Source organism: Acinetobacter sp. YT-02 (assembly GCF_002412355.1).
In the GTDB taxonomy this organism is placed as follows: domain Bacteria; phylum Pseudomonadota; class Gammaproteobacteria; order Pseudomonadales; family Moraxellaceae; genus Acinetobacter; species Acinetobacter towneri.
On record NZ_NOZT01000027.1, the window covers coordinates 1 to 43,918 of the forward strand.

The window sequence follows — 43,918 nt, forward strand, 5'->3', positions numbered from 1 at the left end:
CGCGCTGATGGTAGTGTGGGGTTACCCATGTGAGAGTAAGTCATCGCCAGCTCATTATTCGAACACCCTCAACTAGCGTTGAGGGTGTTTTTTATGTGGGAAAGAAAAGTAGAAAGAAATCTGAACAGAACTTCTGATTAAAATCTTTATGTCTTTTAATGAATCTATGTTATACCTAATAAAACGGCATAGAAATTGCTTATCAAAAACTTATATATTAAGTTGTTGAAAAACATAAATTTAAAAGAGTGGGTGAAAATGAAGTTATCGGTTGGATTAAAAGTTGCAAACTCCTTGTCACTGACACCGCAGTTACAACAAGCCATTCGTTTGCTTCAACTTTCGAGCTTGGAACTTGAGCAAGAAGTTCAAATTCAGTTGGATAGTAATCCCTTATTAGAAAAAGTCGAAGAACAAAGTAGTGTTGAAAGTTTATCCACCTTAGAAGAACAAGAACGTGATCAAAAGGATTTAACCAAAGAATTAAATGCAGATCATCTACCGAATGATTTGCCTGTCGATACAGACTGGGATGATGTGTACACCCATCTACCAACGAGTTTGGGCGCAGCGGAATATGAAGAGCGCGAGGATAATCGTCAGGGGCATTTAGGTTTAAAAGAGCACATGATGCAACAAATCAATCTGTTGCATTTTTCTCAAGTCGAGCAGCTCATTGCCTACTGTATTGTCGATGCTTTGGATGACAATGGTTTCTTGGATTGTGAAATATCTGAAATCACTACATCTGTGCAACATTTATTGATCTCCATGGAATACGAAGATGAAGTTGAAGACGATGAAGTTTTGGTCGTTTTGAAACATATTCAGCGTTTAGAGCCGATTGGTATTGGTTCGCGTAATTTGGCGGAATGTTTATCTATTCAGCTTGAAAGTTTGGCTACAGATGTGCCTTATCGGCAGGAAGCACTGCAACTCTTGCAGCATTATGAGTTATTAATTTCGAATGATTTAGCCAAGTTAATTAAGCAAACGGGTTTAAGCGCAGATCAGCTACAGCATGCAGTGGCTTTATTAAAAACCTTGAAAGCGCATCCTGGTACAGCATTTGAAGATCAGGAGTCAGATTATCAAATTCCAGATGTAGTGGTCAGTAAAAAGCAGGACCATTGGCAGGTGCAGCTGAATCCTGATGTTGTACCGAAGCTTAGAATCAATTCATTTTATGCCAATATGATTAAACGCGCAGATCAAAGCGAAGACAATCAATATTTGCGCAATCAAATGTTGGATGCAAAAAACTTTATTAAAAGTGTCGATGAGCGTCATAAAACTTTATTAAAAGTCGCAACCTGTATTGTGCAACATCAACGTGAATTTTTAGAAATTGGTGCTGAAGGAATGAAACCGTTGATTTTGCGTGATGTAGCTGATGAGGTGGAGTTGCATGAATCTACAGTTTCACGGGTGACCACCAATAAATATATGTTAACTCCACGTGGTTTATTTGAATTGAAATATTTCTTTTCAAGTCATGTTGGAACCTGTTCAGGTGGAGAAGCATCCTCAACTGCGATTCGCGCGAAGATTAAAAAGTTAATTGCAGATGAAAATCCACGTAAACCTTTGTCAGACAACACAATTGCAAACCTTCTTAAGGAAGAAGGAATTGATGTGGCACGTAGAACGGTTGCGAAATATCGTGAGTCATTAAATATTCCGTCATCTTCTGAACGAAAAGTCTTGATCTAGTTTTTAAAATCGGTCTATTCTAAGGATTCATTATGACCAAATAATGAATTTTTTTTGAAGGAATAGTTAGACATGATTTAAAGTGACCGCTGCAGTGATCTGTTATTTGGCAATCAATCATGTGAACTATGCCTTCCTAATCCTAATGAAGGTGAGGGATAGAATTATGCAAATAACAATTCGTGGACATCACTTAGCTATCACCCCTGCAATTGAAGAAAATATTCGACTTAAGTTTGCACAAATGACCAAACATCTGGATCAGGTCAATAGTATGCAGGTGAAATTAAGTAAAGATCATCAAATCGATAAACATTCTAAAAAAGGCAGTGCCAATCATATTGCTGAAGCGATTATTCGCTTGCCCGGCACCGAGCTGTTTGCGCAAGCTTGTGCGGATGATATGTATACTTCAATTAAGATGATGACAGAAAAATTAAAACGTCAGTTAGAGAAACATCGGAAGATGCAGTTGGATTATCAGCCTTTAGCCATCTAGTTAAAATGTGATTTAAAAAGAGGTTTTGGATAAACCTCTTTTTTATTGCGATAATGTATAGGATTAATGAATTATTTTTTCTATTTATAGTAAAATGACAGGTTTTTACACCGTTGGTCCTATAAGAGGTCTTTGTGATGAATAGTGAACAGCTCACTGAAATTTTAAAAGCTGCTTTTCCAGAGGCTGAAGTTGCTGTAAGTGGGCAAGGCGGCAAGTTTGATCTTCGTATTGTAGATAATCAGTTTGAAGGTAAGCGTCCTGTTGCTCGTCAACAAGCAGTGTATGCACCATTGAATAGCTATATTGCCAGCGGTGAAGTTCATGCGGTTACAATTCGTGCAATGACACAAGAAGAATGGCGTAAAGCAAGCTTATTTGGAGCTTAATAATTTAATGGATAAATTTTTAATTCAGGGCGGTAATAAGCTCGAAGGTGAAGTGCGTATTTCTGGTGCAAAAAATGCAGCCTTGCCACTTCTTGCTGCAATGATTCTTGCAGAAACGCCAATTACATTGAAAAATGTTCCAAATTTAAAAGATGTAAATACCTTGGTGAAGTTGATCGCAGGCTTGGGCATTAAAATGTCTTATGAAGGCGATACAGTCATTGCAGATACCTCAACGTTGGACAACCAATTTGCACCTTATGAATTGGTAAAAACCATGCGTGCCTCTATTTTGGTGCTTGGCCCATTGGTTGCGCGCTATGGTAGTGCAAAAGTATCTTTGCCAGGGGGGTGTGCAATAGGCTCACGTCCTGTCGATCAACATCTTAAAGCACTTGAAGCTTTAGGCGCAGAAATTGAAGTTGAAAATGGCTATGTAAATGCCAAAGTCAATGGTCGCCTTAAAGGTGGCGAAGTGGTCTTTGATATGGTCACTGTTGGCGGTACAGAAAACATTCTCATGGCTGCGGTATTGGCAGATGGTGTTACCACTATTCGTAATGCTGCACGTGAACCTGAAATTACCGACCTTGCGCAAATGCTCATCAAAATGGGCGCTAAAATTGAAGGTTTAGACACCGATACTTTAGTGGTTACAGGTGTTGAACACTTGCATGGTTGTGAGTATTCAGTAGTTGCTGACCGTATCGAAACAGGTTCTTATTTGGCTGCAGCTGCAATTACGGGCGGTAAAATCAGAACCACACATACCGATCCTGCCTTGCTAGAATCTGTGTTAGATAAGTTTGAAGAAATGGGTGCGGAAGTCACACGTGGCGATGACTGGATTGAACTGGACATGATGGGCAAGCGCCCTAAAGCCGTGAGTTTCAGAACTTTACCACATCCTGAATTTCCAACAGACATGCAAGCACAGTTAATGGCGGTGAATGCGATTGGACGCGGTTTTGCTACCATTTCGGAAACTATTTTTGAAAACCGTTTTATGCATGTCCCTGAGTTGTCACGTATGGGTGCCAATATTCAGGTAGAAGGCAATGATGCGGTGGTGACAGGCGTAGAAAAACTTTCTGCTGCACCTGTTATGGCAACTGATTTACGTGCCTCATTCTCGTTGGTGTTAGCAGCATTGGCGGCAGAAGGCGAAACATTGATTGACCGTATTTATCATATTGATCGCGGTTATGAAAATGTAGAACAAAAGTTACAAGGTTTAGGCGCCCAAATTAAGCGAGTAAATTGATGAATGACATGAGAAACGATGATCCAAATTTTGACGTCATGGGCAATTTTGATCATGGTTTAACTTTGGCATTAAGTAAGGGGCGAATTTTAAAAGAAACTTTGCCTTTATTGGAAACTGCGGGAATTAATTTACTGGAAGATCCAGATAAATCACGTAAGTTGATTTTTCCAACCACACATAAACAAGTGCGTATTTTAATTTTACGTGCCTCTGATGTACCAACTTATGTTGAAAATGGTGCGGCAGATATTGGGGTTGCGGGTAAAGACGTGCTGATGGAGCATGGCGCTCAAAATGTATATGAGCCGCTGGATCTGAAAATTGCCAATTGTAAATTAATGACTGCGGGCAAAGTTGGTATGCAGCGTCCAAAAGGTCGTTTAAAAATTGCCACTAAATATGTGAATTTGACCCGTCAATATTATGCCAGCTTAGGTGAGCAGGTTGATGTCATTAAACTCTATGGCTCAATGGAATTAGCACCATTGGTCGGTTTGGGTGATTACATTGTCGATGTGGTTGATACAGGTAATACTTTACGTGCCAACGGTTTAGAGCCGCTAGAAGAAATCTGTAAAGTATCTTCACGTTTAATTGTCAATAAAGCCAGTTTTAAGCGCAAGCAAGATTTGCTCAATCCAATTTTGGCACAACTTGAAAAAGCTGTGGCAGAACGAGAGTTGGCAAAACAATCTGCTTAACTTTGTATCCATCATCCTGCCTTCTCAAAAAACCGTCATTCAATGGCGGTTTTTTTATGTTCGTGCATGATTCTGTTCTTGAATGATTTCGAACGTGAATTTCCATCAAAACATACTGCTTTCGCCATGTATAGATTCCCACAAAGCCCTAGAAACAAGGTAAACTAAACTTTTCTATCAAACCTTGTGGGTAAATTGATGCGACGTTTATCGACTCAAGATCAAAGCTTTAAACAAGCCTTTGCAGACTTGTTGGCTTTTGAAACTGTCAGTGATCCTGAACTTTTAAAAACTGTAGATCAAATTATTGCTGATGTGCGTCAGCACGGTGATGCTCAGGTTCTTAAACTCACTCAACAGTTCGATCGACATCCAGCGCATCAATTTTCAGAACTTGAGTTAAGTCAGGAACAACTGAAAGCCGCATTTGATGCTTTAGATAACGAAGTTCGTGAAGCTTTGGAATTGGCTGCTGTACGTATTCGTGAATTTCACCAAGCGCAAAAGCAGGATGGCTGGACTTATGTTGATGCTTTGGGCAATACACTTGGGCAAAAAGTCACGCCATTAGATCGCGTTGGTATTTATGTACCGGGTGGTTTGGCATCTTATCCATCTTCTGTGCTCATGAATGCCGTGCCTGCGCATGTTGCTGGTGTACCTGAAATTATTATGGTGGTACCTGCACCGAATGGTGAACTCAATCCATTGGTTTTGGCGGCTGCATATTTAGCAGGGGTGACTCGTGTATTTACCATTGGCGGAGCGCAAGCTGTTGCTGCATTGGCTTATGGTACAGAAACCATCCCATCGGTAGATAAAATTACGGGGCCGGGTAACCGCTTTGTGGCGGCTGCAAAACGTGCTGTGTTTGGTCAGGTCGGCATTGATATGATTGCAGGGCCATCCGAAATTTTGGTTTATGCCGAAGGTGAAAATAATCCTGAATGGTTGGCGATGGATTTACTTTCCCAAGCCGAGCACGACACGGTTGCACAATCTATTTTTATTACACCAGATGCGCAATTGCTGAATCAGGTTGAACAAGCGATTGAACAGCACTTGGCGAATTTGCCTAAAGCTGAAATTGCCCGCACTTCTATTGCAAATCGTGGTGCATTGATCTTAGTCAAAGATCGTCAAGAGGCGATTGAATTGATCAACCAAGTTGCGCCCGAACACTTGGAGTTGTGTATGGATGATCCACAAGTGATGGCAGAAGAAATTCGTCATGCGGGTGCGATCTTTATGGGGCGCTATACACCAGAAGCTATTGGTGATTATTGTGCAGGGCCAAACCACGTATTACCAACGTCGGGTACAGCACGTTTTTCATCGCCATTGGGTGTTTACGATTTCCAAAAACGCTCAAGTCTGATTATGTGTTCAGCTGAGGGCGTGAAAAGTTTGGCGAAAACCGCTGATATTTTAGCGAAGCAGGAAAATCTGGATGCGCATGCACGATCAGCACGTTATCGTTATCAATCTAAATAGCATTACAACCTCTCCCTGACCCTCTCCTAATAAAGAGAGGGGAATTTAAACCACACAAATTTTGTGTCTTTAGTAATGAAAATTCCTCTCCCTTTGGGAGAGGTTAGGAGAGGGTTTAAAGAGAATACAAAATGAATATCACAGCAGAACAAATGCGTTTTTGGAGCCCTGAAGTACGTGAGCTAGAGCCTTATGTACCGGGTGAGCAGCCAAAAATTCAAAATTTATTAAAATTGAATACCAATGAAAACCCGTATCCACCTTCGCCTAAAGTGGTGGAAGCGGTGCAAAAGGTTTTAGAAAACTCGGCAGATGCACTGCGTTTATATCCAGATCCAGATGCGTCTGAGCTTAAGCAAGCCATTGCGAAACAGCAAAATGTAGCTGTTGGAAATGTCTTTGTTGGCAATGGTTCAGATGAAGTCCTTGCACATATTTTTAAGGCTTTTTTTGTTCAGGAACAGCCGTTACTGTATCCGGATATCAGCTATAGTTTTTACCCTGTATATAGTCAATTTTTTGGGGTAAAAACTAAAATTTTGCCTTTAAATGATGATTTTGAAATTGTAGTTGATGACTATAAGCAAGCCAATGGTGGCATTATCATCACCAATCCGAATGCACCGACCAGTATTGCTTTAGGTTTAAGCGCTATTGAAGAAATTTTACAGGCCAATCCAAATTCAGTGGTCGTGATTGATGAGGCTTATGTCGATTTTGGTGCAGAGTCTGCAGTGAAATTGGTGGAAAAGTACGAGAATCTAGTGGTGTGTCAAACCACCTCTAAATCACGTTCTTTGGCAGGTTTACGTGTTGGTTTTGCGATTGCACAACCACATTTAATTGCCGCATTGGAAGCCGTAAAAAATAGTTTTAACTCTTATCCAATGGATCGTTTTGCCATTGCAGCTGCGGTGGCATCTTTTCAAGATCAGGCGTATTTTGAAGCCCAATGCCAAAAAGTTATTGCTAGCCGTGAGAAATTGGTGACGGATTTAACGAGCTTGGGCTTTAAGATATTGCCATCACACGCCAACTTTATTTTTGCATCACATCCTCAACAGGATGCGGGTGAATTAGCTGCAGCATTACGTGAACGCGGTATTATTGTGCGTTATTTTAATAAACCACGCATCAATCAATATTTGCGCATTACTATTGGTACAGATGATCAAAATCAACGCTTAGTAGATACTTTAAAATACGATATTTTGGCTTAATTGTTAAAATATCGTAGAGGCGAGTGAAGCATTGAATTCACTCGCTTTTTTTGTTTTTGCGACATGCTATTGCGCAGGTTTGTACCAGCGGTTCAATAAGTCCAACATCGCTGAAACCTTGTCAAAACATTCTTGATATTCTGCTTCACAAACAGATGCAATCGTGACGCCACCACCAGCCCATAATGAAACATCTTGCTGATATTTCTGAATAGAACGGATCAGGATATTCCAAGAACCCGTTCCATCGGCATCAAAATAACCCATAGAGCCGCAATAGGCGCCACGTGCTGCACCTTCGAGTTCATCTATAATTTGCATGGCACGAATTTTCGGTGCGCCTGTAATTGACCCACCTGGCAAGGCAGACATCAACACATCAAAAGGATTCATCTCGGCTTTTAGTGTTGCGGTCACTTCACTGACCATGTGATGCACTTGGTTAAAAGACTCAATATTGAATAACTTTGGCGTTTTGACGCTGCCAGTTTCGGCATAAACACTTAAATCATTACGTAATAAATCCACAATCATCACATTTTCAGCCTGATCTTTTTTAGATTCACTTAATTGTTGTTTCGATTGTCGGTCTAATTCAGGATCGCCATAACGTGGCATCGTGCCCTTAATGGGTTTTGTGGTAATTTTTCGATTTTCCTCAAAATCGATAAAGAGTTCGGGCGAACAACTTAAAATTTCAAAATCACCAATACGTAAATAACCTGCATAAGGTGCATTGGTCAGTTGCCAAAACTGAGCTGCAGTCTCTAAAAGTTGACCTTGAGCCTCAGCGCTAAACTCTTGCGTAAGATTAATTTGATAACAATCTCCTGCCACTATATAGTCTTGAACATGTTGAAAGGCGCGTTGGTAATCTGTGAAATTCCAGCGGGCTTGACACTTTTGGCTTAATTGGAACTGTTCAATTATGGTTGATTGAGTATATAAATTTAAAATAAAATCAAAGATTTGAGTAGCAGCATCGTCTGAACTATAAAAATACCAGCCATCAGTTTCTTGCTGTAAATAGCTTTTAAATTGACCTAAAAAAATACTTGGCTGGGGACGAGACTGCATATTGATGTGTTGCTGTGCTGCTGCATCATACGAAACAAACCCCATTACACTGCAAAATGGGGCGGTGTCAGCATCTTCTAAAGCACCGAGATGAGCTGTTAAATCTAATTGAGTTGGACTTAATTCATATTGATCCAATGCCGTTTTTTGAAAGTAAAAATGTTGATGGTTTTGTTCCACACAATAGCGTTCAGCCAAAAAAGCAATACGTGCCTTTCCATTATTTTGCAAATAAATACAATGTGAAAGTGCTGCCAAAGCTTGCAAAATTCTTGCAGCCTCATATTCAGGTTCACAGAATAATTTTTTAAAATGAGTAGGATAGGACATAAAGCGTAAACAGCTGAGAGATTTTAAAAGGCTATTTTACATGATTGCAGCAGATAAAAAGCAAATAACCGTTTGTCGGTAAGATGTGGATTGCGACCAACAGCAGTTGAACAAAAAATAACTCAGATATACCTTTGTATGTGCAAACCGGCTACTCAAGGAATGTGTGTCAGTGTTGTCCTCATCAAATAAAAACACAATCACTGGCACTGAGTGGTAAAACCAAAAAAATAATACTCTCGGGAGAGTAACAAGATGAAAAAATTTACTAAACTTGCTTTGGTATCATCAATCGCGTTAACGACAAATGCAATGGCAATGCAGGCAATGGACGATACTGCATTAAGCGCAACTACTGGTCAAGATGGTTTAAGCATCGGGATTGGTATTTCTAAAATCGAAATTGAAAAACTTTTAATCCATGATAACGATGGTTTGGTTAGTGATGGTGCCAAAGCAGCAGTTGCTCCTGTCTTAGATGCGAATGGTAATGTTGTAACTCCTGGTACACCAGCTGTTCTCGGTTCTCTAGGCGGCACAAACAAAGCTGGTGCAATTGTTGTCAAGGGCAATGGTATTGCTGGAGATGCAAACGAAAAGCATGGTATTGTGATTGGTGCAAACTACGATGATAACGGCAATTACTTGTTAGCTTCTCGTAACTTAGCAGACTTGGTTATTGATACGGATGCAGGTACAAGTGCTACAGGTGGTGCATTTATTAATGTTGCAGCTCAAGTATCAGGCTTAGATATCAAGATTGGTGAAATTGGTGTATCTGCATCAAATGCTGAAAATACAAGTACAACCTCTATCCGCCGTGGTAATGATGATACTAACTATAATGCAATTTTATCTGGTTTAACTTTAAAAACAGGTAAAATGGATGCCAACATCCAATTAGGCGCAGCGCCACAAGGTGCAATGGTTAAATTGAATACCAAAATGATTGGTGGTTTAGAAATTAAAAACTTAGGTATTTTGGATAATTCAACCAAAGGAGAAGCTGTAGGGGTTGTGAAGATTAATGGTACAGATACAGCTATAACAACAAAGGAAGCGGGTGAAATCTTTATTGAAAGCATTAAAATTGCGGATGTTGACAGTAAAGACTTGACGTTAAATCAAAGTATCCAAGTATTTAATGATGCTTATGTTGGTGGTGGTAATAATGTCGGTAAGGCGGCACATATTCGTATTGTCAGCAATGACACTGGTGCCAAAGACCAATATATTAAAGGTATCCATTTAGGTAGTCGTACTGCTGCTTCTATTGGTGATATGGAAGTTCAAGGTCTTCAAACTTACTACAGTACTTCTCAGGGTAGCTACACGAAGGGTGCTGTTATCACCATTTCTGGTCACTAATTTAAAAACTGAAAAAGCGCGTGAATTCACGCGCTTTTTTTTACAAATAAACTGATGAGTTCGCAAAAAAAATATAGAAAGCCCTTTTTTTTTTCTATAAAACGAGTATCTTTCTAAATACAAGGAAGTAGAGTGAAAACTCTAAAATAAAAATATTAGGCAGGTATTGCCGAGAATTAAAAAGTAAAAATATATGTTAGAGATCGCTTTGGGCTCGGCATTGATCTATTACGCTGCCACACAAGCCTTTGATTTAAAAGAACAGCATCCTGAAACTGTGCGTTACACAGAAACTTTGGATTCTAGAAATAATTCCTTTACCCGTATGCACAGAGAGCCTGTGCAAATTAAACCTGCTTTAGAAGATCAATTTCGCGGAATTGTGCGCCAAGCCTATGACTACAGTTGTGGTTCTGCAGCTTTAACAACCTTGCTGAATGGTTATGTAGGAACACAATTAAACGAGCAACAAACCATGAGTGGCTTGCTGCGTTATGGAGAATACGACCGAATTATTGAACGTCGTAGTTTTTCGCTATTGGATATGAAGCGCTTTGTCGCAGCTTTGGGCATGGAAAGTGGTGGATATCGCGGGGAGTTTTCGGATTTAGTGAAACAAGGGCAGCCTGCAATTGTGCCGATTTCCTATGCAGGTTTTAAACATTTTGTGGTGTATAAGGCATATAAAAATGGACGTGTCTATGTGGCAGACCCTGCATTAGGCAATATCAGTTTCGATGAAGAACGCTTTAAGGAAGTCTGGGAAAATAACACCTTATTTCTAATTAATGTCGCACCGCAAAATCGTCAAACTATGTTGGCATTACAAGAAAAAGACTTGCGTCATGTGGAAGACGCAACAGTGAATCGTTATGCCTTTGTTGATATTCAATATCCACAATTTGCGATGGAAAAAATAGCCGATAAAGCATCGACAATACGTCTAGAGCGTAATGTAAATAAAGATTCTGAAAATTACGGACAGTACGAGCATCGTTTTTTAAGACTCTACTACAAAAACAAATAATCAGTTGTTCACGAAATACAAAAATAAAAATGGAAGGGGTAAATCATGGATCGTAAATGGATGAATAAAACCTTATTGGCTCTCAGTATTCAAATGGTATTTGGGGTGGCTTATGCCGCAGAGGAGCCGCAATTAGGGGAATATGAAACCACAACTGAACAGGCAGAAGTATCAGATACAGCAGCATCAACTGCAGATACAAGTGCTGAAACAAATAGTGCGGTTGTCGCTGCAAATGGTGCACAAGCAGCATCATCTGCTTTGCAACAGCAAGAGGGCGACGCAACCAAAGAGGCGAATTTAGAGGAAGTGTTTACCTCGAATGAGCGTCAATACTCGCTCATGAAACAAGGTGATATTTCATCTTATTATGATATTGATTATACCTACCATCGTGATACGCAGCTCGACCTTGAAATGGCTCAAGGTCAGTTGTATCAGCTTCGTGTGCAAGAAAATGCGTCCCACGCATTAACTAACACCTTCACCGCACAATATGGTTTGCGTGACAATTTAACTTTATCTGCTTCTGTACCATTGGTTGCAAAGTCAGACTTGTTAAAAGATGCCACGGCAGCAGGCTTGGGGGATATTTCTTTAGGTGCACGTTGGGAGCCATTCCCATTAAAAGCGGGGCGTTTACCTTTAATTTTATTCGCAAATTTATCGACCAAAACGGGGGATAGTCCTTACGAGATTAATCCTGTTAAAGATTTATCAACAGGTAAGGGTTACTACTCTGCAGGCATCGGTGCAAGTACGCGTAAGTATATTGACCCAGTTGTATTGTTTGCTTCTGCTTCAGCCAACTATGGTTTTAAAGAAAGCGGTCTCAATCAAATTCGCGGTAGCCGTATTATTGAAGAGTTTGAGCCAGGGATTAGTGGTGGTTTTGCTTTTGGTTTTGCTTATTCGTTTAACTACGATGTGTCGATGACCATGTCCTATCAGCAAAGCTTTAATACAGGTTCGGAGTTTACTTATCATACGGGTGAAAGCTATTCACCTGCAGACCAGACCAGTTCGACTTTGGCTATTTCATTAGGCGTTCGCGTTTCACCTGAAACCATTGTGAATGGTACGGTAGGAATCGGTCTGACCGAAGACGCGCCAGACGTATCACTTGGTTTGTCATTCCCACTGGATATTCTCGGTTTCGGTAAAAAAATTCGCTAAGAGGCTAGTCGCATGAAAATGATACGACTTCGCCCGTTAGTGACTGCAATTATACTGTCGGGCTGTTCAGGGGCTGCTTTTGCGCAGCTCGGACAGAACTTATCTGTCGATATTCGTTCTTTGACTATGGGGAATGCTGTAACCGCAGACCCTCCAGGCATTAGTGCGATTCACTTTAACCCTGCCGCACTGACCAAAATTGAAGGTTTGCAAACAGATGTGCAAGGGGTATTGGCACATTTTGATGTACAGCGTGAGCTTTCCGTTCCAGCAGGTTATGACGTATTTGGTTATTCTGATGACCCTGTGGTGTGTAACGATGGACCAGAAATTTTGGCCGATTTTTGTACCGATTTTAAAGGTACAGTACAAGCCGATGTAGAATATCCAACGCTGTATGTCCCGATTCTGAAAAAATTTGTCGATTTGGGTAAAGGCATGCCACTGGCAGCGCCAACCAACGGTATTGCCTATAATCCACCAGGTTCCAAAGTGACCTTTGCCACCGCATTATATGCGCCGTTGATTGCGGGCTTTGGTGCCGAAAATGGTAACCCTGGTAACTTTATGGGACAACAGGTTGCCTTAGAGCGTATTACTTATCTTTCTCCATCTATCGCCTATCAAGTCAATGATGAATTGTCAGTCGGTGCGTCAATAGGGATGTCTTACCAAGCCATCGCCATGAATACCGATTTACGCTTCCCGAATGAACTGATCGGGATGTTACGTATGGTGGATGAAGTGGTCTGTACGCCATTTAAAGAAAACGCCAATATCATCACCGATATTTTGTTGCTCGGGATTTGTAATGCCGAAGAAGGCATGAATCCATTTTCCCGTTTTGGGCAAATGCAACTGGCGGTTGAGCAAAGTTTAAGCCCGAGTTATAACTTGGGTATTTTGTGGGAACCGACAGAAGATTTTAGCTTTGGTATGGTGTATCAGAGTGCAGCTAAAATGCGCTTAAAGGGCAAATATCATATTGATAACTCGAAAGCACCGCGTGAGTTAATTAATGGTTTGATGTCTTCACCAACAGGTCAGATTTTAGCGGCAATTTTAGGTTTCCCAAGTTATATTCCAGCCAGTGAGTCTGGTTTGGTTTCTATGGATTTTGAATATCCTGCGCACTTTCAAGCGGGGATAAAATATAAAGTCATGCCTGATTTACAAGTCAATTTTGATGTGGGCTGGACTGACTATAAAGCATGGGATAAATTCAAATTCGAGTTTGACCGTCAAATCTCGGCATTAAAAATTGCAAAATTGCTTTCGGAGCATGTGTCTGATGACAGTTTAGCTTTGCCATTAGAGTTTAAGTCACCGTGGAACTGGGGTGTTGGCATCGAATATTCAGCCACAGACCGTTTAAAACTGCGTGCGGGTTATGAACCACGTGGTAGTGCGATTCCTGACAATAAACGTAACACTATGGTACCAATTAATAATGCACGTTTATTCGGTCTGGGTGTGGGATATCGTTTTGATGCAGATACAGATCTTGATTTATCCATCGGCTTTTTACAAAGTAAGGATAAAATTCCAGCCAATACCAGTAGCTTAGCCAATAAGGAAGGTGTGAATAACCTGCTGTTAAACCCTTATGCGGGTTTGAATGTGAAAACGGATACAAAAATTACAATTCTTGGATTGAGTTATAGAACACGATGGTAAGTTCAGTACGGAAAATAAAACGGACTTTATTTTCAAAGTCGATACTCACACTGATTTTCAGTATGGGATCGGTGTGTTACGCGAATCAGTTTTACACCATTATTGGACCAGATGGTCGTCCAATTGTGGTGCAGCGTAATGCTGCAGAAAAAAAGCAAACGATACAGGCGTTGGAAACCGCACAACAGCAAAAGCAAGTCCAACAAAAGCAACTACAAGAAAACCAACAACAAGACCAGTTTAAGCAAGACAAGGTGCATCAAGTACAGCAGATAACTGCTCAAACATCCGTTCAGGTATCTAAAAATATTTCTGTTCAGGCGAGCAAGCAACTGAATTTGTCTAAGCCGAATATCTCAGAACAATCCGCTATGTCACAAAATCAGGCTAGTCAAAGCAAAGAGAACTCATCATTGCGTGCATCACACACTGAGCCAAATGCAGCGCAGCAAGAAATTTCCAGTGCGGAATCTGTTCATCAAACAGGATTCACTAAAGAAGTGATGATCAACAAAGTTGCTGTTAAACCATCTGTGTTAGAGGGGTTACAACAGCTTCCTCAGCAATTTGCGATTGATCCATCCACAGTGTCTGTCTCTAAAAAAACACCAGATCAAGCATCGCATACATCTGCCCAACAAACGGGTTTTATGGAGATGGCGGGTGAACAGTATGTTAAAAGTGAGTATTTGGAAGATCAGGAGTTTAATTTAGAAGGAAAAAAACGCTTTTACAGTATGCCAGAAGGCATGATTGACACAAAAAATGGCGGCGGTACTCGCATGCAAGTGGTCGAACGTGAACGTGGTGTAAGCCGTTCCATTCTCAATAAATTATTTAAAAAGCAATCGGTTGCTGAACCTCAAGCCATTGTTTTGGCTGCAGACTATTATCGTGTTAATCAAGCTGAAGCAATTGAAGGGTTGGGGCAGCAATGTTTTGCTGAAAGCAAAAAAAATAAAGTCAAAACTTTAAAAGCACAACAAGATTTAAATTTGTGGCCTAGAGCTCCCTTAACCGAAAAATTTGATTATGAATTGGTGAAGTTAGAAGGCAATATTCAAAATATTCAAATCAACTCTTATGCTACGAAGCAAAATCAACCTACCTTTTATTGGCCTTTTGTGGTTTTTCTGGATCAAAAAGGCTGTGTGATTGAAGGTGCTGGTGGTTTTAGAAATCAGGATACTGCAGGCAATGTCTTACAACATGAGGTGATAGAGGGCATGCTGCAACTTCCAAAAAATAGCCACTATGTATTATTAACGCCATTGGCTTCTGCAGTGGATATGGAACATCGCGCGCTCAGTAACCAAGGGCAATTAAAACTCATTGCGATACGCTAACAACAATAAGAGAATTCAGGATGAAAACAAGACATATTTTACCTTTTGCAACGACAGCATTGATGGCGGCATTGAGTGGCTGTGGTGGAGAAAGTGCCAATATTAATCCAGAGCCTAATGCTGTGGCGTATATCAACGGGAGTTGTGCCAGTACAGCAAAAAACTGCGTGGAATTTGCATTGGATTATCCTGTGGATGGTTTGAATTTTACCTGTAGCAGTGATACCAGTAAAACCTACATCACCATGATTGAGCCGAAAAGTAATGCGGCAACAGGTAAATGTAGTGAAGGAGATAAAGTCCACTTCTTTATTCAGGAAAAGACCAATCAATATATTGATTTAGGGACAGTATCATTGTCTGATATTGGAATGGTCAGTACTGCAGGTGCGGGTTATCCACGTTTAAGTGTGTTAGATATGGCACGTGGATTAACAGGACGCCAAGCAACGAGTTTAAGTAGTAGTGACGAAACGATACAGGTCGCGACTGCAATTGTACGCTTGCTACAAGCACTTTCTGTTGAAGGTGGAGGAACCATTGCAGGTGATATTCAGCCTTTAACGATTACGACACTCAAAAAAGAACAATTGGCAAATATTGCTGAGTCCGTTGAGGTTGGTGACTATCGTTCAGGGGCTTATGCCAGTATTTTACGCCCGTGGGTAGATGTGTCACAGGTATCTCAAGATGATGCTTATCAAGCATTAAACACCTTGGTTTACATGAATAACTCGGCATCTTATCAAGCTAACTATCCAATTTTAGCCAAAGAAGATTCACAATTACCACAAGGTTTATATGGCTGTAATTTGGCAGACTGTAAATCTACGGTCGCAGATTTGAAACACCTCATTGGGCAATATCAACTAATCACAGACCGTTCTGGATATACCTTCGGTTATGGTATGCAATGGAAAGGTGCGGTGTCTGCAAACACGACCAACCCAATTTTAACGGTGAGTGGTGAATTGATTCGTAAAGTACGTCCTGAGCGTATGGTAGCAGCAGCACAAACCACATGGGTCAACCCATTGAATAAACGTATTCAGGGGCCATTCCGTTTTAGTGTGAATGACAATGCGGCTGATGATTTTAAAATTACCCAAGGTAAGGTGTTTAATGATTATTTAATTGCAGGCACGGAAGGTTTTTATAAATTATTGACCAAATCTACAACAGCGAATCCTGCAGATTATGGTCAATGGCAACAAACCATAGGTACCGATCAGTTCAAAGGTTCTTTTGATGCCTATAAATTCTTTTCTGTGAACTTTTTGGATAATCGCGTTTTTAAAACCCAGAAAAATGTACCTTTAGGCAGTCGCTATATTTTCCCAATTTATGCAACCTTGACCTTTAATTTTGATGGCGGAACGACTACAGATAGCATCAAATTAGGTGTTGTTTTAGATGAGGATGGCAATATTCGTACAGATATAGCACCAAATGCCACAGAAACCGATATGTCTGGTCAGTGTGCAGCAATTCGTCAGTCTGGTGCTGAATATGTTGATACAAATGGTGTGCAGCAATACCGTATAGGTGTGTTAGGTGCAACCGATATCGACAATAAAGCAGTCACTTTACGTATGATTTTAGCCAATCCAAAATTTCATAAACTTGATGGCGCAGTCATTGGTTTGAATACCAAAATTGAAGCGGTTGAAGGTGGAAATGGTCAAGTGGTGGGCGGTGCACGTGCCAATATTGGCAATTTAGTTGCAGCCAACTCTACACGTATTACATTGTCTGATTTCAATGGCTCAACAGTGAAGTGGAGCAATATTTATCATGCGCAACTTGCAACTTACGTGACTCAAAACCCTGCTTTAGCAACTGATGCAGATAAAGCTTTGGTGAAAGCCCAAGGTGGAGCTGTAAGTCTAGATGTTGCTGAGTGTTATAACCCAAATAAAGTGCGTATTTAGCATTAATTTTAGGTGACATAGTGATGAAAATAGCCCACTTTAGAGTGGGCTATTTATTATTCGAATTTTAGCTTGATTCAAATGAACATCATGTGGGGTTTTTAACCCGTATGATCTGTACGTGAACCTAAGGTTTCTAAGTGGGTCGTAAAATGATTGTTTTTTCGATCTGCAAAGTAGTGTTGTAAAGTACGTTCTACACTTGGGAAAGCCAATTCAGACCACGGAATTTCATCTTCACTAAACAAGCGTGATTCGATGGTTTCTTCACCTGCACCAAATTGACCATTCAACAATTGAGCTTTGAACAGCACATAAATTTGCCCAATCCGTGGAATGTTATACATGCAATAAAGTTGTTCGATTTCAATTTCCGCTTCGGCTTCTTCGCGGGTTTCACGGGCAGAACCTTGCTCCATGGTTTCAAACATTTCCATATAGCCTGCGGGTAAAGTCCACAAACCATAGCGTGGTTCAATTGCACGACGACACAACAATACTTTATTTTCCCAAACGACCAATGCACCACAAATGACTTTTGGATTGACATAGTGAATATTGCCACATGCGCTACACACTTGACGTAATTGCTGATCGCCAAGCGGAATTTTCGTTGTTGTTTTTTGTCCACAATTTCCACAAAAGTTCATAGTGATCGTCATTGTTGAAGGGAGTTCTCAGAATAACTGAAAATTTCAACTTTGGCATCCTCTCTATCTATTGCCCACCTATTTCAGCTATGATGAAAACTTAGACAAGGAGAATTATAAGGCATGATTGATCATTCGCTCACGCATCTATTACAGCAACGTTTGCGCTTTTCTAAAACGTTCATGGAAGCGCATGCAGCGGTATTGATTGCCATTACCGACGAGTCTGATCCAAAGGTATTGCTAACCCGCCGTTCTACCTTACTCAATAATCACGCGGGTGAGGTGTCTTTCCCTGGTGGCAAACGCGATCCGCAAGATACCAGTAATATTGTGGTGGCATTGCGTGAAGCGCAGGAAGAAACCGCATTAAATCCATTTGAAGTGCAGTTGATTGGTGACTTGCCAATGCAAAAAGCCCGTAATGGAATGTTGGTTAAGCCTGTGGTGGGGCTGATTCCTCCAAAAGTAGAATTAATTCCACAACCTTCAGAAATTGATCGGATCTTTTTTGCCTCTTTACAGCATTTAATGGAAGCGCCACCAACGCCGTATGAAGTGAGCTTTGCACAACAAAAATTATATTTTCCGAGTATGCAGGTTGAAGATGAAGTGGTTTGGGGCTTAACAGCGCGGATGTTGGTGTCTTTATTTGAATATGGTTTGGATTATCGTAAAGAATGGCCGTTTTTGTTAAATTCACCAACATTTAAGAAATAGAAAAATTTTGATGTGAAGATAGGAAGGAACCATGTTGTATAAATTTAAAGGATATGCCCCGAAAGCAATGCAGCAACCGTGGGATGGGTGGGTGGCGGATAATGCCACGGTCATTGGTCAGGTTGAGTTGGGACAGAAAGTTAGTATTTGGTTTGGGGCTGTGGTACGTGCCGATAACAGTAAAATCAAATTGGGTAATTTTAGCAATGTTCAGGAAAATGCTGTTTTGCACACCGATGCAGGTATTGAAATGCAGATTGGTGATTATGTGACTATTGGACATCTGGCGATGTTACATGGTTGTACCGTGGGCGATAACACCCTGATTGGTATTAATGCAGTGGTGCTGAATCATGCGGTGATTGGTAAAAACTGTATTATTGGTGCCAATGCTTTAATTCCTGAAGGGAAAGTGATTCCCGATAATTCTGTGGTGATGGGTTCTCCCGGTAAAGTGGTTAAGATTTTGGATGAGTCTGCAGAAGCACGTTTAAAAATGAGTGCGCTGCACTATGCTGAACATTTTCAGCATTTTGTAAACCTAGAGCCTGCAACACTCTAAAATAGAATTTGCATCGTTTAGTCAAACGCATTTTTTAGCTGTAATTACATAGAATTTTATACTCAGGAATTGCAATCTAAGGGATGTAAATCCTCGCGTGAATTTCAGGAGTGGAGTATCATAACGCCAATTTTTGATATTTACTCCTTGAAGGTTGTGCATGAAATTGCTGGCATTGGAAACTGCCAATGAGCAGTGTTCCGTTTCGATTGTAGATGAAACACAGGAACTCTTTTTTCAATTAGATGCGCGAGCAAAAGCACAAACGCAAACCATCTTACCGATGATTGAGCAAGGCTTTGCTGAAACTCAAATTAGTACGGCTGATCTGACTGCAATTGCCTTTAGCCGTGGCCCGGGTTCTTTTAGCGGTGTGCGAATTAATGCGGCAGTCACGCAAGCTTTGGCGTGGGCGCATGATGTGCCTGTAATTCCTGTATCGACTTTGCAGGCATTGGCGCAGGCGGCTTATCGTCTTGAAGGATTAACTGCGGTTACGGCTGTGTTGGATGCACGCATGAATGAAGTGTATATCGCCAGTTTTGAGCTAGATGCACAAGGAATCATGCAGGCGGTTGATCAGGAACAATTATTGAATTATAGCGATGCTGCACAGACGGTACGCTTTCAATTGGTCGGTTCTGGTGCAGGTCTAATTGATCAAGAACAAATACAATACAAAGGCTTAAGTGCAACCGCACAAGATATTGCTACTATTGCACGCGTCTGTGCACAGCAACAGCAATGGGTCAGCGCAGAACAAGCATTGCCTGTTTATTTACGTGACAATGCTTGGAAAAAAATTCCAGAACAAGGCAAGGCATAATTAGGGTTATTTATGGATCTTTTACTGCTGCTCAAAGCGGCAATTATGGGTATTGTAGAAGGGATTACCGAATTTCTACCCATTTCTAGCACAGGACATTTGATTCTAGCTGCAGAGCTAATGGACTTTTGGACCAAAGAAAAAAGCGATGTATTTGTAATTGCCATTCAAATGGGGGCAATTGCAGCGGTCATATATGAGTATTGGGCACGTCTATGGGGCGCAGCCACAGGTATGTTTACAGGCGAAGAAAAAGGTCGACGCTTGGGCTTTGGTCTGATCATAGCATCTATTCCAATTATTCTGATTGGATTGACCTTTGGACAAACTGTAAAAGAATTACTCTTTAATGATGTTGCCGTGGCGATTGGTTTGATTATTGGCGGCTTTATCATTATGTGGATTGAAAAACATCCACCACAAGTACGTGCCCATGAGGTTGAAGAACTAACTTACCGAGATGCGATTTGGATTGGTCTAATTCAGGTATTGTCGCTGATTCCGGGAACTTCGCGTTCAGGTGCAACTATTATTGGCGCGATGTTCTTAGGTGTGTCGCGTAAAGCGGCAACTGAGTTTTCCTTCTTTTTGGGGATTCCTGTCATTATTGGCGCAGGCTTGCTCGACTTATATCAAAGCTATGATGTATTCCAAACCACCGAAGATTGGACCGTACTCAGCTTCGGGATCATCGTTTCTTTTGTTTCCGCACTTTTGCTGATCCGTGCATTGGTGGCGTATGTGGCTAAGCGAGATTTTATGATTTTTGCTTGGTATCGTATTGCTTCAGGTTTAATCATTTTATTGTTCGCATTCACAGGCTGGAAACTATGGTAAGCGAACTTCGCTTATACACCGAAGCCGAGTGGCTCACTCAAGCACAGCATTATTCTGCTGTGCTTTTGTCTAGAGGCGTGCAAACGTGCATTGAAACAGTAGAAAAACTCAATGCGCGTTTTTTGCGTTTGAACCCTGAATTGGCATTGTGTGTAGATGCTGAAGGGTTGTGGTTGTGTGCCAATGGCATGAAAATGCAACCCGATTGGAAAGCTGAAGTTGGGCGATTGAAACGTGCCTCTTTAAAATCGGAAATGATTGCTCGTGCCTGTAATTTGTCGGAAAAACCAAGTTTGATTGATGCTACGGCAGGGCTAGGACATGACAGTTTACTCATGGCACATTTGGGTGCTTCTGTCACGTTATTGGAGCGCCATCCGATTCTTTTTACTTTGTTGGAAGACGCTAAACGTCAAGCCGCAGATGATCCTTTCTTGGCAAGTGTTGTTGCTCGTATCCAATTGGTTTTTACAGATTCAGCAGATTATTTACGTGACTGTATAGCGCAGAGTAAAGTGGTTGATGTGGTGTATTTAGATCCGATGTTTCCGCAGCGAGATCAACATCAACAGGCGCAGAAAAAGCAGGCACAAGTCAAAAAACAAATGCAGTTATTACATTTGCTGTTACCTGAAGATGGTGAAATGGATTTGGGTGATCATTTATTGGGTTTGGCACAGCAAATTGCCAAACGTGTTGTGGTGAAGCGTCCACGTTTGGCGGTGTTTTTGGCGGGGCAGGAAACAACACATCAATGGCAGGGCGATGCTTGCCGATTTGATGCTTATTTCCAAGTAAATTTGAACAACGGGTAGATTTCTACCACTAAAGCAGTGGCAAGGCGTTCAATGCTTCTATAATGCGCAAAGATTTGTTATATAGTTAAAATTGACAATTGATAATTACGACGACAAGCATAAACTTGGAGTGTGGAAACGCGAGCTGCGATTAACAGAATCCTATGATTGACTTCAAACCCTCCATTAATTTTTGGCACGATTTTAAAAGCAACCAAGCCGCGGGCGTTTGGTTATTTTTGGGTTCGCGACGCTCTTTGCAAATTATTCGTCCCTCTATCTTACAACTGATTTTTTGGGGGGTTTTAGGCGGTCTTGCCAATACCTTATTCAGTTGGTTGGTCGCAGGAGAAGTGGGCGAATTTAACCCACAGGGTTTGGTCAGTTATGCCTTATGGCCTTTTATTGCTTTAATTGTCGGAATCATTCTTTCTCAGCGTGTCAATAACCCGCGTTTATTGTTAGTACCTGCTTTGTTGTGGTTGGTATTAGATACTCACGTTGCTTTATTGCAAAGCTTGATTCAATACATGGGCATGATGGATGTCTTGCCGTATGTGTTATATGACTATTTACCTACCATTTTTATGGTGCTGTTTGTTTGGCAAAGTTTGGCAGTGGTGTGGGTGTTTTCACGTGAGCTGCATTGGCCGTGGTGGGAACGTGCGCTGATTGTTTTGGCGACCTTATTCACTTTGGTGGTTTGGCAAATGTCGGTAAAAAGTCAGCCAATTTGGAAAGTAGAAGAAGTTCCACCGAGTCTAAGCGAAGAAGCTTTTTATGCACAAAGCCGCGTGCTGAATAAAGCTTTAGACAGTATTCAATATGGGGAATTTGCCCAATCGCATTGGTACTTTTTAGGGGTTGCAGGGGCGAGTTATCAAGACGTATTTATGTCTGAAATTGAACGCATTCGTGAACAGTTTGATACCCGTTTTGGCACTTATGGGCGTTCGATGGTGTTAATTAATAACCCAATGACCCGCAATGTAATTCCAATTGCCTCGCAAACCAGTATTGAATTGGCGCTGCGCCGTATTGGGCAACGCATGAACCGTGAAAGTGATGTGCTGTTTTTATATATGACCTCACACGGTTTAAAAGATCATTTTGAAATTGAAAATGCACCACTTGACTTAAATCAGGTCGATCCGAAATGGTTACGCGATACTTTGGATAAATCGGGTATTCGTTGGCGTGTGATCGTCATTTCAGCCTGTTATTCAGGTAGCTTTGTATCTGCCTTGCAAGATGATAATACCTTAGTGATTACTGCATCGGCAGCAGATCGTGAGTCGTTTGGTTGTTCAAACGAAGCTGACTATACTTATTTTGGTCGTGCCTTTTTTGATCAGGCTATGCGTGAACAAAACTCTTTTGCCAATGCCTTTAATGAAGCCAAAGTGACTGTGGCAAAATGGGAGCAAGCACAAGGTTTTGAGCCTTCAGAGCCGCAATGGGCGATTGGTAAAAATATGGAATTGATGTTGCCGCAATTAGAACAGCGTTTGTTTCCACAAAAAAGTGTTGCAACATCGGCTGCAATTCAATTGAGTGCGCAATCTGTTAAATAAGCCAAAGAGGAGAGGGTGATGGAGTTAATTCAAAACAACCGCTATTTTGAGGGTGAGCAACGGATTTATCGTTTTCATTCCAATGCTTTACAGACTGAAACTCAGTTTGGCATTTTTTTACCAGAACAAGCTTTGACGGGGCAGGCTTGCCCTGCGGTATTTTATTTGGCAGGTTTAACCTGTAACGAAGAAACCTTTGCGATTAAAGCACATGCGCAGCACATGGCAGCGCAATTGGGACTAATTTTGGTTAGTCCAGATACTTCACCACGTGGCGAAGCTGTTGCCAAAGGCGACCATTGGGATATTGGGCAGGGTGCAGGTTTCTATATCAATGCAACACAAGCACCGTGGGCGGCACATTATCAAATGGAAACGTTTGTAGCCGATGAGCTTTATCAATTGGTATTGCAACAGTTCCCAATTCAGACACAGCACGTTGGCATTATGGGGCACAGTATGGGCGGACATGGTGCATTGACCCTCGCGTTTAAATATCCTGAAAAATTTAAGTCAGTGTCTGCTTTTGCTCCGATTTGTGCGCCAAGCCAATGCCCGTGGGGTGAAAAAGCATTTTCTAATTATTTAGGTACAGATCAGCAAGTATGGTTACAGCACGATGCGACTGCTTTGGTGCAGGTCAAAGGTGCATTGTTCAGTGAAATTTTGATTGATCAGGGATTGCAAGACCAATTCTACAGTCAGCTCAATCCTGCATTATTTCAGCAAGCTTGCGATGCAGTTGGGCAAAAACTGAGTTTGCGGGAACATGCAGGCTATGATCATGGCTATTATTTCATTCAAAGCTTTATAGATCAGCATTTGCAATTCCATGCGGTACAATTGCAAGCAGACTAAGTCAAACACTCAATTTTACACATTGATTTTTAAACTTTTCTAGGCAAGTTGTTCACTTTTTATTAGAATGGTGAACACTTGCTTTTTTACCGTTTGGAAAGATTGCTCATGTGGGTTTGAGCGTCTGGGTAGAATAACGACCGCACAATAAAATAAATAAGGCATCACATGCACAATTCAGAATGGGATTCACCACAACAAGCAACGCCATCTTCCCCTTTTTTTCCAGTGGAGCCTACGACGCCACCCACGCGGAATCCATTACTTGGACGGATTCATCATTTTCAATTTCATGGTAGCGCCTCAGAGTATTTTGGCATTTGGATTGTCAATATTTTGTTGATGATTGTGACTTTTGGGCTGTATGCACCGTGGGCAAAAGTACGTCGTTTGCGCTATTTTTATGGCAATACCGAATTAATCAAACGTCGTTTTGATTTTACAGGCATCCCACATAAAATTTTATTGGGACGTTTAATTGCCATTGGAATTTATGTTGCGATCTCGGTGGTTTCCAATTATTCAGTCAAAGCCATGGTTATTGGCGTGGTGGCTTTATATTTGGCTGTGCCGTGGTTGATTCGAGCGACCATCCGTTTCAAGGCGCGAAATAGTAAATTTGGCAATGCGCGTTTTTATTTTTCAGGCAGTAACAAAGAAGCCTATTGGGTATTTCTAAAATGTATCGTAATTAATTTGTTTACTTTGGGCTTATTTTTTCCTGTGTTGGTGTGGATGTATAAGCGTTATTGCCTAGACCATTTATATGCAGGACAGCTTAAATTTAAACTAAAAGCAGACTGGCCAGCATATATGCGCGCAATGTATATGCCTATTTTTTTGTTCTTTGGCATTTTGCTTGCTGTCGGGATAATGTTGGCTTTGGCAGGACAGTTGAGTCGTAATCCTGCGCAGTTGGTTTGGTTATTTGTAGCGGTTTATCTGTTGGGGATATTTTTAATTTGGCCACTAATGTCGGCGCGAATTTTTATCACTACATGGAACAATACCAGTATCAGTCGTAGTGAATTTCAGACCGATTGTGGGCAGTGGCACTATACTTGGATTGTGGTGACCAATTGGATTGTGAAAGTCCTGAGTTTGGGTTTAATGACCCCATGGGCAGCTATTCGTTTATATCGCTATCAGGTTGAGTCTTTAAGTTTACATTTAAAAAATGATCCAGATTTGATGATCAATCAACTGCAAGCTGAACATAGCGCACTAGCAGAAGAAATCAGTGATATTTTTGATATTGATGTATCGCTGTAAGGTAGGAGATGAAGATGGCGGCACAGATCGTGGATGTGGTGTTTTATGATGGTGTGGTGTCTAAACCATGGGCTGCCAAAATATCTCCTATAGATGCTCAGTCGGTACTTATCCGTTATGGTGAAAATTTAGAGCAACAGCGGCGCTATCATTATCAAGACATGATGTTGGTGGGGGCACTAGGTAAAATTCAACCTGTCATTGAACTCAAAGATGATGCGCGTATTGAATTTTCCCAAGCCTTGCCGGAGTGGTTTCAACTGCGAAATAAACAGGTGCAGCATTCCATCTGGAAATTGGAACGCACGCCAAGTCTGATCGTATTTAGTCTTTTTTTTGTGTTGTTGATGGTATTTGTCACAGTGCAGTGGGGCATCCCAAGTGCATCCAAATACGTTGCCTTTCAATTGCCTGCGAACACCTTAAATCAAATTGGTGATGAAGCAGAGCGTTATATTTTAGATATGACAGCGCCAAGTCAATTGCCCGCAGTACGTCAGCAGAAAATTTTGGCAGATTATCGCAAGCTCATTGCAGGAGACACGCCTGCTAAAGTGCTGTTTCGACAAGGTCATGGCTTAGGCGCCAATGCTTTGGCAATTCCGAATAACACTATTATTTTGACCGATGAATTGGTGGAATTGGCGCAGAATGATCAGGAAATCATTGGCGTTTTGGCACATGAACAAGGGCATTTGGCAGAAAGACACAGCTTGCAACAGGCTTTATCGAGCTTAGGGTTTAGTATTATTTTGCTCGCGATTACAGGAGATGGTACAGATTTAGTTTCGACCTTGCCTGTGGCGCTTGTAGGGGCAAATTATTCACGTAATTTTGAATCAGAAGCCGATCATTATGCTTTAAATACGATGCACGCTCAGGGCATTCCGACCATTCATTTTGCTCATTTTCTGGAGCGTTTGGCAGAAAATGCAGGTGAAGACACCGCCAACAGCCCTTGGGATTTTTTGCAAAGCCATCCTGCAACACAAAAACGTATTCAAGCGGTTAAAGATTTTGAACAGACGCAGCGTTTAGCGCCTTAACATGAAACAGTTAGTGGCGTTGCCAAACCGCGCTCAATTCTGTTTGTGCCATACGACTTAAATGATCAAGCACAACTTGTTCGAGGTAACGTAAATCTGTTTCAGCCTCTTTGGCTTGAATTTTAACCATAAGCTCATCTGTTTGAGGCGTAAGCAGAATTGTGGCAGTTGGCATCATAATTTGGTATTGGGTTGGATTGTCTACAACGTCAAATTTATGTTTCCAGTGGTTGAGTAGACGCTTGGCGATACGGCTTGCTTGCATTGTTTGAATATGGGCAGAACTGTTCATCATCTGTTGAAACTAACATTGTGTTTAAATGGGTAAAGACCATTAGCATAACAAAGCCAGACTGAAAGAAAAGTGGAATGCTGCAACAGAGCGTTGCGGAGATAGAACTATCAAATTGGATGATCCAACTGAATCATCGAACTGAATGATCCAATCGTAACAGAATCCACCACATCAAGCAGTCTTTGCTATAATGCGCCACAATCCCAATATTCAGCTAGGTTCTCCCATGTCCAAGACTTATTTAATTGCGCCGTCTATTTTATCAGCAGATTTTGCTCGTCTAGGCGAAGAAGTGGAAAATGTACTTCAGGCAGGTGCCGATGTGGTGCATTTTGATGTGATGGATAATCACTATGTACCGAATTTAACTTTCGGTGCAGGTGTATGTAAGGCATTGAAAAACTATGGTATTACGGCACCAATTGATGTGCATTTAATGGTAAAACCTGTAGACCGCATGATTGGTGATTTTCTAGAAGCGGGCGCAGACATTATCACGTTCCATCCTGAAGCTTCAGAGCATATTGACCGTTCATTGCAACTGATTAAATCGGGTGGGGCAAAAGCGGGTTTGGTCTTTAACCCTGCTACACCGCTGCATTATTTAGATTATGTACTTGATAAAGTTGATCAGATTTTACTCATGAGTGTGAACCCTGGTTTTGGTGGGCAAAAATTCATTCCAATGACTTTAGAGAAATTACGTCAGGCACGTCAAATCATTGATGCTTCAGGTCGTGATATTCGTTTAGAAGTCGATGGTGGTGTGGGACCTGCCAATATTCGTGAAATAGCAGAAGCGGGTGCAGATATGTTTGTTGCAGGCTCAGCAATTTTTGGCAAGCCAGACTATAAAACGGTGATTGATGAAATGCGTGCTGAATTGGCAAAAGTTGGCGCAATCGAAGTATAAGTTTCTACAATCACAAGGTCTTAGGCTGTGGATAACTTTGTAGATAACCGTATGGATATCTATGTTGATAACACTATGGATAAGCCGATTAATTTATAAACATTTGTACATCAATTGTTTATGACTTATACAAAATAAGTATAAAAAGGATTCAATCGAATCCTTTTGTTTATTTTAAATACACTGAATTTATTGAGTATTTACTCAGTTAATCATAAAAAAAGTTGCTTAATATATAACTTGATTGTTTTAGTTGGCTTTTAAATCGCACGGATTCACTCTGTTTTTCAATGCAGAAGATATTGTGTATAAGTGGGGCTTGAATTATATTGAGTGCATTGTAGATTGTGGATTGCGCTTGGCAAAAATGTTCAATTCTTGTGCAAGTTCAGGTCTGCATCTTTCATACTCAGGAATTTATTTAGTGCTGACTCAACCCTACAAACGAATGTGGTTTGTTGTCCTGATGGCATTTGTCATGGGGTGGAGTGGTATTGTCAGTGCTGCGGTAAAACCTGCACATGATTGGATGATGTCAAATCAGGCAGCAGGGTCTGAGATTCGACATTCTGCAACCGCAGCGCATGGAGTAACATCTTTACTAGATTGTCATACGACAGCTTTGCAAACGCATCCTGAAACCAAGCAGCATTTATCTGGGCATGATGCCAAGGCCAACCATCATCTCAGTCAGCACACATCCGCAACGGATACCGATTTAAATACGGCAGATTGTTATGGCTCGGCTGATTTTTCTACTGCAAAGACGAATTGTCAGGACTGTGCGCAGTTGCATTGTCAAAGCTTAAACAGTGTGTTGAATGTGCAAGTCCCTGAACTGATTCAACCTATAGCACTTACATCGGTCAATATTCTATTGCCTGCTTATCAAGCTCAACATTTACTTGGGCATTGGCAGCAAATTTTACGTCCACCCAAAGCTTAATCCTGAATTCAAAACACCTTTACGTTTTATTTTAAGGATTAAGTCATGTCTAAATTTTATCAGCCTGCGCTGTTTTTAACAGTCTGTGCATTGTGTTCGAGTTCTGCATTTGCTGCGGTCAAGGAATATCACCTGACCATTGCAGAACAAACGGTCAATATCACGGGAAAACCTGTTCAACGTATTACAGTCAATGGACAATTTCCCGCGCCTGCACTCGAATTTGAAGAAGGCGATGAGGCGGTAATTCACGTTAATAATCAATTAAAAAATCAGGACTCATCTATTCACTGGCATGGTTTATTGTTGCCCGGTTTGATGGATGGTGTGCCTGGATTTAATGGTTTTCAAGGTATTAAGCCACAAGGACATTTTGTTTATCAATTTAAAGTACGTCAAAGTGGTACCTATTGGTATCACGCACATTCCAAAGGTCAGGAACAAGATGGTCTATACGGCTCTTTGGTGATTCATCCTAAAGCCAAGCCAGCCGTAAACGCACATGAATACACAGATCGTGATTATGTGGTGATGCTGTCAGATTTTCATGAAAAATCTAGCAATCAAATTCAGAAAGATTTAAAAATTTCAGCCGAGTTTTATCAAAATCAGCGTGAAACCTTAGGTGATGTTTGGCGTCAAGTACAGCGTGATGGGCTAAAAGCCACATGGTCAGACCGCAAAATGTGGAATCAGATGCGCATGCTGAAAACCGACCTTTCCGATGTCACAGGCTATACTTTTTTAATGAATGGCAAGACACCTGAACAGAACTGGACAGGTGTATTTAAGCCAAATGAAAAAGTGCGTTTACGTTTTATCAATGCCTCTGCCATGTCGTTTTATGATGTGCGGATTCCAAACTTAAAAATGACAGTGGTCAGTGCCGATGGTCAGCCAGTCAAACCTGTTACTGTGGATGAATTTCGTATCGGCACTGCAGAAACCTACGATGTGATTGTTGAACCTCAAGCAGCGCATTATCAAATTGAAGCGGAATCAATAGACCGCTCAGGTTTTGCTGTGGGTAGCTTGCAGAGTGAACTTCATTCTGCAACATCAAATCTACAGCTCCCTGCAGCGCGCCCGCGTGCTTTACTCACCATGCAAGATATGGGGCATGCTACAGAGCATTCAGGCGATGATCATTCCAAGATGAACCATGCAACGATGTCTGAAATGGATCACTCAAAAATGAATCATGCAGCGATGTCTGAAATGGATCATTCCAAGATGAACCATGCAGCAATGTCGGAGATGGATCATTCCAAGATGAATCATGCAGCGATGTCGGAAATGGATCATTCCAAGATGAACCATGTAGCGATGTCAGAAATGGATCATTCCAAGATGAATCATGCGGTAATGTCGGAAATGGATCATTCCAAGATGAACCATGCAACAATGTCTGAAAATACGCATACACAACATGGCATGCCTTCAACAGAACACAAAAATGCGGTGGTATATGGATGGGCAAATGCTTCTACACCCGCGGGGCATAAAGCCTTGCACTATGAAGATTTGAAATCGCTGCAGCCACAAGCAGATACACGTGAACCAAGCAGTGAATTGGTCGTGCGTTTAGGCGGTACGATGGAGCGTTATATCTGGACAATCAACGGTAAGAAATTTAGTGATGCCACACCACTCAAGGTGAAATATGGTGAGCGTATTCGGATTAAATTTATCAATGACAGCATGATGGCACATCCAATGCATTTACATGGCATGTTTATGCAGTTGGAAAATGGTCAAACGGCAGCAGAAATGCCGAATAAACACACCTTAATTGTGCCGCCAGGTCAAACTGTAACTGCACTGCTTACTGCAGATGAATTAGGTGAATGGGCAATACATTGTCATTTGCTCTATCACATGAGCGCGGGAATGATGAATAAATTGATTGTAGCGCAGGTGAGTGAAAATGAACCGCTTTCAACCACAGCAATTCAAGCCACTCAAACCCCTTCAGCGACAGCGCAAAAAGGAGCAGCACATGCACAACATTAATCTTTTTGCGAAAACAGTTTTAAGTATTTCTGTCTGCTGCATCAGTACAGTTGGGCTAGCAGCGACAGAGGTGCATAGTGCACATGCCAGTTCAGCAGAGATTGCAACAATTGCAGCTCAGGCTGATACTCAATCGCATCAATCGCATCAATCGCATCAATCGCATCAATCGCATCAATCGCATCAATCGCATCAATCGCATCAATCCGATTCGTCCGTGCAAGAGTCGCAGTCACACGATCATCGTAAAGAACATGGTGCGCAGGTGTACGCGGTGAGCACTTTAGATACGCAATGGCAATTGAATGATCATGCCGAGGGAGTGCTCAAATCTAAATTACAAACTCGTATCGGAACTGATGAAAACAAGTTGTTTGTGAAAATTCATAGCGATAAGCAAGAGTCACAAGCGACTGAATATGATGCCAAGTTGTTATACAGTCGTATGATTTCAGATTTTTGGGATGTGCAAGCAGGTGTGCGTTATCGACACGAAGTGAATCAGCAAGAGCATCAAACAGACCGAGAAGATAAGTTTGACGCTGTGTTTGGCTTACATGGTTTAGCTCCATATTTTTTTGAAACCGATGCTTATTTTTATTTGGGTGAGGATCAATATGCGGCTTTGAGTTTGGAAACCACACGGGATCTGTTATTGACTCAGAAATTGATCGCACAGCCTTATTTAGATGTAGATGTTATTCTGCAGGATGATGCCAAATATGCGAAAAAAACAGGACTCAACCGCGCAGCTGTGGGTGTGGAAATGCGTTATGAAATCAGCAAGAACATCATGCCGTATATCAGTGCAGGTTATGAGTATACGAAAGGTGATCAACACACTGCTTGGCAGTCTGCAACCGATTCCGAGCAGAGCGGCTTATATGCGATAGGCTTGCGTTTCAGGTTTTAATGATTAGGGGTATTTATCAATGATTAAGTCAATGGATCGTTGCTGCTTCTAAATAGAATAGATTGTCCCTAAATACATAGGCTTGGTTTATACTGAGCCTATTGTATTTTTGGGTGTGGCGTATGTCTTCATCAACTCAAGATCCTCAATCGAATCAAGATAAAAACTTAGAAAACCAAAATCTAAACAATACTGGCTGTGGTTGTGATACGCAAAAAAATGTAAACCAGCCTTGTGCAACTGCGCCTACACACTCCAAGTCATGTGGCGATACAGGCTGTGGTTCGTCTTGCGATACAGAAAAAAGCTGTGCTGATCAAAATAGCTGTACATCTGCAACGACTGCCAAGACAGATAAAGCAACAATTTTGGATTCGGAACTTTTGAGTCCGTGGGTGAGTGCATACCATATTCCTAAAATGGATTGTGGCGCAGAAGAACAAATGGTGCGGATTGCTTTGGCAGATCATAATGATATTGCAGCCTTGTCTTTTGATTCACCTGCACGACTTTTAAAGGTTTATCACAGCAACCAATCTGCCACAGAAATTACCCATAAATTAGAAGCATTGGGTTTGGGTGCTGTGTTGCAACAGACTGAAGCCAATACACAAACTGAACCGCCTGTATCTAACAGCGCTGCACAACAAAAAGTGCTATATGCCTTGCTTGGTATTAATGCCGCTATGTTTTTGGTGGAATTAATTGCAGGTTTAATTGCATCTTCGACTGGGTTAATTGCTGACTCCTTAGATATGTTTGCCGATGCCGCCGTGTATGGTTTGGCTTTATTTGTCGTGGGTCAATCCGCCAAGAAACAGCTCAAAGCTGCACATTTGTCTGGTTGGGTACAACTGGGTTTGGCTGCACTGGTTATCTTTGATGTCCTGCGCCGTTTCTTCTTAGGCAGTGAGCCTGAATCCATGTTGATGATGGTCATTGGTGCTGTGGCATTGCTGGCAAACGTCACCTGTTTATGGCTAATTTCAGGGCATAAAGATGGTGGAACCCACATGCAAGCCAGTTATATTTTTTCCGCCAATGATGTGATTGTGAATTTAGGTGTGATTATCGCGGGCGGTTTGGTGATGCTGACAGGGTCGAATTATCCAGACCTGATTATTGGCTTAGTTGTGGCCATGTTTGTATTGAATGGTGCGCGCAAAATTTTAAGTTTAAAATAGACGGATCATCGCTGCGCGGTGGCTTAAATTGCAACAGGAGGAACGACCTCCCTTGTTTGGGTTTTTAGAAATAGTCAAAGTGACTGAACACTCGACAAGAAAAATCTTCAGGACGGCCTGATTTCATGCTATTGAAGGAGGGCGTTATGGCCTGGATGATGTTGATATTGGCGGGTATTTTTGAAGTGGTTTGGGCATACTCCATGAAGTTGTCTGACGGCTTTAGTAAATTAACGCCCAGTATCGTGACTATCTTTTTTATGATTTTAAGTTTTGCGCTTTTGGCCTATGCCATGCGTACTTTGCCATTAGGCACGGCTTATACGATTTGGACAGGTATAGGCGCAGTCGGTTCATTTTTAGTCGGTATTTTTGTTTTAGGCGAACCTGCCAGTGCTATGCGTATGTTGGCTGCAGTTCTGATTATTTCAGGTTTGGTGCTTATGAAAATTTCATCCAGCTAACTTGGAATGCAGTCTTTTAGTGTGTGCTCAATAACAGATCGGTTTGAGTTAAAAACAGGATGACCTGATACCCAACCTGCTTGAGGAGAAAAATAATGCAATTGGCATTTACTGAAATGGACACTCCTGTAGGCGTGCTTAAATTGGTGGCTCACGATCACGCATTGGTTGCGGTAATGTGGGATAACGAAGATCATAAACGGGTACGTTTAGCCAGTTTAGTTCGACAAGATGATCATCCAATTTTGCTCAAAACTCAGCAGCAACTCCAAGAGTATTTTGCAGGTCAGCGTCAGCAATTTGATGTGCCTCTTGATTTTGAAGGCACTGAATTTCAGAAGAAAGTCTGGCAGGCGTTATTAAGCATTCCTTTTGGGGAAACTCGTAGTTATAAGCAAATTGCCGAACAAGTTGGTAGTGAGAATGCGATGCGTGCCGTAGGGGCGGCAAATGGCAAAAATCCAATTTCGATTATTGCACCGTGTCATCGGGTGGTGGGTGCAAGTGGAAAATTGGTGGGCTTTGCAGGCGGGTTGGATAATAAAGCGATTTTGTTAAAGTTAGAATCTTCAACTTCAAAAGTTTAAATGACTGAGATTCAACAACAATTTTGATCAAAATAAAATAGAGCAGGGGAAATGTTAAAAACATTATTGTTGCAGTTTTGGTGGCTTATTCTGCTTGTTGCAGGTGTAGGGCTGATCAAAATTTTCAAACCTTTTCTAAAGGGAAAGGTGGGGGAACTCGCAGTAAGTACGCATGTGAAGTTGTATTTAGATGAACGTTATATCTTGTTGAATGATGTAACTTTGCCTGATGAGTTCGCAGGAACAACTCAAATAGATCATATTTTATTGAGTCCTTTTGGGGTTTTTGTGATTGAAACAAAAAACTATAAAGGCTGGATTTTTGGTGGAGAACGCCAAAAAGTATGGACACAAAAAATTTATAAAAAGACCTACAAGTTTCAAAATCCTGTCTATCAGAACTATAAGCATATAAAAGTTTTGGAATCAGTATTGAGCGATATTGTCGAGCCTGAATATCTGCATTCTGTGATTGTATTTATGCCAGACTGTGAGTTTAAGACCTCTTTGCCCAACAATGTTTTTAAAGGCAGTGCATGGGTTGAGTATGTCAAAGGTTTTCGGTATGAAGTCATTTCACCGATGAAACTGAAACGTATTCAGCTGAGAATTGAAAAAGAACTACTTGATAAGTCTTGGAAAACCAATCGTCAACATGTCGAAAATTTGAAACAACGGCACGAACGTTAAAAAGTTGCAATGAAAAACCCTGATACAAGGTGATCAGGGTTTGAAGGAGTTGAACGATAAGCACTAAAACCTTTTCGGAATTTTCTGTCCGTTCGGTACAGGCGTTTCCGCATATTTAAGCACACCAAACAACCAAGTTTCAGTATGTTGTACCGCTTGTTTCAGTTGATCTCCCATTGCCAAGCGCCCTGCAATAAAGCTCGCCAATGAACAGCCTGAACCGTGATATTCACCTTCAAGCCGTGGACAGCGGGTTTCTGAAACCATTTCATTGTTAATATACAGTGCATTACGAATATGATCAGGGGTATCTTCATGCCCACCTTTGACCAAAACGGCCTGCGCGCCCATTGCAAATAATTTAGCTGTTGCGCGTTCTAAATCATCTTCACCCGTTAAGGCACGTAATTCCACAGTATTTGGTGTGATTAAAGTCGCCAGTGGAATCAACTCGACAAATGCCTGAACCAAAGTCGCTTGATCACCTAAAGAACCACCACTATTGGCAACCAAAACAGGGTCAAGCACATATAAATAATCAGGATGTGCACGTAAAAAATCTGCCAGCGCTGCAATATTGTCAGTGGTGCCCAACATGCCCGACTTTACAACTTTAATGGGCAAATCATTCACCACCGCATTGGCTTGCGCCAATAACAATTCTTTAGACGTTGCTTCAAAGCCAAATACTTGCTGAGAGTTTTGAATGGTCAGTGCTGTGCAGGCAATCGCTGCATGTGCACCGCTATTGCCAACGGCTTCAATATCAGCCTGTAAACCAGCGCCACCCGAAGGGTCTAAACCAGAAAAACATAGTACTGTTGGTCGCACACACATATCCTTAATTGCTTCTATTTACGTTAGTATAGGCAACTTTGGAGTAACACTCGATAGTCATTTAGGCACATAGGCTGACATTGTGATAAAGAACCTTTTAATTGATTTAGATGGCACGCTGACCGACCCGAAAGAGGGCATTACCGCTTCTGCGCGTTATGGTTTGGCTAAGGTTGGACATCCTATTGCAGATACGGAAAATATTGATTGGATTATCGGGCCGCCCTTAAAAGCCTCTTTGGCAAAATTACTTCATGTAGATGTGCATGACGTATTGGCAGAGCAAGCCTTAGCAGGCTATCGAGAGCGTTTTGCTGCAACAGGCTTATTTGAAAATCATGTCTTTGAAGATGTTGCTGCAACATTGGCAGATTTAAAACAGCAAGGCTATCGACTGTTTTTAGCAACAGCCAAACCTGAAATTTATGCACGCCAAATTTTAGATCACTTCGATTTATTGCAATATTTTGAATATCCCTACGGTAGCGAACTAAATGGTGAGCGTACCAATAAAGCGGATTTAATTGCCTATATTTTGCAGCAAGAACAATTGCAACCTGAACAATGTTTAATGATTGGAGATCGTGAACACGATATTTTAGGTGCACGAGCCAATGGAGTCGATTGTGTTGCAGTCGAATACGGCTATGGTTCGGCTCAGGAGTTAGACTTGGCTGCACCAAAACATAGAATTCAGTGTTTTGCGCAAATTTTGTCGGTGCTTGAACAGTTATCTGGATGAGCGAGATGCTTACATCTGTTTGCATTTCTAGCGCAGTGTTATTGCAAAGATCGTGCTTCAATATTTAATTTGAATATTTAATTTGAATATTTAATTTTAATATTGAAAGAGGGTATGTGATGAAGATATTTAGTCAATCTATTGCAGTAGTAGCGGTTTCAATACTGATGACTGCATGTGCCAATCATGCTGCTACATCCACAACACCTACTGCGCAGGTCGAAATGTACACATCATTGCAACATCGACAGTGTGAGCCAGATTCAGGTTTAACCCTTACGGAAATTGTTCAGCGTTTACAGCAAGCACAGATTCAGGTGAAGCGGGCCAGTGTAGGTTCAGATGGGCGGATGTATGCACAGGTCTGTGGTGGTGCAGATGGAAAAATTGCTATTGTCACGATTCCTCAATCTCAGCAGAAACAAGCAGCGGCATTGGGCTTTCAGCCTTACTCACAAATACGTTGAATTAAAGCATAAGTGCTGTTTTTAGTTGTCACCCATAAAAAACCTCAGTTCTTTGCACTGAGGTTTTTTTACAACCGAATCAGGTTGAGATGTCAGGATACTTGGCGTTTCAAATTTTAGAACTGTGGTTTTACCACGACTAAAATTACAATCGCTAATAGCAGCACAGTCGGCATTTCATTGAAGAATCGCCAGAACTTGTGTGATTTATAATGCGCATTGCCAATCAGTTTTTGGCGGTAATAGCCACAAACCAAATGGTAAATCACCAATAAACCGACCAATGCTACTTTCAGGTAAAACCATAACGCATCGTGGTAATTGCGGGTCGCATCGCCCCAATCTACCAAAAAGTGTGCCGTGATGAGGGTGGCAATCATAGACGGCCACATAATCCCTCGGTACAACTTGCGCTCCATGATTTCAAAACGCTGATGGCTCAGTGTATCTTCACTCATGGCATGGTAAACATATAAACGTGGTAAGTAGAACAATGCAGCGAACCAGCAAACCACGGCAATAATATGTAATGCTTTTACCCATAAAAAAGCATCAGAAGGTGCATCCATCGACTATCCTATAGGAGATTATTCATCCCACTTCTTGAAAATAAGGCAGGCATTTACACCGCCAAAACCAAAACTGTTACTCATCACAGTATTCAATTTTGTGTCGCGTTTTTCAAGTACGATATCAAATGCTTTCGCGCCTTCATCAAGTTCAGTGACGTTGATGTTTGGTGCAATGAAGTCGTTTTGCATCATCAAGACAGAATAAATTGCTTCTTGAACGCCTGCAGCACCCAAGCTGTGACCAGTCATTGACTTCGTTGAGCTAAGAGCAGGCACTTTACCTTCACCAAACGCACGTTCCATGGCTTTCAATTCAGTCACGTCGCCTGCTGGAGTAGAAGTACCATGTGTGTTCACATAGTCAATTGCGTCTACACCGTGTTGTTTCGCTTCGTCTAAAGCCATCAAGATACAACGTGTAGCACCTTCACCGCTTGGTGCAACCATGTCTGCACCGTCAGAGTTTGCAGCATACGCAACCACTTCAGCTAAAATATTTGCACCACGTGCTTGTGCGTGTTCAAGTGATTCAAGAACCACGAAACCACCACCACCTGCAATGACGAAACCATCACGGTCTGCAGAGTACGGACGAGATGCTGTTTCTGGTGTGTCGTTGTATTTAGAACACAAAGCACCCATCGCATCAAACAATAAGCTTTGTGACCAGTGATCTTCTTCACCGCCACCTGCAAGCATTAAATCTTGTTTACCCAATTGAATTAGGTTGTAGGCATAACCAATTGCATCGGCAGAAGTTGCGCATGCACTGGTAATTGAGTGCGCGATACCTTGTAATTTGAACGCAACACCCAAGTTTGCCGTAATGGTGTTCGACATGTTACGTGGTACGAAGAACGGGCCAATTTTACGTGCGCCTTTTTCTTCAAGTAGCTCAATCATTTCTGCAACAGATGCAGTTGAGTTACCGCCTGAACCACCCGCGATACCGTAACGTGGGTTGCCTGCTAAATCTTCTTGCTTTAAGCCCGCATGTTCAATGGCATCTACTGCAGCGTTGTAAGCGTACATCGCACACACGCCCATAAAGCGTTTTAATTTACGGTCAATGTGGTTAAAGTTTTGTTCTGCTGCTGCACTTACGTGGCTTTTGAAATTAAGTTCAGCATAAGTTGGGTTGGAACGTGTCCCAGAAATACCGTTTTGTAAAGAATGAGTCACAGCTTCTAAAGTATTACCAATGCACGAGTTAATGCCCATGCCGGTGATTACAACACGTTTCATCTACAGATCCCTTTTATGGTGATAATGTTGAGCCGAACACCGTGACTGCCAAGCAATCGCTGATACGGTATGACTCATGTCTTACAATTGCGTTCATAATAGCAGAAAGAATTTTGAATTCTTATGGCAAATATGATGCCACTTTGCAGGGAAGATCAAACCGCAGCGAAGCGGTAAATGAGATGCAGGAAGCCAACCAAAAGATACACAATCATATTGAGATAAACTTAGACTACACCTAGTATCTACCCATAAATCATAGAAATTAAAAATGAGGAGTAAGAATGTCAGATTCCAAGAATAAACAATCAAGCGGATTCTTCTCGAATGCGATTGGGGTGGCTAAAAAGCTCAGCAGTACAGGCATCCATGTATTGCAGCAAGTTGCACCGGGTACTGTAGCGAAGGATGAGCATAGTGCAAAATCAGGGCAAATTATTGAAGGTCAGGCACGTAGCTTTAGTGCTTTTCAAGCGCGTCAATATGACAATCCTCAACACATGCTCAGACAGCATGTGCCTCAAGTTTCACGTCAGCTTTTAGGTCGTCACTATAACCGCGTCAATCAGGTGGCGAGTTTTGTGTCGCCCGATTTTTCCGACAAAATTTCAGATTATTTATTTGATCAGCTGAATAGTTTTACCTCCAATATTAGCTCTGTTGATGATGTGCTTGATCAAGCAGGTGTGCGCGATTTAGAAGAATTGACTCAAGATGTAGATCGTTCTAAACGAATTAGTCAGGCACTTGCAGAACAAAATAAATGGATTGCATCACTGCAAGGCGCATTGACAGGTGCAACAGGAGTAATCGGTTCAACCATTGATGTGCCTGCATCTATTGTGATGTCTTTACGTACCATTTATCAGGTTGGGCGTGCCTACGGTTTTGAACTGAATAAAGACACTGAGCAAGAAATTGTTCAGTTTATTTTTAAACAAATTGATTTAGGCGTCATTGCAGAAAAGCAAGCAGTGTTGATGGGGCTAAAAACCTTATCTAATATGCTGCAAACTCATGATGTGCATCAATTACAAAATATGCTCGGTTCAAGCAATGATTATGAGGTATTAAAGAAATACTTCTTAAATGAGCAAGGTCAAGTCAAATGGCCGTGGTTGAATCATGTACCTAAGTTTTCCATGTTGAATAAACTCACGCCTGTAGCAACCGCATCGGTGAGTGCAGTATATAGCTGGAAATTGGTGGAAGATGTGCATCACAAGGCACAGCAAGTGTTTTCCAATGCCCGTAGCTATTTAATTCAGCATAAAGACAGCAATTTATCAGCCATTCATGCGTATGAAAAATCGTTGGAATTGCTGGCACAGGCTGCGCCTAAACTCTTGGAGCAATTGAAGGGCAATGAAGCTAAACATGCGGAGCAAGATGAATTAGTAGCGGGGCAAGAGCGCGCGGAATCTGCGCCGTCAGATGCTTTAGTGCAAACCGTATCAGACCATGAAAGTATCCGAGCGGTAAAAGTGCAGAAAAAATCGGACAAAGTGGAAACAACTGCAGCACAGCTCGATGAAAATATTCAGCAAGGTCTAGAAGAATTGGCAGATCAAATGCTAGAGCCACATGCTGAAGTTGCACCGCAAAAACCTGCTGTACCTGCAGAAGAAATTGATGAATATATGCTGGAAGATGCTTTAGAGCCTGTGGAAGATTCAACCCAAGTGGCTGAAACTGTTTCGGAAAATCCAGTAACATCAAGTACAGAAACTGCAAAGCAGGTTACAAAAAAGCCGAGAACTCGTACAAGTACTCGCAAGCCAAAAGCTGAATAAAAACAAGTGATAAGTAGAAATTTGGTTGGTATTTTAACTGCCTATGAAATATTGACCATTTTTCTATCTTCGCTTACAATTGCATGCCCTCAAAAAGTAGTATGTTTTTGGGGCTTTTTATTAACGGGAGAATTGCCACATGGCAACAACAAATCAGTTGATCCGTAAGGGTCGTACGACTTTGGTTGAAAAATCAAAAGTTCCTGCGTTGAAGGCTTGTCCACAACGTCGTGGTGTTTGTACACGTGTTTACACAACTACACCTAAAAAACCTAACTCAGCAATGCGTAAAGTTTGCCGTGTTCGCTTAACTTCAGGTTTTGAAGTTTCTAGCTACATCGGTGGTGAAGGTCACAACCTACAAGAGCACAGTGTTGTTCTTATCCGTGGTGGTCGTGTTAAAGACTTACCAGGTGTACGTTACCATACCGTTCGTGGTTCTTTAGACTGTGCTGGTGTGAAAGATCGTAACCAGTCACGTTCTAAATACGGTGCTAAACGTCCTAAGAAATAATCCTTTAAAGATTAAGCTCTTAGTTCGTAGAACTGCAATCCTTTATCGTCTCGCTTGTCTGATTTCTGCATTTAATTTTGTGAAATTCAAGCGACGTGTAGTAAGGCCAGCGAAATGCACACGACACTTTGTGCTACGGCTGGATCACCCTGAAGTGTCATATTTATAGGTAGTTTAAAATGCCAAGACGTCGCGTAGTCGCTGCTCGTGAAATCCTTCCGGATCCTAAATTCAGCAGCCAAACAATCGCTAAATTCATGAACCACGTAATGCAAGATGGTAAAAAATCTATTGCTGAAAGTATCGTTTACGGTGCTTTAGACCGCGTTCAAGAAAAATCTAAAGTAGACCCAGTTGAATTTTTTGAAGCTACGCTTGAAAAAGTTCGTCCAATGGTCGAAGTAAAAGCACGCCGTGTTGGTGGTGCTACTTATCAAGTTCCTATGGAAGTACGCCCATCCCGTCGTACTGCTTTAGCGATGCGTTGGTTGGTAGATGCTGCTGCTAAGCGTTCTGAAAAAACTATGGCGTTACGTCTTGCTGGCGAGTTGCTTGATGCATCTGAAGGTAAAGGCGCAGCGATCAAAAAACGTGAAGATGTGCACCGTATGGCTGAAGCCAACAAAGCCTTCTCTCACTACCGTTTCTAAGCGGATAAAACAGGCCCTAATCAGGAGGGTGATGAATCGGTTGTCACTGAATTGTCATCAAATCGCTTTAAGTTGCTAGTCAGCTTAAAGCGTCCTGTTTTAAACAACAAAATTTAGGAATGCTAGAAATCATGGCACGTCAAACCCCAATTTCTCGTTACCGTAACATTGGTATCTCTGCGCACATCGATGCGGGTAAAACAACAACTTCAGAACGTATTTTGTTCTATACAGGTGAAAGTCACAAACTTGGTGAAACTCACGAAGGTTCAGCAACAACTGACTGGATGGAACAAGAGCAAGAACGTGGTATTACTATTACCTCAGCAGCTGTAACATGCTTCTGGAAAGGTATGGGTAACCAGTTTGACCAACACCGTATTAACGTAATTGACACCCCAGGACACGTTGACTTCACAATTGAAGTTGAGCGTTCTATGCGTGTTCTTGACGGTGCATGTATGGTTTACTGTGCTGTAGGTGGTGTACAACCTCAGTCTGAAACTGTATGGCGTCAAGCAAACAAATATAAAGTACCTCGTTTAGCGTTCGTGAACAAAATGGACCGTACAGGTGCAAACTTCTTCCGCGTTGTTGAACAAATGAAAACACGCTTGGGTGCAAACCCAGTGCCTATCGTTGTTCCAGTGGGTGCAGAAGACACATTCACAGGTGTTGTTGACTTAATCGAAATGAAGGCAATCATCTGGGATGAAGCTTCACAAGGTATGAAGTTTGAATACGGTGAGATTCCAGCTGACCTTCAAGCAACTGCTGAAGAATGGCGTACGAACATGGTTGAAGCTGCTGCAGAAGCATCAGAAGAACTCATGGACAAGTACCTAGAAAATGGCGAACTTTCTAAAGAAGAAATCGTTGCTGGTTTACGTCAACGTACATTAGCGGGTGAAATTCAACCTGCAATGTGTGGTTCTGCATTCAAAAACAAAGGTGTTCAACGTATGTTGGACGCAGTAATTGAATTCTTACCTGCACCAACTGACGTTGAAGCGATCAAAGGTATCTTAGACGACAAAGACGAAACTGAAGGTTCTCGTGAAGCGTCTGACGAAGCTCCTTTCGCAGCGTTAGCGTTCAAAATCATGAACGACAAATTCGTTGGTAACTTAACGTTCGTACGTGTTTACTCTGGTGTTCTTAAAGCGGGTAGCCCGGTTTATAACCCAGTGAAAATGAAGCGTGAGCGTATTGGTCGTATCGTACAGATGCACGCAAATGACCGTCACGACATCGAAGAAATTCGTGCAGGTGACATCGCAGCGTGTGTAGGTCTTAAAGATACAACCACTGGTGATACATTATGTGACGAAAACCACGTAATTACACTAGAGCGTATGGAATTCCCAGAGCCAGTAATTGCATTGGCTGTTGAACCTAAAACTAAAGCTGACCAAGAAAAAATGTCAGTTGCTTTAGGTCGCTTGGCGAAAGAAGATCCATCATTCCGCGTTCGTACAGACGAAGAATCTGGTCAAACGATCATTGCGGGTATGGGCGAGCTTCACCTTGACATCATCGTTGACCGTATGAAGCGTGAATTCAACGTAGAAGCGAACATTGGTAAACCAATGGTTGCATACCGCGAAACGATCAAAAAGACGATTGAGCAAGAAGGTAAATTCGTACGTCAAACTGGTGGTAAAGGTAAATTCGGTCACGTATTCGTACGTTTAGAGCCGCTTGATCCTGAAGCTGGTAAAGACTACGAATTCGCTGAAGAAGTTGTAGGTGGTGTAGTACCTAAAGAATTCTTCGGTGCAGTAGACAAAGGTATCCAAGAACGTATGAAGAATGGTGTCTTGGCTGGTTACCCAGTTGTAGGCATTAAAGCGACATTATTCGACGGTTCTTACCACGATGTCGACTCTGACGAATTATCGTTCAAAATGGCGGGTTCTTACGCATTCCGTGACGGTTTCATGAAAGCAGATCCTGTTCTTCTTGAGCCAATCATGAAAGTTGAAGTAGAAACTCCAGAAGACTACATGGGCGATATCATGGGTGACTTAAACCGTCGTCGTGGTATGGTTCAAGGTATGGACGACTTACCTGGTGGTACTAAAGCAATTCGTGCAGAAGTTCCACTTGCAGAGATGTTTGGTTACGCAACACACATGCGTTCTATGTCTCAAGGTCGTGCGACTTACTCTATGGAATTTGCTAAATATGCTGAAACTCCACGTAACGTGGCAGATGGCATCATTGCTAAATTCCAGTCTGGTGGTAAAAAAGGTGACGACGAGTAATCTTTCGATTACTATAAGCGCAAACTAATTCATAGTTAAAAAACCTAATGCTCATGGAGTGATCCTCCATGAGTTGTTTTAAAAAGGAAGATCTCATGGCTAAGGCTAAGTTCGAACGTAATAAGCCACACGTTAACGTGGGCACAATCGGTCACGTTGACCATGGTAAAACAACTTTAACAGCTGCGATTGCTACAGTATGTGCACGTAAGTTTGGTGGTGAAGCGAAAGATTACGCTGCTATCGACTCTGCACCAGAAGAAAAAGCACGTGGTATTACAATTAATACTTCTCACGTAGAATACGACTCTCCAACTCGTCACTACGCGCACGTAGACTGCCCAGGTCACGCCGACTATGTTAAAAACATGATCACTGGTGCTGCTCAGATGGATGGTGCGATCCTTGTTTGTTCAGCGACTGATGGTCCAATGCCACAAACTCGTGAACACATCCTTCTTTCTCGTCA

At 41.7% G+C, this 43,918-nt stretch carries 43 protein-coding genes; 37 read left to right on the forward strand and 6 right to left on the reverse strand.

All coding sequences use genetic code 11. The features are described from left to right. The first annotated feature begins 258 nt into the window (after window positions 1-258). The 7 genes from CF596_RS08455 to hisC all read left to right on the forward strand — a co-directional run bounded on the left by CF596_RS08455 (window position 259) and on the right by hisC (window position 7,283). The gene (locus CF596_RS08455) at window positions 259-1,713 is read left to right on the forward strand and encodes an RNA polymerase factor sigma-54 (RefSeq protein ID WP_096902099.1); all 1,455 of its coding nucleotides are present in this window, start codon (window positions 259-261) and stop codon (window positions 1,711-1,713) included. Window positions 1,714-1,879: 166 nt separating this feature from the next. Next, window positions 1,880-2,212 (forward strand): ribosome-associated translation inhibitor RaiA, encoded by a 333-nt coding sequence (gene raiA / locus CF596_RS08460; protein WP_096902101.1) that lies wholly within the window; start codon window positions 1,880-1,882, stop codon window positions 2,210-2,212. A 137-nt stretch (window positions 2,213-2,349) separates the two neighbouring features. After that, window positions 2,350-2,601 (forward strand): BolA family iron metabolism protein IbaG, encoded by a 252-nt coding sequence (ibaG, locus tag CF596_RS08465; RefSeq protein WP_004975198.1) that lies wholly within the window; start codon window positions 2,350-2,352, stop codon window positions 2,599-2,601. A gap of 7 nt (window positions 2,602-2,608) precedes the next feature. Further along, window positions 2,609-3,865, forward strand: coding sequence for a UDP-N-acetylglucosamine 1-carboxyvinyltransferase (gene murA / locus CF596_RS08470; protein WP_004975199.1), 1,257 nt, complete (start codon window positions 2,609-2,611; stop codon window positions 3,863-3,865). After that, window positions 3,865-4,569: an ATP phosphoribosyltransferase gene (hisG, locus tag CF596_RS08475; RefSeq protein WP_004975201.1), complete on the forward strand. Its 705-nt coding sequence runs from the start codon at window positions 3,865-3,867 to the stop codon at window positions 4,567-4,569. The genes murA and hisG overlap by 1 nt, the downstream gene beginning before the upstream one ends. Window positions 4,570-4,755: 186 nt before the next feature. Further along, window positions 4,756-6,063 (forward strand): histidinol dehydrogenase, encoded by a 1,308-nt coding sequence (hisD, locus tag CF596_RS08480; RefSeq protein ID WP_171324938.1) that lies wholly within the window; start codon window positions 4,756-4,758, stop codon window positions 6,061-6,063. Window positions 6,064-6,194: 131 nt separating this feature from the next. Then, on the forward strand, window positions 6,195-7,283 hold the full coding sequence (gene hisC / locus CF596_RS08485; RefSeq protein WP_096902107.1) for a histidinol-phosphate transaminase: 1,089 nt from the start codon (window positions 6,195-6,197) through the stop codon (window positions 7,281-7,283). Window positions 7,284-7,349: 66 nt separating this feature from the next. Here hisC and pabB read toward each other — a convergent pair whose 3' ends face one another. Then, a complete protein-coding gene (gene pabB / locus CF596_RS08490) occupies window positions 7,350-8,690 on the reverse strand; it encodes an aminodeoxychorismate synthase component I (protein ID WP_096902109.1) in 1,341 nt (446 codons plus the stop codon). 255 nt (window positions 8,691-8,945) lie between these two features. On the opposite strand from pabB, the gene CF596_RS08495 reads away from it, so the two are divergent. The 6 genes from CF596_RS08495 to CF596_RS08520 all read left to right on the forward strand — a co-directional run bounded on the left by CF596_RS08495 (window position 8,946) and on the right by CF596_RS08520 (window position 17,215). Next, on the forward strand, window positions 8,946-10,058 hold the full coding sequence (locus CF596_RS08495; protein ID WP_096902111.1) for a DUF6160 family protein: 1,113 nt from the start codon (window positions 8,946-8,948) through the stop codon (window positions 10,056-10,058). A 193-nt stretch (window positions 10,059-10,251) separates the two neighbouring features. Next, complete coding sequence (locus tag CF596_RS08500; protein ID WP_096902113.1) at window positions 10,252-11,085, forward strand: C39 family peptidase; 834 nt, start codon at window positions 10,252-10,254, stop codon at window positions 11,083-11,085. A 45-nt stretch (window positions 11,086-11,130) separates the two neighbouring features. Further along, the gene (locus tag CF596_RS08505) at window positions 11,131-12,261 is read left to right on the forward strand and encodes a hypothetical protein (RefSeq protein WP_096902116.1); all 1,131 of its coding nucleotides are present in this window, start codon (window positions 11,131-11,133) and stop codon (window positions 12,259-12,261) included. A gap of 12 nt (window positions 12,262-12,273) precedes the next feature. Next, window positions 12,274-13,938 (forward strand): outer membrane protein transport protein, encoded by a 1,665-nt coding sequence (locus tag CF596_RS08510; protein WP_070154334.1) that lies wholly within the window; start codon window positions 12,274-12,276, stop codon window positions 13,936-13,938. Then, window positions 13,932-15,284: a putative pilus assembly protein FilE gene (filE, locus tag CF596_RS08515; protein WP_096902118.1), complete on the forward strand. Its 1,353-nt coding sequence runs from the start codon at window positions 13,932-13,934 to the stop codon at window positions 15,282-15,284. Before CF596_RS08510 ends, filE begins: the two co-directional genes overlap by 7 nt. 20 nt (window positions 15,285-15,304) lie before the next feature. Continuing rightward, entirely contained in the window at window positions 15,305-17,215 is a 1,911-nt protein-coding gene (locus tag CF596_RS08520; protein ID WP_096902120.1) for a flagellar protein FilF, read from the forward strand. Between the two features lie 101 nt (window positions 17,216-17,316). Here the strand turns inward: CF596_RS08520 and CF596_RS08525 are convergent, their stop codons facing one another. Then, window positions 17,317-17,865, reverse strand: a complete 549-nt coding sequence (locus CF596_RS08525) for an NUDIX hydrolase (RefSeq protein WP_026438436.1) — start codon at window positions 17,863-17,865, stop codon at window positions 17,317-17,319. Between the two features lie 123 nt (window positions 17,866-17,988). On the opposite strand from CF596_RS08525, the gene CF596_RS08530 reads away from it, so the two are divergent. The 9 genes from CF596_RS08530 (at window position 17,989) to CF596_RS08570 (ending at window position 26,357) form a co-directional block, all read left to right on the forward strand. After that, entirely contained in the window at window positions 17,989-18,585 is a 597-nt protein-coding gene (locus tag CF596_RS08530) for a CoA pyrophosphatase (RefSeq protein ID WP_004975226.1), read from the forward strand. A gap of 31 nt (window positions 18,586-18,616) precedes the next feature. Continuing rightward, window positions 18,617-19,147, forward strand: a complete 531-nt coding sequence (locus tag CF596_RS08535) for a gamma carbonic anhydrase family protein (protein ID WP_096902122.1) — start codon at window positions 18,617-18,619, stop codon at window positions 19,145-19,147. A gap of 160 nt (window positions 19,148-19,307) precedes the next feature. Then, entirely contained in the window at window positions 19,308-19,973 is a 666-nt protein-coding gene (gene tsaB / locus CF596_RS08540; protein ID WP_096902124.1) for a tRNA (adenosine(37)-N6)-threonylcarbamoyltransferase complex dimerization subunit type 1 TsaB, read from the forward strand. Window positions 19,974-19,985: 12 nt separating this feature from the next. Then, window positions 19,986-20,810: an undecaprenyl-diphosphate phosphatase gene (locus CF596_RS08545; RefSeq protein ID WP_096902125.1), complete on the forward strand. Its 825-nt coding sequence runs from the start codon at window positions 19,986-19,988 to the stop codon at window positions 20,808-20,810. Continuing rightward, window positions 20,804-21,625, forward strand: a complete 822-nt coding sequence (locus CF596_RS08550; RefSeq protein WP_096902127.1) for a class I SAM-dependent methyltransferase — start codon at window positions 20,804-20,806, stop codon at window positions 21,623-21,625. The genes CF596_RS08545 and CF596_RS08550 overlap by 7 nt, the downstream gene beginning before the upstream one ends. Window positions 21,626-21,771: 146 nt before the next feature. After that, window positions 21,772-23,181: a C13 family peptidase gene (locus CF596_RS08555; protein WP_096902129.1), complete on the forward strand. Its 1,410-nt coding sequence runs from the start codon at window positions 21,772-21,774 to the stop codon at window positions 23,179-23,181. 18 nt (window positions 23,182-23,199) lie between these two features. Then, window positions 23,200-24,039, forward strand: a complete 840-nt coding sequence (gene fghA, locus CF596_RS08560; protein ID WP_096902131.1) for an S-formylglutathione hydrolase — start codon at window positions 23,200-23,202, stop codon at window positions 24,037-24,039. 168 nt (window positions 24,040-24,207) lie between these two features. After that, the gene (locus CF596_RS08565; protein WP_096902133.1) at window positions 24,208-25,311 is read left to right on the forward strand and encodes a YjgN family protein; all 1,104 of its coding nucleotides are present in this window, start codon (window positions 24,208-24,210) and stop codon (window positions 25,309-25,311) included. 14 nt (window positions 25,312-25,325) lie between these two features. Continuing rightward, complete coding sequence (locus CF596_RS08570; protein ID WP_096902136.1) at window positions 25,326-26,357, forward strand: M48 family metallopeptidase; 1,032 nt, start codon at window positions 25,326-25,328, stop codon at window positions 26,355-26,357. Window positions 26,358-26,367: 10 nt separating this feature from the next. Here the strand turns inward: CF596_RS08570 and CF596_RS08575 are convergent, their stop codons facing one another. After that, a complete protein-coding gene (locus tag CF596_RS08575; RefSeq protein WP_096902137.1) occupies window positions 26,368-26,649 on the reverse strand; it encodes a DUF2218 domain-containing protein in 282 nt (93 codons plus the stop codon). Window positions 26,650-26,878: 229 nt separating this feature from the next. Here CF596_RS08575 and rpe point away from each other — a divergent pair, with 229 nt between their 5' ends. The 8 genes from rpe (at window position 26,879) to CF596_RS08615 (ending at window position 34,362) form a co-directional block, all read left to right on the forward strand. After that, window positions 26,879-27,565, forward strand: coding sequence for a ribulose-phosphate 3-epimerase (gene rpe, locus CF596_RS08580; protein WP_096902151.1), 687 nt, complete (start codon window positions 26,879-26,881; stop codon window positions 27,563-27,565). A 424-nt stretch (window positions 27,566-27,989) separates the two neighbouring features. Beyond that, a complete protein-coding gene (locus tag CF596_RS08585; protein ID WP_242439142.1) occupies window positions 27,990-28,511 on the forward strand; it encodes a hypothetical protein in 522 nt (173 codons plus the stop codon). Window positions 28,512-28,556: 45 nt separating this feature from the next. Beyond that, entirely contained in the window at window positions 28,557-30,524 is a 1,968-nt protein-coding gene (locus CF596_RS08590; protein ID WP_096902140.1) for a multicopper oxidase domain-containing protein, read from the forward strand. Beyond that, a complete protein-coding gene (locus CF596_RS08595; protein ID WP_096902142.1) occupies window positions 30,511-31,437 on the forward strand; it encodes a copper resistance protein B in 927 nt (308 codons plus the stop codon). The genes CF596_RS08590 and CF596_RS08595 overlap by 14 nt, the downstream gene beginning before the upstream one ends. A 122-nt stretch (window positions 31,438-31,559) precedes the next feature. Further along, window positions 31,560-32,621, forward strand: a complete 1,062-nt coding sequence (locus CF596_RS08600) for a cation diffusion facilitator family transporter (RefSeq protein ID WP_096902144.1) — start codon at window positions 31,560-31,562, stop codon at window positions 32,619-32,621. A 146-nt stretch (window positions 32,622-32,767) separates the two neighbouring features. Then, window positions 32,768-33,085, forward strand: a complete 318-nt coding sequence (sugE, locus tag CF596_RS08605; protein WP_004975255.1) for a quaternary ammonium compound efflux SMR transporter SugE — start codon at window positions 32,768-32,770, stop codon at window positions 33,083-33,085. A gap of 95 nt (window positions 33,086-33,180) precedes the next feature. Next, a complete protein-coding gene (locus tag CF596_RS08610) occupies window positions 33,181-33,672 on the forward strand; it encodes a methylated-DNA--[protein]-cysteine S-methyltransferase (RefSeq protein WP_004975257.1) in 492 nt (163 codons plus the stop codon). A gap of 51 nt (window positions 33,673-33,723) precedes the next feature. Next, a complete protein-coding gene (locus CF596_RS08615; RefSeq protein WP_096902145.1) occupies window positions 33,724-34,362 on the forward strand; it encodes a nuclease-related domain-containing protein in 639 nt (212 codons plus the stop codon). A 63-nt stretch (window positions 34,363-34,425) separates the two neighbouring features. Here the strand turns inward: CF596_RS08615 and CF596_RS08620 are convergent, their stop codons facing one another. After that, window positions 34,426-35,193 carry a hydroxymethylpyrimidine/phosphomethylpyrimidine kinase gene (locus tag CF596_RS08620; protein WP_096902153.1) on the reverse strand — a complete coding sequence of 256 codons (768 nt, stop codon included), beginning with the start codon at window positions 35,191-35,193 and terminating at the stop codon, window positions 34,426-34,428. An 88-nt stretch (window positions 35,194-35,281) separates the two neighbouring features. Between CF596_RS08620 and CF596_RS08625 the strand changes: the two genes are divergently transcribed. Then, the gene (locus CF596_RS08625) at window positions 35,282-35,941 is read left to right on the forward strand and encodes an HAD-IA family hydrolase (protein WP_019837216.1); all 660 of its coding nucleotides are present in this window, start codon (window positions 35,282-35,284) and stop codon (window positions 35,939-35,941) included. Window positions 35,942-36,060: 119 nt separating this feature from the next. Then, a complete protein-coding gene (locus tag CF596_RS08630) occupies window positions 36,061-36,408 on the forward strand; it encodes a hypothetical protein (RefSeq protein ID WP_004975264.1) in 348 nt (115 codons plus the stop codon). Between the two features lie 116 nt (window positions 36,409-36,524). On the opposite strand, the gene hemJ is transcribed toward CF596_RS08630, so the two are convergent. Together hemJ and CF596_RS08640 are read right to left on the reverse strand one after the other, a co-directional pair. Then, window positions 36,525-36,977 (reverse strand): protoporphyrinogen oxidase HemJ, encoded by a 453-nt coding sequence (gene hemJ, locus CF596_RS08635; protein WP_004975266.1) that lies wholly within the window; start codon window positions 36,975-36,977, stop codon window positions 36,525-36,527. 18 nt (window positions 36,978-36,995) lie between these two features. Further along, window positions 36,996-38,225, reverse strand: a complete 1,230-nt coding sequence (locus tag CF596_RS08640) for a beta-ketoacyl synthase N-terminal-like domain-containing protein (RefSeq protein WP_004975268.1) — start codon at window positions 38,223-38,225, stop codon at window positions 36,996-36,998. A gap of 284 nt (window positions 38,226-38,509) precedes the next feature. On the opposite strand from CF596_RS08640, the gene CF596_RS08645 reads away from it, so the two are divergent. The 5 genes from CF596_RS08645 to CF596_RS08665 form a co-directional block, all read left to right on the forward strand. Further along, window positions 38,510-40,018, forward strand: a complete 1,509-nt coding sequence (locus tag CF596_RS08645) for an EcsC family protein (RefSeq protein WP_096902147.1) — start codon at window positions 38,510-38,512, stop codon at window positions 40,016-40,018. A 139-nt stretch (window positions 40,019-40,157) separates the two neighbouring features. Further along, window positions 40,158-40,532 (forward strand): 30S ribosomal protein S12, encoded by a 375-nt coding sequence (gene rpsL / locus CF596_RS08650; protein WP_000246374.1) that lies wholly within the window; start codon window positions 40,158-40,160, stop codon window positions 40,530-40,532. A 179-nt stretch (window positions 40,533-40,711) separates the two neighbouring features. Then, entirely contained in the window at window positions 40,712-41,182 is a 471-nt protein-coding gene (rpsG, locus tag CF596_RS08655) for a 30S ribosomal protein S7 (protein ID WP_004975277.1), read from the forward strand. 131 nt (window positions 41,183-41,313) lie between these two features. Then, the gene (gene fusA / locus CF596_RS08660) at window positions 41,314-43,449 is read left to right on the forward strand and encodes an elongation factor G (protein WP_096902149.1); all 2,136 of its coding nucleotides are present in this window, start codon (window positions 41,314-41,316) and stop codon (window positions 43,447-43,449) included. A gap of 95 nt (window positions 43,450-43,544) precedes the next feature. After that, on the forward strand, window positions 43,545-43,918 hold a 374-nt coding region (locus CF596_RS08665; RefSeq protein ID WP_242439143.1), incomplete at its 3' end, for a GTP-binding protein.

Bases quoted from the DNA above. Each gene is read 5' to 3' on its own strand.
- CF596_RS08495 (WP_096902111.1), top strand. From the start codon at position 8,946: ATGAAAAAATTTACTAAACTTGCTTTGGTATCATCAATCGCGTTAACG.
- CF596_RS08565 (WP_096902133.1), top strand. From the start codon at position 24,208: ATGCACAATTCAGAATGGGATTCACCACAACAAGCAACGCCATCTTCC.
- sugE (WP_004975255.1), top strand. From the start codon at position 32,768: ATGGCCTGGATGATGTTGATATTGGCGGGTATTTTTGAAGTGGTTTGG.
- CF596_RS08520 (WP_096902120.1), top strand. From the start codon at position 15,305: ATGAAAACAAGACATATTTTACCTTTTGCAACGACAGCATTGATGGCG.
- rpsL (WP_000246374.1), top strand. From the start codon at position 40,158: ATGGCAACAACAAATCAGTTGATCCGTAAGGGTCGTACGACTTTGGTT.
- CF596_RS08640 (WP_004975268.1), bottom strand. From the start codon at position 38,225: ATGAAACGTGTTGTAATCACCGGCATGGGCATTAACTCGTGCATTGGT.
- CF596_RS08555 (WP_096902129.1), top strand. From the start codon at position 21,772: ATGATTGACTTCAAACCCTCCATTAATTTTTGGCACGATTTTAAAAGC.
- CF596_RS08615 (WP_096902145.1), top strand. From the start codon at position 33,724: ATGTTAAAAACATTATTGTTGCAGTTTTGGTGGCTTATTCTGCTTGTT.
- CF596_RS08570 (WP_096902136.1), top strand. From the start codon at position 25,326: ATGGCGGCACAGATCGTGGATGTGGTGTTTTATGATGGTGTGGTGTCT.
- hisC (WP_096902107.1), top strand. From the start codon at position 6,195: ATGAATATCACAGCAGAACAAATGCGTTTTTGGAGCCCTGAAGTACGT.
- CF596_RS08505 (WP_096902116.1), top strand. From the start codon at position 11,131: ATGGATCGTAAATGGATGAATAAAACCTTATTGGCTCTCAGTATTCAA.
- fghA (WP_096902131.1), top strand. From the start codon at position 23,200: ATGGAGTTAATTCAAAACAACCGCTATTTTGAGGGTGAGCAACGGATT.
- CF596_RS08630 (WP_004975264.1), top strand. From the start codon at position 36,061: ATGAAGATATTTAGTCAATCTATTGCAGTAGTAGCGGTTTCAATACTG.
- tsaB (WP_096902124.1), top strand. From the start codon at position 19,308: ATGAAATTGCTGGCATTGGAAACTGCCAATGAGCAGTGTTCCGTTTCG.
- CF596_RS08510 (WP_070154334.1), top strand. From the start codon at position 12,274: ATGAAAATGATACGACTTCGCCCGTTAGTGACTGCAATTATACTGTCG.
- CF596_RS08550 (WP_096902127.1), top strand. From the start codon at position 20,804: ATGGTAAGCGAACTTCGCTTATACACCGAAGCCGAGTGGCTCACTCAA.
- CF596_RS08455 (WP_096902099.1), top strand. From the start codon at position 259: ATGAAGTTATCGGTTGGATTAAAAGTTGCAAACTCCTTGTCACTGACA.
- CF596_RS08590 (WP_096902140.1), top strand. From the start codon at position 28,557: ATGTCTAAATTTTATCAGCCTGCGCTGTTTTTAACAGTCTGTGCATTG.
- pabB (WP_096902109.1), bottom strand. From the start codon at position 8,690: ATGTCCTATCCTACTCATTTTAAAAAATTATTCTGTGAACCTGAATAT.
- CF596_RS08500 (WP_096902113.1), top strand. From the start codon at position 10,252: ATGTTAGAGATCGCTTTGGGCTCGGCATTGATCTATTACGCTGCCACA.
- CF596_RS08530 (WP_004975226.1), top strand. From the start codon at position 17,989: ATGATTGATCATTCGCTCACGCATCTATTACAGCAACGTTTGCGCTTT.
- CF596_RS08525 (WP_026438436.1), bottom strand. From the start codon at position 17,865: ATGAACTTTTGTGGAAATTGTGGACAAAAAACAACAACGAAAATTCCG.
- murA (WP_004975199.1), top strand. From the start codon at position 2,609: ATGGATAAATTTTTAATTCAGGGCGGTAATAAGCTCGAAGGTGAAGTG.
- raiA (WP_096902101.1), top strand. From the start codon at position 1,880: ATGCAAATAACAATTCGTGGACATCACTTAGCTATCACCCCTGCAATT.
- hemJ (WP_004975266.1), bottom strand. From the start codon at position 36,977: ATGGATGCACCTTCTGATGCTTTTTTATGGGTAAAAGCATTACATATT.
- CF596_RS08545 (WP_096902125.1), top strand. From the start codon at position 19,986: ATGGATCTTTTACTGCTGCTCAAAGCGGCAATTATGGGTATTGTAGAA.
- rpe (WP_096902151.1), top strand. From the start codon at position 26,879: ATGTCCAAGACTTATTTAATTGCGCCGTCTATTTTATCAGCAGATTTT.
- hisG (WP_004975201.1), top strand. From the start codon at position 3,865: ATGAATGACATGAGAAACGATGATCCAAATTTTGACGTCATGGGCAAT.
- CF596_RS08595 (WP_096902142.1), top strand. From the start codon at position 30,511: ATGCACAACATTAATCTTTTTGCGAAAACAGTTTTAAGTATTTCTGTC.
- CF596_RS08645 (WP_096902147.1), top strand. From the start codon at position 38,510: ATGTCAGATTCCAAGAATAAACAATCAAGCGGATTCTTCTCGAATGCG.
- CF596_RS08600 (WP_096902144.1), top strand. From the start codon at position 31,560: ATGTCTTCATCAACTCAAGATCCTCAATCGAATCAAGATAAAAACTTA.
- CF596_RS08575 (WP_096902137.1), bottom strand. From the start codon at position 26,649: ATGAACAGTTCTGCCCATATTCAAACAATGCAAGCAAGCCGTATCGCC.
- filE (WP_096902118.1), top strand. From the start codon at position 13,932: ATGGTAAGTTCAGTACGGAAAATAAAACGGACTTTATTTTCAAAGTCG.
- ibaG (WP_004975198.1), top strand. From the start codon at position 2,350: ATGAATAGTGAACAGCTCACTGAAATTTTAAAAGCTGCTTTTCCAGAG.
- CF596_RS08535 (WP_096902122.1), top strand. From the start codon at position 18,617: ATGTTGTATAAATTTAAAGGATATGCCCCGAAAGCAATGCAGCAACCG.
- CF596_RS08610 (WP_004975257.1), top strand. From the start codon at position 33,181: ATGCAATTGGCATTTACTGAAATGGACACTCCTGTAGGCGTGCTTAAA.
- fusA (WP_096902149.1), top strand. From the start codon at position 41,314: ATGGCACGTCAAACCCCAATTTCTCGTTACCGTAACATTGGTATCTCT.
- rpsG (WP_004975277.1), top strand. From the start codon at position 40,712: ATGCCAAGACGTCGCGTAGTCGCTGCTCGTGAAATCCTTCCGGATCCT.